Genomic DNA, 57671 nt, shown 5'->3' with positions numbered 1-57671 from the left:
CCGCCGCCCGCCATGCCCTGCATCGCATCCTGCACGGCCAGGACGACCGGCTGGCCGTGGTGATCGGCCCCTGCTCCATCCACGATCCGGAGGCGGCCATGGACTATGCGGGCCGGCTGCTGAAGCAGCGGCAGCGGTTCGGGGGCGAGCTGGAAATCCTGATGCGCGTCTATTTCGAGAAGCCCCGGACCACGGTCGGGTGGAAGGGCTTGATCAACGACCCCTATCTGGACGGGACCTTCGCGATCAACGAGGGCCTGCGGCTGGCGCGCGGCCTGCTGCTGGACATCAACGACATGGGGCTGCCGGCGGCGGTGGAGTTCCTGGACGTGATCACCCCCCAGTACCTGGCCGACCTGGTGGGCTGGGGGGCGATCGGGGCGCGGACCACCGAGAGCCAGGTGCACCGTGAGATGGCGTCGGGCCTGTCCTGCCCCGTGGGGTTCAAGAACGGCACCGGCGGCGACGTGAAGATCGCCGTCGACGCCTGCAAGGCCGCCAGCGCGCCGCACCATTTCCTGGCGGTGAGCAAGGACGGCCGCTCGTCCATCGCCGCCACCACCGGCAATGAGGACTGCCACGTGGTGCTGCGGGGCGGGACGGCCACCAACTATGACGCCGCCAGCGTGGCGGCGGCCGCCGCGGTGATCGAGACATCGGGTCTGCGCCCCTCGATCATGATCGACGCCAGCCACGCCAATTCGTCGAAGGACCCCGCCAACCAGCCCCGCGTGATGGACGACGTGGCCCGGCAACTTGCGGGGGGCGAACGCCGCATCGTGGGCGTGATGGTGGAAAGCCACATCGAGGCCGGCCGCCAGGACCTCGTGGCGGGACAGCCCCTGGTCTACGGCCAGAGCATCACCGACGGCTGCATCGACTGGGAAACCTCGGTGGCAGTGCTGGAACGGCTGGCCGAGGGGGTCCGGGCGCGGCGGCGGGTGACGGCGGCGGCGGTGAAGGAAGGGGCGATGGCGTGAGGGACGACATCCGTGGCGCTGTGAGCGCTTTGCCCGTGCAGGTCGATCTGGGCGGTCAGGAGGGCCCCGCGCCGCGGAGCCCTCCATCGGCCGTCAGAGTCGCAGCAGGAAGCTCACCATCACCTGGTGGGCCGAGTAGTTCTGGGTGCGCCACAGATAGTCGTAGCCCGCCCCGACCGACCAGGCGCCGAGGCTCCTGTAGGTGAAGCCCGTCCCGACATTGAAGGTGTCGCGGTCGGCCTTCAGGCCGGTGACGGTGAAGGCCGGGCCGCCGCTTTGGAAGGCCGAGGTGTTGCTCATCATCTCTTCGCTCAGCGAGTGCAGCCACTTGCCGTGGAACTCGGGGCGGAACAGCCCAGACCCCGACAGCGGAATGTCGCGCGAAATCTTCGCCCCCAGGCCGCTCTGCAGGAAGTCGTACTGCTGGGCGTCCACCTTCAGATTGAGCGCGGGGTCGCCGGTCTCGGTATAGGCGTCGGTCCGCAGGTCGGTGTACTGCAGCGTCGCGTAGGGGGTGATCACCGTCTGACCGTCGCCGAGGCGGAAGTGATAGCCCGTCGTGGCGAAGGCGGTGAACTGGGAGCCGCTGTAGTCGGCGACCGCCGTGCTGTCGACGCCGGTGAAGGCCACGTGGCGGAAGCCCGAATAGTCATCGACGCCGTAGGCGATGGAGCCGTTGAGGAACCAGGGACCCGGGGCGTAACCGACATAGGCCGTCGCCTGATAGGAACTGATGTCCCCATGGCTGCGGGGCGGATTGACGCCGGAGGCGCCGTTGTTGCCGTCGATGGTCGACAGCGAGTAGCGCAGGCCGAGGCCGGCGCGCGCGTTGTCGCCGATCGGCGCGTCGTAGGCGACCATGGCGCCGGCGATGCGGGACTCGTTGCCCTCGTAGCCGGCGACGTCGCCCTGGCGGCCGGAGCTGAACGGCGAGCGTTCGTATCCGAACCCGGTCATCCACAGGTGCGGGCGACGGTCGTCATCGACCTGACAGGCCGAGGCGTCGGCGGCGCGGCGGGCCTGCCGGTCGCGCATCTGGCTGTCCTGGCTGCAGGACTGCTGGCCTTCCATGTGAGAGGCCCACAGGTCCTGGAACCGCTGGGTGGCGCGGAACGCCACCTGGGGCGAGGCCAGGTTGGCGGTGCCGGGACCGAGCTGGGCCAGGGCTGCGGCGATGGCCGGGGCGCTGGGCAGCAGAGTGATGGCCGTCAGGATCCCCACATTGGTGGGGGTCACCGGCAGGGCGTCGATCACCGGGGCGATGACGATGGGCAGCACCGGACTGACCGCCGGAGGGACGGGAACCCCGGGAACCACCGGCACGCCCGGAACAACCGGCGGCGTCACCACCGGGGTCACCACATCCACCAGCGGGATCTGGGTGGTGGTGATCCGCACCAGGCCCGCCGTGGTGGGCGCCGCCGAGAAGGCGTAGCGCAGGGTGTTGCTGGTGGCGGTCACCGTGCTGCCGGTGGTGCCGCTGGTGGCGTCGACGATGTTGAAGCTCGTGCCGTTGGCGATCGGGCCGGTGACGGTGACTAGCACCTTCAGGCCGTCGCCGATGGTGGCCGCGCCGACCGGCACGATCTTGCCGTAGAGCGAGGGGCTGAAGATGGTGGTGTTGATCGTGCCCGCCACCGGAATGGCGAAGGCGCCCGCCACGTTCAGGGTGTTGGTGTCGAGGCTATAGGTCCCGGCCTTCACCTGCCCGGTGATCAGGGCGTTGCCGCCGGAAACCCGGACCAGCTTCAGACCGCTGGCCGCGCCCACCGCGCCGTCGAAGATGCTGCCGTTGTTGAGGGTCAAGGCGCCGGTGTTGGCCCCGGCGGTGTTGGTGAGGGCCGCCTTGACGGTTTGACCCGAGCCGACGTTCAGGAAGCCGTCCCCGGCGAAGTCCAGGGTCGAGCCGGTGTTGCTGGTGAAGCCGCGGTTGAAGTTGACCGTGCCGCTGCCCGTCACGGTGAAGGTGGTGGCGTAGACCGGACCGTTGAAGGTGACGGTGTTGCCGTTGGCCCCGGCGGCGATGTTGAGGAAGGTGGTTCCGGTGGAGCCGACGAAGCCGGTCACGGTGGAGTTGTTGTTAAAGCGGATATTGGCCGTGTTGGCCGCCGAACTGGTGATCGCGCCGCCGGCGTCGTTGCCGGTGTTGATGTCCTGGGCGCCGACGGTCAGGGTTCCAGGTCCCTGGGTGTCGACCCCGCTGGCGACGCCCACGGGGCTCACCACGCCCGGCAGCACCACCACCTCGCGTGCGACGGCCATTGTGGACAGAGCCGCGAGCGCGAGGCTCAGCGGCGGGATCAGGAACATATGTTTCATGGCGGCCCCCTCCAGGGTCCGTAGGCAGTCTTCGGTGAGGTCTTGCCGCTGGGTCGCGCGGGCTGCCTGAAACGCACCGCCGGTGCCTCGCCGCGCTCAAAAAGCGCAATCGTGGCCGCTATCAAGCGCTCCGCGTTCGAACCGGTTCCCAGGGTCACCGCTTAATGTTCAAGCGTGCCCGCCAGATGCTCCCCTTCTGGAGGACCTGTCACCGAAGGTGGCTGAGGGGGTGAACACAGCGCCGGGGTCTGCGACCTCATCCTGGCGCACTGCGGCGGCGAGACCCCCTCACCCTACCCTCTCCCCCAGGGGGGCGAGGGGCGATCACCCCGAGAGTCTGAAGCTATTGCCTCCTCTCCCCCAATGCGGGGGAGAGGGTAGGGTGAGGGGGCCGTCGGATCGCACATTATCTGGAACAAAAATAGAACATATGCGATCATCCCGTCCCAATTCAGCAGGGGGGCCGATGAGCCGCGACGCGCCAACCGACCGGGCCCGAGAACTCCGCGCAGCTCAGACCCGCGCCGAGGCAAAACTCTGGCAATCCCTGCGCAACCGCCGCCTCAGCGGCTGGAAGTGGCGCCGCCAGTATCCGGTCGGCCGCTACATCACCGACTTCTGCTGCCTGGACGCGGCCCTGATCGTCGAGCTCGACGGCGGCCAGCATTCCGAAGCCGTGGTCTATGACGACCGCCGCACAGCTTACCTCGAAAGCCAGGGCTTCCGCGTCATCCGCTTCTGGAACCACGAAATCTACGAACACAGCGCCGAGGTCTGCGACGTCATCCTGGCACACTGCAGCGGAGAGACCCCCTCACCCTACCCTCTCCCCCAGGGGGGCGAGGGGCGATCACCCCGAGAGTCTGAAGCTATCCCCTCCTCTCCCCCCAATGCGGGGGAGAGGGTAGGGTGAGGGGGCCGTCGGATCGCTAAGCCTAGGCGAGCTTCCCGTCCGCCGCGCTCACCGCCGCCGCGCCATCGGCCTTGAACCCCTGGGCGTTCAACGCCTCGCACAGCGCCGTCAGGCATAGCCGCACGTGCCACGCGGTCGACGAGGCGCCCATCAGTCCGATGCGCCAGATCTTGCCCTTCAGGGGGCCGAGGCCGGCGCCGAGTTCCAGGTCCCACTTGGCCAGGACGTAGGCGCGCACGGCGGCCTCATCGACGCCCTCGGGGACGAGCACGGCGTTGAGCTGCGGCAGGCGGTGGGCCGGCTCCACCAGGAACTTCAGGCCCGCGGCCTCGATCCCGGCGGCCAGGGCCTCGTGGGACCGGGCGTGGCGCACGAGGACGGCCTGCTGGCCTTCCTCGAACAGGGCCACCAGGCTCTCATGCAGGCCATACAGCGCATTGATCGGCGCCGTGTGGTGATAGGTCCGGCCGCCCTCGCCGCCCCAGTAGGCCATCAGCAGGTTGAAATCCAAAAGCCAGTTGCGGACCTTGGTGGTCCGGCCGCTGATCGCCGTCTGGGCGCGCGGCGACAGGCAGATCGGCGATAGGCCGGGGGGCGCCGAGAGGCACTTCTGAGTGCCGGAATAGATCACGTCGGCGTCCCAGGCGCCGGCGTCCACCGTGATGCCGCCCAGCGAGGTGACGCAGTCCACCACCGACAGGGCGCCGTATTTGCGGGCGAGCGCGCAGAGGGCCGCGGCGTCGCTCTTGGCGCCGGTGGAGGTCTCGGCGTGGACGAAGGCCAGCACCTTCACCGGCCCACCGGCCAGGGCGGCCTCGACCTTGGCGGGATCGACGGGTTGGCCCCATTCGAACTCGACCTTGATCACCTCGGCGCCGGCCCGGTCGGCCATGTCGGCCATGCGGCCGCCGAAGGCGCCGTTGATGGCGATCACCGCCCGGTCGCCCGGCTCCAGCAGGTTCATGATGGCCGCTTCCATCCCCGCCGTCCCCGGCGCCGGCAGCGGCACGCAGGCATAGCCGTCGGCATTGAACAGCCGCGAGAGGCCGGCCTTGATCTCTTCCATGAGGTCCTGGAAGGCCGGATCCAGGTGGCCGATGGTGGGACGCGCGAGGGCGGCCAGCACGCGGGGGCTGACGTCGGAGGGGCCAGGCCCCATCAGGATACGGCGCGGCGGCTGGAAGCTCTGCATGAGGTGTTCCCGAACAAGATGGCGCGGGACGATTAGGCCGCGAGCGCCTCTTGCGCAACGTCAGCGCAGGATCCGCGCCTCGATCTTGCCGCGCAGACCCGAGTCCACCTCCAGCACCTCCTCCAGATAGCGGTCGATGCCGCCGTGGCTTTCGGAGATCGCCGCCAGGCCGTGGTCGAGATAGTCGGTGTCCACGCTGACCGCCTGCCGCAGGCCGGCGTCGTCCACATGTCGGCCGGTCAGGTCAAGGATATAGCCCCGCAGGAAATCCATCCGCGCCGACATCCGGTCTTCGTTGTTGGTCAGCAGGTAGTCGGCCAGGGTGTCGTCGCGATGCACGCCGGCGATGTGGTGGGTGAGCGCGCAGATCAGGCCGGTGCGGTCCTTTCCCGCCGCGCAGTGCACCACCAGGGCGCCGTCGGTCTCGCCGAGCGCCCGGAAGTAGCGGCGGAACAGGTCCACGTGGCGCGGCTGATGCGGCGCCTCGCGGTAGAAGCCCATGCTGTCGGCCCGGAACCAGTCGGCGTCGATGCGCTCGGCCGCGGCGAGTCCCTCGACCCAGTCGGTCTCCACGCCCTCGATGTCGTTCTCGATCACCTGGCCGGCAAAGCCCGGCCAGCGGCGCGAGGGCTCGCGGTCGCGCTCGCGGCGGCGGCGCAGGTCGACGATGGTGGTGATCCCCAAGTCGCGCATCTTGGCGAGGTCGGCCTCGGTGGCCTGGCCGTGGTTGGCCGAGCGATAGACCACGCCGGCTTTCATGCCGCGCCCGCAGGCGGTGTCGTAGCCGCCGAGGTCGCGGAAGTTCTCGATGCCGTCAAAGGCGATGTGCCGGGTCATGGGGATCGTCTAGCGCCGCAACCCCGGGGAAGGCAATCTTGACCGGCCCCGATCAATCCACATCGGGAGGAATGGCCTCCGGATCCAACCCCATCGCCCTCACCCGCGCCTCCCAGCGCTCGGTCGCGGTGTCGTAATAGTCGAAGATGCAGGGGTAGCAGCCGCGCCGGCAGCACTCCATCGGGTCAGGCCTCTTGGGCCGTTTCGGAACAGGGGGTTCGTCGGTCATCGTTGGTCGAACATCGGCACGTGTTGGTGAAATGGCGGGCCGGACGTCCTTACCAGACAAGGCCTCGCGGCCCACCGCCGATGAACCCGTTTTCCGCCCTCCGCGGCCACCACCCTATTCAGCGGAACGGCGGCTCGTCGAAGCTCCGCAGCTTGCGGGAGTGGAGCCGCGCGCCCTCCTTGCGCAGCAGCGCCATCGTCGCGATGCCGATCTGCAGGTGCTGGCCGATGGCCCGCTCATAGAAGGCGTTGGCCTGGCCGGGCAGCTTGATCTCCCCGTGCAGCGGCTTGTCGGAGACGCACAGCAGGGTCCCGTAGGGCACCCGGAACCGGTAGCCCTGGGCCGCGATGGTGGCGCTCTCCATGTCGATGGCCACGGCGCGGGACTGGTTGAACCGCAGGGCGCTGACCGAGTAGCGGAGCTCCCAGTTGCGGTCGTCGGTGGTGACCACGGTGCCGGTCCGCAGCCGCTTCTTCAGCACCTCGCCGGTCTCTCCGGTGACCTGCTCGGCGGCCTTGCCGAGCGCCACCTGGACCTCGGCGATGGGGGGGATCGGGATGGCCGGCGGCAGGACGTCGTCCAGCACGTGGTCGTCGCGCAGATAGGCGTGGGCGAGCACATAGTCGCCGATGGTCTGGCTGCCGCGCAGGCCGCCGCAGTGGCCGATCATCAGCCAGGCCTGGGGCCGCAGCACCGCCAGGTGGTCGGTGATGGTCTTGGCGTTGGAGGGCCCGACCCCGATGTTGACCAGCGTGATCCCCGCCCGCCCTTCAGCCATCAGGTGATAGGCCGGCATCTGGTGGCGGCGCCAGGAGCCGTCGGCGATCTGCTGCTCGGGGTTCTCAGAGTCGGCGGTCACCATCACCCGGCCTGAGGCCGAGAGCTGGGTGAAGGGGCTGCCCGGGACCTTCAGCTGCTCACAGCCCCAGCGGACGAACTCGTCGACATAGCGGTGGTAGTTGGTGAACAGGATGTACTGCTGCACGTGCTCGGCCGGCGCGCCCGTATAGTGGGTCAGGCGGGCGAGCGAGAAGTCTGTCCGCAGGCCGTCGAACAGGGCCAGAGGCCGCGCCTCCTCCAGGGCCGGGCTCCAGAACCCGTCGGCGATCTCGTCGCCGATCTGGGAGAGCTCGGTGGTGGGGAAGTGGCGGGCGATGTCGGCCGAGCCGATATCGGCCATGGCGATGTCCACGGCGCCGTCCAGCACATAGGGGAAGGGCATCTCCTGGGTGGAGCGGCCCACGCTGATCTCCACCTCGAAGTCGGCCAGCAGCAGGCTGATCTGTTCGATCAGGTAGTCGCGAAACAGGTCGGGGCGGGTGACGGTCACCGCATACTTGCCGGGCGCCGAGAGCCTCGCATAGGCGCGGCTCAGCCTGGGGAAGCTCTGGCCCGGCGGCCAGGTCAGGCGCAGCTCGGGATAGACGAAGGCGCCCCGGGCGCGGACCTTGGGGTCGGGCGGCGGCCCGCCGGCCAGGAAGATCTTCAGGGCGTCGCGCAGGGCGTCGACGGTCTTCTGGTATTCGGCGTTCAGCCGTTCGACGATCTCGGCCGCCTGCGTCTCGTGGTTCATGGCGCACTTTAGCGCAGGCGCGCCAAGGTTTCGAGACGGCGTGAGCAGCGGGATGGACGCAAGGCTCCATCCCGGCGACAAAGGCCAGCTAAGGGTCTTACCTAGGGGTCGCCATGAATCGCCTGTTCACCGCCTTCATCGTTGGCGCGATGGTTCTGGGGATCGCCGTCGGCTGGGGCGTGAACCAGTACGCCGACGCCGATCAGGCCAAGGCGGTGGCCGACAACCTCTCCATCATCACCGACGTCTTCCTGCGGCTGATCAAGATGATCATCGCCCCCCTGGTGTTCGCCACCCTGGTGGCCGGCATCGCCCACATGGAGGACGCCGCCACCATCGGCCGGGTCGGCGTCAAGGCCCTGGGCTGGTTCATCACCGCCTCGATCGTCTCGCTGACCATCGGCCTGATCATGTCCCACCTGCTGCATCCGGGATCGGGCCTGGCCCTGCCCAACCCGGATCTGGCGGCGGGGGCGACGGTGGACATGTCGAAGTTCACCCTGAAGGAATTCATCACCCACGTGGTGCCCAAGTCGATCGTCGAGGCCATGGCCAACAACGAGATCCTGCAGATCGTGATCTTCTCGGTCTTCGTGGGCACCGCGGTGGCCTCCATCGACGACCGGGCCCCGGCGGTCCTGGCCCTGGTGGAGCAGATCGCCGCCATCATGCTAAAGGTCACCGGCTACGTCATGAAGACCGCGCCGCTGGCCATCTTCGCGGCCCTGGCCGCCACCATCGCGGTGCAGGGCCTGGATATCCTGGCCACCTACGCCAAGTTCGTGCTGGGCTTCTACGCCTCGCTGGGCATCCTCTGGGGACTGCTGATCGGGGTGCTGGTCCTGATCGTCGGGGCCCGCGGCCTGAAGCTGGTGGGCGCGATCCGCCAGCCGGCCCTGCTGGCCTTCTCCACCGCCTCCTCGGAAGCCGCCTATCCGCGCACCCTGGAGGAGCTCCAGAAGTGGGGCGTGTCGCGCAAGGTGGCGAGCTTCGTCCTGCCGCTCGGCTACTCCTTCAACCTGGACGGCTCGATGATGTACTGCACCTTCGCGGTGCTGTTCATCGCCCAGGCCTATGGCATCGACCTGACCATCGGCCAGCAGATCACCATGCTGGCCCTGCTGATGGTGACCTCCAAGGGTATGGCCGGGGTGCCGCGGGCCTCGCTGGTGGTGATCGCCGCGACGCTCTCCTACTTCAAGCTGCCGGAGGCGGGGCTGATCTTGATCCTGGCCGTCGACCACCTGCTGGACATGGGCCGCTCAGCCACCAACGTGGTGGGCAACTCCGTCGCCGCCGCCGTGGTCGCCAAGTGGGAGGGCCAGATCGAAGTCCCCGAGCCGGAGCCCAAGGTGGCCTAGCCGACGTTAACGGTCGATTCCGGCCTTCTGAGTCAAAACTCGCCCTGGGGATGAAGCCCCGGGGGCGGACCATGGCGAGCGAAGGCTCGACAGACGAGATCGAGCAGGAACGCCGCGCGCGCCGCGAGGCCCAGGCCCTGCTCGAATCGCGGACCGCCGAACTCGCTCAGGCCGGCGAGGATTTCGCGCAGATGACCACCGCGCTTGGCGTGCGGGTCGCCGAGCTGGAGGCCGAGCGGTCGCTCACCCTGCACCTGGCGCGGACCGACGCCCTGACCGGCCTGCTCAATCGCGGGGCTTTCACCTCGGCCCTGATCGAGCGGCTGGAGGACGCCCACGAAAGCGGTGACCACATCGCCCTGTTCGTCATCGACCTGGACCGCTTCAAGCATCTCAACGACACGCTCGGCCATCATGCCGGCGACCTGCTGCTCAACGAGATCGGCACGCGGCTGCGGACCCAGGCCCAGGCCGGCGATCTGGTGGCCCGGCTTGGCGGCGACGAATTCGCCCTGATCAGCGCCCATCCCGACGTCGCCAGGCGCGCCGAGCAGATCACCACGGCGCTCGCCCAACCCTACTGGATCTATGGCCGCACCGTGGCCCCCGGCGCCTCGATCGGCGTGGCGGTGTTCCCCGATGACGCTGTCGACGCCACCGACCTGCAGCGCTTCGCCGACATGGCCCTCTATCGCGCCAAGGCCGGCGGCGGTCGCCGCGCCTCGGTCTTCGACAGCGACCTGCGCGAGGCCAGCGACCGGCGCAACAGCCTGGAGACCGACCTGCGCCGCGCCATTCCCGGCGGTGAGATCGTCCCCTGGTATCAGCCGGTGGTGAACGCCCAGGACAGCCGCATTGTCGGCGTCGAGGTGCTGTCGCGCTGGAACCACCCGGAACAGGGCCTGCTGCTGCCCGGGACCTTCGTACCGCTCGCCGAAGAGGTGGGCCTGATCGGACAGATGGACGCCGCGGTGTTCGCCGCCGCCTGCCAGCGCGCCGCGCCCTGGGTGGCCGAGGGGCTGATCGACACCATCTCCTTCAATGTCTCGCCGCGCGAGCTGCTGGACCCGTCCTTTTCCCGCAACCTGATCCGCAGGTTGCGGGAGACCGACCTGCCGGCCAGGGCGCTCACCGTCGAGATCACCGAGACCTTCCTGGTGGACGACCTGGACCTGGCGCGCCGCCACATCGAGCGGCTGGCCGCCTGTGGGATCCGGGTGGCCCTGGACGACTTCGGCACCGGCTATTCCAACCTGCGCGCCCTGATGCAGCTGCCGATCCACACGGTGAAGCTGGACCAGTCGCTGATCGGCGACGTGGGCCGCGAGCCCCGGGTCTCCAAGCTGGTGCGCGCCATGCTGCAGGCCGCCACCTCGCTGGATATCCGCATCGTCGCCGAGGGGGTGGAGGACGAGGCCCAGGCCCTGTTCCTGCGCGCCGCCGGCTGCGACCGCCTGCAGGGCTTCCTGTTCGCCCGGCCCATGCCCGCCGAGGCGGTGGAGCTGCGCCTGCGCGAGAGCGCCGCCGCGTCGGGCCCCCTAGCCCCGGCGGTCACCCCGATCCGGCTGCGCAAGGCGGTCTAGCCCCTGGCCGCCCGCCCACGGCGTCCCCATATCCCGTCGGACCACAACGGCCCCAAGGGACCCATGCGCAACCACCTTCGAACCTTCATGCTGCTGGCGGCGATGACCGCCCTCTTCGTCGGCGCCGGCTATCTGATCGGCGGGCCCGGCGGCATGGCTATCGCCCTGCTGCTGGCCGTAGCCATGAACGCCGTCAGCTACTGGAACGCCGACAAGATCGTGCTGCGGATGTACGGCGCCCATGAGGTGGACGAGACCCACCCCGACCGGCTGATCGCGAACTTCGCCGCCGACGTTCATGCGCTTGCCGACGGCGCGGACATGCCGCGCCCCAAGGTCTATCTGATCGATTCCGACCAGCCGAACGCCTTCGCCACCGGACGCGACCCTGAACACGCCGCCGTGGCGGCCAATCTCGGCTTGCTGCGGATGCTGGACCGCCGCGAGATCCGCGGGGTCATGGCCCACGAGCTGGCCCATGTGCGCAACCGCGACACCCTGACCATGACCGTCACGGCGACCATCGCCGGGGCGATCTCGGCGCTCGCCAACTTCGCCTTCTTCTTCCAGGGCAATGACCGCGATCGGCCCGGCGGCATTCTCGGCGTGATCGCCATCGCCATCCTGGCGCCCATCGCCGCGGCCCTGGTGCAGATGGCCATCAGCCGCCACCGCGAATACGGCGCCGACGCCGGCGGGGCGGAGATCAGCGGCGATCCCGAGGCGCTCGCCTCAGCCCTGCAGAAGATCGACGCCTATGCCCGGGGCGGCATGGTCAACCATCAGGCCGAGCGCAATCCCGCCACCAGCCACATGTTCATCATCAACCCGCTGTCGGGCGAAGGCGCGGACAACCTGTTCTCCACCCACCCGGCGACCCAGAACCGGGTGGCCGAACTGATGAAGCTGGCGGGCCGCTCGCCCACCGTCACCGGGGCCCCACGCCGCTCGGGCACGGCCGTGCCGGTGAGCCCGGCGCAACGGGGTCCCTGGAGCAGTTAGTACAAATCCGCTCAGCCCGGCGGGGACTAGCCCTTCACCTCGGTGATCGGGCGGTCATGGCCGTCCACCAGTTCCTCGTGCCACTTGCCGTCCGAGGTCTCGAAGGAGATGGCCGCGTCGGTCCCGGGGACCTTCTGCTCGCGGGCGACGCGAATGGCGGCGGCGCGGGCGGCGTCGTGGCTGGGGAAGGTCTCCGAATAGACGCCGTCAGACCGATAGGCCCAGCCGCCGTCATGTTCGACGATCTCATAGACTACCTTGCTCATGACGCGCTCCGCTTGTTTTGATGTCGCCACCTGAACGGCCAGAGCGGCAAGGTCGATCCATGGGAGCGCAAGCGCAAGCGATGGCTGACGAAACCCACGATCCGCAGACCCTCGCCTTTTACGACCGGGACGCGGTGGCCTATGCCGGGCGGCGGCTCCCCGAGATCTCCCCGCGGCTCACCGCCTTCCTGGCCGCCCTGCCGGCCGGCGCCCACATTCTCGACCTCGGTTGCGGTGGTGGGCAGGACAGCCAGGTGATGCTGGCCCAGGGGTTCGAGGTGACGCCCATCGATGGGTCCGCCGGCCTGGCGCGGATCGCCAGCGACAGGCTCGGGCGGCCGGTCCGGGTCCAGCTGTTCGAGGATCTGGAGGACGAGGCGGTGTTCGACGGCATCTGGGCGAACGCCTCCCTGCTGCACGTCCCGACGGTGGGCCTGCCGCGGGCGCTCTCCCGCGTGCGCCGCGCCCTGAAGCCCGGCGGCCTCTTCCATGCGACCTACAAGGCCGGCGACGGGGGCGGCCGCGATTCGCTCGGGCGCTATTTCAACTTCCCGTCGGAGGCGGAGCTGAGGACCGCCTACGACGAGGCGGGCCCCTGGGCGGGCCTGGAAATACTCCAAGGCCCCGGCCACAGCTACGAGCAGGAAGAGCGGACCTGGCTTCAGGTCACGGTGGTCAGGCCCGCCTGAGCCCTATTCGGCCGGGACGTTCTCGCCGCGGCGGGCCAGGCTGCGGTCGAACTCCGCCCAGACCCCGGCGTCGCCGTGCCATTGTCCCTTGGTGGCGGCCTTGGAATATTCGGTGGAGCGGGCCTCGAAGAAGTTGGCGTGCTCGACCCCCGACAGCATCGACTGCAGCCAGGGCAGCGGGTTTTCCTTCACGCCGCCGAACACCTCCGGCAGGTGCAGCTGGCGCAGGCGCCAGTCGGCGATGAAGCGGATATAGGCCTTGATGTCTTCCGGCGTCATGCCCTGGACCTCGCCGGCGCTGAAGGCCAGGTCGATGAACTTGTCCTCCAGGCCCACCACCGTCTTGCAGCAATCGATGATGTCGTCGGCCACGCTCTTGGTGACCACGCCGGTCTCGGCGTTGAAGGCGTGGTAGAGCTTGATGATGCCCTCGCAGTGCAGGCTCTCGTCGCGCACCGACCAGGAGACGATCTGGCCCATGCCCTTCATCTTGTTGTGGCGCGGGAAGTTCATCAGCATGGCGAAGCTGGCGAACAGCTGCAGGCCCTCGGTGAAGCCGCCGAACATGGCCAGCGTCCGGGCGATGTCGGCGTTGGTGTCGACGCCGAACTTCTGCATGTAGTCGTGCTTGTCGCGCATCTCCTGGTAATCCAGGAAGGCGGTGAACTCACTGTCGGGCATGCCGATGGTTTCGAGCAGCAGGGCATAGGCCGCGATGTGGATCGTCTCCATGTTGGAGAAGGCCGACATCATCATCTTCACTTCGGTCGGTTTGAAGACGCGGGCGTAGCGCTCCATGTAGTTGTCGTTCACCTCGACGTCCGACTGGGTGAAGAAGCGGAAGATCTGGGTGAGCAGGTTGCGCTCGCGGTCGTTGAGCTTGGTCGCCCAGTCCTTGCAGTCCTCGCCGAGCGGAACTTCCTCGGGCATCCAGTGGACCTGCTGCTGCTTCTTCCAGAACTCATAGGCCCACGGATAGCGGAAGGGCTTGTAGGCGTAGGAGGGGGTGAGCAGGCCCGGCAGAGCAATTTTAGAGGCGGTCACAGGCGGACTTTCCAGCAGGACGGATTCGACGGACGGGACGTTGTTGGGGGTAACTTTAGCCATCGATCCACGACAACATCTAGCGGCGAGTTAACGCAGGCGCCCAAGATGTTGTGAATTGCATGGGGATAGACCGTGGCGAACGGCCCCGCCGCAAGCGGTTCTGCGAGGGGGCGCCGAAGACGGGGGACAAGGTGCGTCGAGTGGACATCAATCCTGGCTGTGCGCCCTGTGGAATGCGTGCATGGGTTCCCACGACGCTGGGACGGACAAAGCCTAGTTCGGCTTAGTGCCGGGGTTTGATGGACAGCGAGAAGGCGACCATCGAGTCGTCCTTGGTGTCCTGGCCCCAGACCATGTGCTGGCCCTTCACCTCGCGGTGGATGTAGCCGAAGGAGGTCTGCATGGCCCCCTTGCGCCAGCCGACGCCGAGCTGGGCGTCGCCGATGAGGGCGCTGGAGGGGTCGGTGGACCAGCCCGCGCCGTTCCAGTCGCCGTTGTTGCGCTGCATGTTGAGGCCCACCGCGCGACCGCTGGCCGCGGCGAACAGATACCAGCGGCCCTCATTGCCGAAGGCCGCCCCATCGCGGACGCCCATGGCGCCCAGGCGGGATTTCAGGCCGTCCGAGGCCTTCTGGCCCAGGGTGAGCATGGCGCCGGCCTCGGCCGAGCCGCCGGTGCTGGACATTCCCAACCCGGCGTGGGGCGAGAGCGAGACGTCGTAGCGGGCGGTGGCGAAGCTGACCGCGTCGGGCCAGTCGCGGGTGACGGCGATCTCATAGGCCTGGTTCTGGAATTCCGCGCGGTCGACATTGATCGGCAGGCCGCCCGGCGTGCGCAGGGTTCCCCCCACCGATAACCGCAGCGAATCGACCGCCACGCCGTTGTCGCCAAGGGTGATCTTGCTGTTGTTCCAGGCCACCGGTCCGGCGGCCGTATAGGTCTCGCGGTCCAGCAGGTTGGCGATGGGGTCGTCGACGTCGCCGCGCGGCGCATAGGCCTTGGGATCGAAGGCCGCGTTCATCAGTTGCGCGGCGCCGGAATCCAGGGTGAGAGACGTCGTCTGCGCGAAGGCGCTCGTCGCGCACATCCCGCCGCAAATCCCGAAGACGGTGGCCAGCCCAGCCATCGACCTCATAAGGCCTACTCCCCTTGCCGCGTCGACAAGCGAACGGCCTGGCGACATCCTTCCACGCCTGGAGAAGGACGCAACGGGAAATTCGGTTCCCGTGCTTAACCGCCACACCCCAGCTGGTTGAATTATTCCCTGCAAGATCAGCGCCTAGGCTTGATGGACACGGTGACCGCAACCATCGAGTCGTCGCGGTGGTCCCACCCCATCAGGGTGTTGGCCGCCTTCACCTTGCGCCGCATCCAGGCCAGGGACGCCTGGACAGACCCCTTGCGCCAGCCAACTCCGGCCTGGATATCGTTGATCAGGGCGCTGGAGGCGTCTGTTGAAAGGCCACGATTGGTCCAGTCTCCGTTGGTGCGCTGGAGGTTCAGGCCGACGGCGCGGCCGCTGGCGGCGGCGAACAGGTACCAGCGGCCCTGGTCGCCGAATCGCGCCCCGTCGCTGACCCCCAGATTGCTGGCCCAGCCCTGCGCCTTCTTGCGCAGGCGGACCATGGCGCCGGCCTCGGCCTCGCCCCCGGCGTTGGAGATGCCGACCCCGGCGTGGGGGGTGACGTCCAGGTCAAACTGGCCGGCGTCCACGGCCAGGAGGTTCGGCCAGCCGCGGGTGTAGCTGACCTCATAGGCGGCGTTGTCCACGGCCGCGGTCTGCCCCGGCCGAGGCGGCAGGGCGCCGGGCGTGCGGGCGATCTGGCCCACGGACACCCGCAGGGCATCGATCGCCCCCTGGGCCGGCCGCGCGAACGCCACCTCGCTGACCTTCCAGCGGGCGACGCCCTGGCCGGGCACATAGGTCTCGCCGGCGAGCGCATTGGTGCGATCCAGCGGCGTGCCGGTATAGGCCGGCTGGCGGAAGGCGGGTTCGAGGCCCGCCTGGACCGTCGGCCGGTCCACGGTGGCGAGCGCCGGGGCCGGCGCGCTGAAATCGGCGGCGACGGCGTCGGTCTTGGCGAAGACGGCGGTCCTCAGGTCCTGCCAGCTCTCCTGGAAGACCTGATCGCCCGGAGACGTTTCGACCTTCGGCGCGGGGAAGACGGCGGCGCCGAGCGCGGCGGTGGTCGCCGCACACCCGATCGCCACGGCCGTCACGCTCAAGAACCGCATACCCACCCCAGGCGCCGCGCCGTCAATTCATTAACGATAACGCAGTGAGCCGAGTTTGACGCCAGGGTTCTACTGGCAGGCGAGGCACTCATCGTAGTCTGTCTTTTCGACGGGCCCCATATCGACCATGACCAGCCCCTCGCCACCGGCGTGGGCGGCGCGCTGAACCGACTTGGAACGCATGTAGTAGAGCGACTTGCAGCCGCGTTCCCAGGCCTGCCAGTGCAGCATGTGCAGGTCCCACTTATCCACGTCGCCAGCCAGGAAGATGTTCACCGACTGCGACTGGCAGATATCCGGCGTGCGGTCGGCGGCCAGTTCCACCACCCAGCGCTGGTCCAGCTCGAAGGCGGTCTTGTAGACGTCCTTGTCGTCGGCCGAGAGGCAGTCCAGGTGCTGGACCGAGCCCTCGTTCTCCAGGATCGAGTCCCAGATGGCCGCGGTGTTCTGGCCCTTTTCCTCGAGCAGACGCTCCAGGTAGGGGTTCTTCACCGCGAACGAGCCCGACAGGGTCTTGTGGGTGTAGATATTGGCCGGGATCGGCTCGATGCCGGCGCTGGTGCCGCCGCAGATGATCGAGATCGAGGCCGTGGGCGCGATGGCCAGCTTGTGGCTGAAGCGCTCCATGACGCCCATGTCGGCGGCGTCCGGGCACGGGCCGCGCTCGGCGGCGAGCGTGCGGGAGGCGGCGTCGCACTGGCGGCGCAGGTGCTTGAAAAGACGCATGTTCCAGGATTTGGCCAGCGCGCTTTCGAAGGGCACGTTTTGGGCCTGGAGCAGGGTGTGGAAGCCCATGAGGCCGAGACCCACCGAACGCTCGCGGGTGGCGGCGTAGACGGCGTTCTTCATCTCCGGCGGGGCGCGGTTGATGAAGTCCTGCAGCACGTTGTCGAGGAAGCGCATGACGTCCTCGATGAAGGTCGGGTGGTCACGCCATTCCAGGAACTTCTCGGCGTTGACCGAGGAGAGGCAGCAGACCGCCGTGCGGTCATTGCCCAGGTGATCGACGCCGGTGTGCAGCATGATCTCCGAGCACAGGTTCGACTGGCGGACCTTCAGGCCCAGGTCGCGCTGATGCTGCGGCATGGAGCGGTTCACGGTGTCGGAGAAGATCAAGTAGGGCTCGCCGGTCTGCAGGCGGATCTCCAGGATCTTCTGCCAAAGGCTGCGCGCGTCGACTTCTTTGACCACCTCGCCGGTCTTGGGCGAGCGTAGGCCGAACATCTCGCCGTCGCGCACGCATTCCATGAAGGCGTCGCTGATGGAGATGCCGTGGTGCAGGTTCAGGGACTTGCGGTTGAAGTCGCCCGAAGGCTTCCGGATTTCCAGGAACTCCTCGATCTCCGGGTGGTGGATGTCCAGGTACACCGCCGCCGAGCCGCGGCGCAGGGAGCCCTGGCTGATGGCCAGGGTGAGCGAGTCCATCACGCGGATGAAGGGGATGATGCCGCTGGTCTGGCCCGCGCCCTTCACCTTCTCGCCGATGGAACGGACGCCGCCCCAGTAGGTGCCGATGCCGCCGCCGTTGGAGGCGAGCGCCACATTCTCGTTCCAGACGCTCTGGATGCCGTCCAGCGAATCACCGACCGCGTTCAGGAAGCAGGAGATCGGCAGGCCGCGATCGGCGCCGCCATTGGAGAGCACCGGGGTCGAGGGCATGAACCAGAGGTTCGAGATATAGTCATAGACCCGCTGGGCGTGGTCGGCGTCGTCGGCATAGGCCGTGGCGACGCGGGCGAACATGTCCTGGTAGCTCTCGCCCTGCAGCAGGTAGCGGTCTTCAAGGGTGGTCTTGCCGAAGTCGGTCAGCAGGGCGTCCCGCGACCGGTCCACCTCCACCTTGCGGACCAGCTGCAGCTGCGGTCGATCGGCCCGTTCCGGGGCCGCCGCGCTGGCTTCCGAGACCGTCCGCAATACCGCTTCGCTGCTGCTCATGTTCCAAAATCCATAACTATCAGGCGCTTCGGTCTTAGAACCGCCCCAACACGGCAAGCCCTACATCTAGTGGTCGCCTGCCCCAAGACACGCAGCATATGGGGGCTGATGCTAATGACTCGTCAACGGGGGGAATGGACGCGTCCCCAGGCTTTTTCGTTAACGAGGTCTTAACGTGGCTTGCTGGGTCCTGATCAGCAAGGCTTTCCGGAGCCGTGGGTAGGGTGGGCTCACGACAGTGTGACAAATGATCCCGCCTGCCGCGCGAGCAGTTTCTCCTTGCACCCAAACAGCCCTCGACCTATCCCCACGCCGTCACTGGGGAGTAGCCGCCTGCGGTTCCAGCAGGGGACGCGTCAACAGACTTGCGACGGGTTTTCCCACCCCGAGCATGGCGCGTCCGGCGATTGAGCTTGGCGAGACCTTTGGCTTTCGTGTGCCGTCCTTTTGCGGGGTCGGCGGCGCGGAAAGCCATTGGTTGTGCCCGACCCCGCCCCGGACGCCTATCCCATGGAAGCCTTCCTCGTTTCGACCGGCCTCGTGGCCATCGCCGAAATCGGCGACAAGACTCAGCTGCTGGCCATTCTGCTGGCCGCGCGGTTCCGCAAGCCCCTCCCCATCCTGCTGGGGATCTTCGTGGCCACCATCGCCAACCACGCCCTGGCCGCCAGCATCGGCTCGGTGGCCGGATCCTTCTTCGACGGTCCGTGGATGAAGTGGGTCCTAGGCCTGGCCTTCATCGCCTTCGCCGGATGGGCGCTGATTCCCGACACCTTCGAGGACAAGGACGCCCCGCGGGAGCGGGCCGGCGCCTCGATCTTCTGGACCACCGTGGTGGCCTTCTTCTTCGTGGAGATGGGCGACAAGACCCAGGTGGCCACCGTGGCCCTGGGGGCGCGGTTCCATGAGGTGGCCATCGTGGCCGCGGGCACCACCTTCGGGATGATGCTGGCCAATACGCCGGCGGTGTTCCTGGGCGACGTGGCGGCCACCAAGCTGCCGCTGAAGGCCATCCGCATCGCCGCGGCGGCCTCCTTCGCCGCCATCGGCCTGTGGATCCTGATCTGGGGCTAACTCCGGACCAGAGGCCAGAACAGGGCGATCAGCGGCGTCCCCACCACCAGCACCAGCAGAGTCAACGGCGCCCCCAGCCGAGGATAGTCGCTGAACCTGTAGCCGCCCGGACCCATCACCAGGGTGTTGCACTGGTGGCCGATGGGGGTGAGGAAGTCGCAGGCCGCGCCGACCGCGACCGCCATCAGGAAGGGGTCGGGGTTTAGCCCCAGCTTCAGGGCCAGGGCCGCCCCCACCGGGGCCACGATCAGCACGGTGGCGGCGTTGTTCAGGAACGGCGTGGCGGCCATGGCCACCGCCATGATGGCGGCCAGGGCCAGCAGGGGCGCCTGACCCTGGAAGACCGCCGAGAGCCAGCCGCCGATCAGGTCGGCGCCGCCCGTGGTCTGAATGGCCTCCGACACCGGGATCAGGGCGGCGATCAGCACCAGGACCGGGCCGTCGAGGGCGGCATAGGCCTCGCGCATGCGGATCGAGCCGATGGCGATCATCACCACGGCGGCCCCGAAGAAGGCGATGGCTACCGGGACCACCTGGAACGCCACCAGCACCATGGCCGCGGCCAGGATGATCGCCGGGGCGAGCGCATGTCGGATGCCCCCCAGCCGCACCTCCCGCTCCGCCAGCGGCAGCAGACCCAGCGCCTTCAGCGCGCCCGGCAGGCTGCGCTCGCCGCCCTGAAGGACGATCACGTCCCCGGCCCGCAGACGCACTCGGTTGAGGTGCTGGTTCAGGCGGAAGCCTGAGCGGCTGACCGCCAGCAGGTTCACGCCGTGCTGGCCGTGCAGATCCGAGCGCAGGGCGGTCTCGCCGATCAGCCCCGATTCGGCGCCCACCACGGCCTCCACCACCCGCACCTCCTCGGTCGGCGCCTCCATGGAAAGCGGCTTGTCGGCGCGGGTGAGCCGCAGCTTGGCCCGGGTGATCAGGTCGTCCAGGCCGTGGGGCTCGCCCTCCAGCAGCAGGGTGTCGCCGGGCAGAATCCTGGTGTTGGGGTGGGGCTGGGCCTTGCGCCTGCCGTCCCGCAGCAGGGCCATGACCCGCACCTCGTCGTGGGCCATGTGGTGGAAGTCGGCGACGCGGTTCTTCTCATACGCCCAGTCATCGGGGACCTGGACCTCGGTGAAATAGGCGTTGGCCGCCAAGGCGGCATCGATGTTGGCCGCCGGCGTGCGGCCCTTGGGCAGCATGCGGTAGGCGAAGGACAGGAACAGCACCCCCAGCGCCGCCAGCCCCAGGCCGACGGGCGCGTAGTCGTACATGCCGAAGGGCTTGCCCAGGATCTCCTCGCGGACCTGGGAGACGATGATGTTGGGCGCCGTCCCCACCAGGGTCACGAGGCCCCCCAGCAGGGCGCCGAAGGACATGGGCATCAGCAGGCGGCCAGGCGAGGTCCCGGTGCGCCGCGCCACCTGCAGGGCGACGGGCATCATGATGGCCAGGGCGCCGACGTTCTTGGTGGCGGTCGACAGCAGGGTGACGGCGGCGGTGAGCACCGGGACCTGACTGCGCTCGGTCTTCAGATGCGGCAGCAGAGGCCGCAGCAGGGCCTCGATGATCCCGGACCTGGCGAAGGCCGCGCTTACCACCAGCGCGCTGGCGATGATCACGGTGATGTCGTTGGAGAAGCCGTCAAAGGCGTTCTTGGCGGGCACCACCCCCAGCAGCACGCCGGCCAGCAGCGAGACCAGGGCGATCAGGTCATAGCGGAACCGGCCCCAGACGAACGCCCCGATGGTCACGGCGATCAGCCCGAAGGCCAGGGCCTGTTGATGCGTCATCCCGTTCCCCCAGCCCTCAGGCTCGGGCGGGAAACGCGCGTCAGGGGTTGAGGTTCAGCAGCGCCGGGTCACCGCCCTGGGCGGCGATATTGACGCTGACCGCCCGCTCCACCGCATAGCGCAGCAGGGCGTTGGGGCCGCCGGCCTTGGGCCCGGTCCCCGACAGCCCCTCGCCGCCGAAGGGCTGGACGCCCACCACGGCGCCGATCATCGAACGGTTCACATAGGTGTTGCCGGCCGGAACGGCGGCGCGGACCTGGTCGGCGAAGCCCTCGATACGGCTGTGGATTCCGAGGGTCAGGCCGTAGCCGGCGGCGGCCAGGGGACCGGCGGCCTCGTCCAGCCTGGCGGCGTCGTAGCGGACGACGTGCAGGACCGGCCCGAACACCTCCTTCTGCAGGAAGGCCGAGGACGGGATCTCCGCCAGGGTTGGGGCGAAGAACACACCGGTGTCGGGCGCCGTCATCCGGCGCAACACCTTGGCCTCGGTGGTCAAGCGCGCCAGGTGCGCCTCCAGCACGGCCCGCGCGTCCTCATCGATCACCGGGCCGATGTCCGTATGCGGATCGGCGGGGTCCCCCAGCACCAGAGCGTCCATGGCCCCGGCCAGGCCCTCGATCAGCTGGTCGGCGGTTTCGCGCGGGGCGAACAGGATGCGCAGGGCCGAGCAGCGCTGGCCGGCCGATCCGAAGGCGGAGTTGATGACGTCGTCGATCACCTGCTCACGCAGGGCGGTGGTGTCGACGAACATGGCGTTCAGCCCGCCGGTCTCGGCGATGAAGGGCACGATGGGGCCGGGCCGGGCCGCCAGCGTCCGGTTGATCGCCCAGGCGGTGTCGGTGCCACCGGTGAAGGCCACGCCCGCGCAGGCGGCGTGCGCCACGATGGCCGCCCCCACCACCGCGCCGTCGCCGGGCAGCAGATGGAGCACATCGGCGGGCAGGCCAGCCTGATGGAAAAGCCGGACGGCCTCGGCGGCGATCAGCGGGGTCTGCTCGGCGGGCTTGGCCACCACCGCATTGCCGGCGGCGAGCGCCGCGGCGATCTGGCCGGTGAAAATAGCCAACGGGAAGTTCCACGGACTGATGCAGGCGAAGACCCCCCTTCCGTGCAGGGAAAGCTGATTCACCTCCCCGACGGGACCTTTGAGGGTTTCCGGCCCCGAAAACTGGCGCTCGGCCAGGTGGGCGTAGTAGCGGCAGAAGTCGGCGGCCTCGCGCACCTCGGCGGCGCCGTCGGCATAGGTCTTGCCGGCCTCCACCGTGCAGATGGCGATCATCCGGTCGCGGTGGGCCTCAAGGGCATCGGCCATGGCGCGCAGGATCAGGGCGCGGCCGTGACCGCCCCGGGCGTCCCAGGCGGGTTGCGCCGCCTTGCCCGCGGCGAAGGCCTGGCCGATGTCCCACGCGCTCGCGTCCCAGGCCTGGCCGATGGTCTGCTTGCGGGCGCCCGGCGAAAGGCGCGGCGTGCTGGCGCCGGTCCCGGTCTCCTTGGCCGCCACGATCGGGCGGCTGGTGAGGAAATCGAGGTCGGCGACAGCGGCGGTCAGGCGCTCGCGATCGGCGGCGATGGAGAGATCCACCCCGGTCGAGTTCTTGCGCGCCGAGCCGTAGAGGTCGACAGGCAGCGGAATGCGCGGGTGGGGCGCGCCGCCGGCGGCCTCCACGGCGGCGATGGGATCGCCGACGACCAGGGCCACCGGGGTCTTCTCGTCCAGCAGGGCGTGGACGAAGGAGGTGTTGGCGCCGTTCTCCAGCAGGCGGCGGACCAGATAGGGCAGCAGGTCTTCGTGCCCGCCCACAGGCGCGTAGACCCGCAGCTTCATGGGACCGTAGCGGTCCACGGCCCCGGCATAGAGGGCTTCGCCCATGCCGTGCAGGCGCTGGAACTCCGGCTCGACATTGGCTTGCCGGGCCATCTGGCGCACGGCGGCCAGGGTATGGGCGTTGTGCGTGGCGAACTGGGGATAGAGGGCCGGGGCGGCGGCCAGCAGCACGCGGGCGCAGGCGAGGTACGAAAGGTCGGTGGCGGCCTTGGTGGTGTAGACGGGGTAGCCCGGCAGACCGCCCACCTGGGCGCGCTTGATCTCTGAATCCCAATAGGCGCCCTTCACCAGCCGCACCATCAGCCGGCGGCCCGTCGCGCGCGCGATGTCGGCCACGGCGGCGACAGTCTGGGGCGCTCGCTTCTGATAGGCCTGAACCGCCAGACCCAGCCCTTTCCACGTTCCCAGCTCCGGTTCGCCGGCCAGGCGCTCCAGCAGCTTCAGGGAGAGGACCAGGCGGTCGGCCTCCTCAGCGTCCAGGGTCAGGTTGATATTGGCGTCGGCGGCGATCTTGGCCAGGCGCAGGATGCGCGGATAGAGGTCGGCCCAGACGCGGTCTTCCTGGCGCGCCTCATAGCGCGGCGACAGGGCCGAGAGCTTCACCGAGACGCCGTGACCGGCCTCAGGCCCCTCGCCCTTGGCGCGTTTGCCCACCACGGTGAGCGCGTCGGCATAGGCTCTCTCGTACTTGTCGGCGTCGGCGGCGGTGCGGGCCCCCTCCCCCAGCATGTCGAAGGAGCAGACAAAGCCGTCGGCGCCCGCCCGCTTGATGGCCTGGTCGATGGTCCGCCCCAGGACGAACTGTTCCCCCATGATCTTGACCGCCGCGCCCACGGCCCGGCGGATCACCGGTTCGCCCAGGCGACCGGCCAGCCGGCGGATGAAGCCCGGCAGGTCAGCGCGGGCCTCCTCGTCGGGATCGATCAGCTTGCCGGTGAGCATCAGGCTCCAGGTCGAGGCGTTGACCAGCAGGCTGTCGGATTGGCCGAGATGACTGGCCCAATCGGCCGAGGCGATCTTTTCGGCGATGAGCCGGTCGCGAGTTGCCTCATCGGGGGTGCGCAGCAGGGCCTCGGCCAGGCACATCAGGGCCAGCCCCTCGCGGGTCGACAGCGAGAACTCCTGCAGGAAGCTTTCCACGACCCCCTGCTTGGCCGCACCCTTGCGGGCGAAGGCGACCAGGGCCTCGGCCTCCTGGCGGACCTCCTCGCGATCTTCGGGACCTAGGGGGCGGCTGGCGAGCAGGGCGGCCACTGCCGTACGCTCATCAACAAATTTATCCCGATCGAGATCATCGAAAGACATGTCCGGCCCTCAAGCAGGGGTCGAAAATGCGAAATCGTTGCGGGGAATACAAGGTCGGCGCGGAAAATTGACCGCAGCCAGGTCCGCGCCCGCAATCCCCATAGCAAAAGGGCCCGGTCTTGCGACCGGGCCCCTCGCTTAGTTCGGCGAACTGCCGAGATCGAGATCTTAGAAGTTGATGTCGATCGTCGAACGGCGGTTCAGAGGTTCCTTCACGCCGTCGCCGGTGGGAACGGCGAGCATGGTTTCGCCCTTCCAATCGACTTGCAGCGAGCCGGCGCCGACGCCTTGACCGACGAGCGCGTCAGCCACGGCCTTAGCCCGACGTTCCGACAGGCGGACGTTGTAGGCCGGCGAACCGGAGGAGTCGGTGTGACCGACGACAACCACTTGGGTCGCGTGGCCGGCATTGGCGTAGTTCGCGGCTTCCGAAACCACCGTCTGGGCTTCCGGGGTCAGGACGTACTGATCGAACGGGAAGTAGACGATGAATTGCTTGGCTTCATACGCCGGCGGGGGCGGAGGAGGCGGGGGCGGGGGAGGCGGCGGGGGCGGCGGGGGCGGGGGGGGCGGCGGGGGCGGCGGCGGCGAAGCGAAGGAGTAACGCAGGCCGAGGGTCACCGACTGGTCGCGGTATTCGCCGGAGAAGACGCCGGGTTGCAGAGCGTTCGAACCGGTCGACGCGAAGTCGAGGTCCGCACCACCGAGCCAACGATAGGTCAGGTCGACGTTCAGCTTGTCGGTCGCCTGCCAGGCCAGACCGGCGATCAGCTGATACGCGAGCGACGTATCGTTGTCATCGATGGTCAGGTTCTGGATGGCGGGGTTCGCGGCGGAGATCGTACCGGTCACCGTGGAGAATTGGCCAACCGTGTCGAGCTTGACGTGGTTGATACCAACGCCGGCCCCGATGAAGGGGTTCAGCATCGCGCCAGGAGCGAAGTCATAGAGCACGTTGCCCATGACGGTCCAAGATTCGATCGAGCCGCTCGGAGCGCCGCAGTTCGGGGCCGCGACCGAGCGCAGAACGCCGGGGGTGCAGAGGCCGAGGATCGAATTGCCGGCGCCGCCGCGGACCGACTTGATGTCGCCGGGACGGTAGCCGCCTTCGAGTTCAACACGCCAATTGTCGTTCAGCTGATAGCCGAGACGCGCAAAACCAGCCCAATCCTTTTCCTGGTCGAACGTCCAGGAGTAGGGCTTGCCGTTGGCGGCGTTATTCGACGAGGTGGCCTCGATGCCTTCGGGCCAGTGGTAGCCAAGATCGATGGCGCCGTACCAGCCTTCTTGCGCGGAAGCACCGGACGCGGCGAACACCGCAGCCAGGGCGGCTCCCGCCAGGAGTTTGAATTTCATATCAGAGCCCTCTCATTGCCCTCTGCTGCGGCCTTATGACCCAGCACCTTTATAACAAGGCCGAAGCGCGGCGAAAGTGTCGCCGAAGCCACACCAACCGCCAATCTGCTACGACCCGCGAACTAGACACCAGGACGCTACACTAAACGCCTAAGCGATCAACTTAGACGCGGAGGACAAAGCCCTCCATCGAACCACTTTCGACACGCCTGGCGCACGTCGAAGTGTCGAATCTTGACATTGAACCTGGCCTCGACGCATCGACCGGTCGCCATCGGCGCCCGTCGGCGTCGGCCGAGTTCCAGACTGTTCTTGTAAAGCCGTTGAGACGTCGCAGGCAGGCTGAGACTGTGAAACAGCGTTTGTTTCGACAATCGACAACCCCCGAGAAGACATCCTTTGCCCCTATTCCACTGGCGCGCCCCTGTCGCACCGACCCCCTGAACGTCGGCCCCTATGATTGGTTCCCGACAATTTTCACAAGGCTTTCAGACGGTGAAGATGGGGCGTCTGTGTCTCTTTCAAGTCATACTGTGGCGCATATCATACTGATTGAAAAACAGGTTCGCCCAGCCGTGGAATATGACGGCGCCCAGGGCCGCCAACTCCTGACCCCATCAGACTTCGATGTTACGACGGTATCGGCGCACACGCCCGCCGAGGGCCTCGGGTCGATTGAGGGATTTTCGGAATTCATCCCGGCGCTCGTGGATCGAGGCGATGATCAGGCCCATGGGAACGCCGATCTCAACGAGCACGGCCTCGGAGAGCTGTAGCGAGGCCTCCACGGTTTCGGGCACCGCGTCGGTGGCGCCCAGTTCGTAGAGCCTCTGGGCGTGCCGGGCGTCGCGGGCGCGGGCCACGATGGTCAGGTCAGGCCGCATCTGGCGGGCGGTGGCGACGATCACCTCCACCCCCTCGGGCGCGTCCATGGTGACCACCAGGGAGGCCGCGGTCCCCAGGCCGCAGCGCCTGAGGAACTCCGGCCGTGACGCGTCGCCGTAGAAGATGGATTCACCGGCCCGGCGCGCGGCCTCCACCAGGCGCGGGTCGCGCTCTGCGGCGACCCAGGGGATGTCGTGCCGGCTGAGCATCTCGCCCACCAGCCGGCCGACCCGGCCATAACCCACCACCAGGACGCGGGCCGTCCCGCCGTCCGCCACGGGGGCCGGCTCCGGCGAGAGGCCTTCGCCCGACACCTTCCGGCCTCCGAGCTTGAGGCCGAGCGCCGCCAGCAGGGGGATGCACATCATCGAGAGGGTGGAGGCCACCAGCACCGTCTGGCCGATGGCCCGGTCGACGATCCCGTCCCCCATGGCGGCCGACAGGATGACGAAGGCGAACTCCCCGCCCCCGGCCAGCAACAGCCCGGCTTCAATGGCCGGCGGCGAGCGCAGGCCAAACAGCCGTGCCAGGCCGAAGACCACCGAGGCGTTGAGCACGATCATGCCCACCGCCATGCCCAGCACCAGCAGCGGCTGGGCGGCGAGAATGGAGAGGTCGAGGCCGATTCCCACCGACAGGAAGAATAGGCCGAGCAGCAGGCCCTTGAACGGCTCGATGGTGACCTCGACCTCGTGGCGGTACTCGGTCTCGGCCAGCAGCAGCCCCGCGATGAAGGCGCCCAGCGCCATGGAGAGGCCGGTGAGCGCGCTGACCAGCCCCGCCCCGATCACCACCAGCAGGCACGCGGCCATGAACAGCTCTTCGCTCTTGGCCCGGGCCACCGACTTGAGCATCGGGCGCAGCAGCAGGCGCCCGAACACCACCAGGCCGACGATGCCCAGCACCGCCGGCGCGAAGGCCAGGAAGATCTTGGGCGAGAAGGCCTGGTCGCCGCCGCTCCGGCCGAGGATCGTCAGGGTGATCAGGATCGGCGCCACCGCCAGGTCCTGGAACAGCAGGACGGAGAAGGTGGCGCGGCCGGCGGTGGAGTGCTGACGCTTCTGCTCGGTGAGGATCGGCATGACCACGGCGGTGGACGACAGGGCCAGGGCCGCGCCGATGGCGACCGCGGCCACCGGGTCGACCCCGAAGGTGATGGCGACGCCGGCGATGGCGGCGATGCAGAGCCCCACCTGCAGGGCGCCCATGCCGAACACATAGCGGCGCATCAGCCGCAGGCGCTCCCACGAGAGCTCCAGCCCGATCATGAACAGCAGGAAGACCACCCCGAACTCGGCGAGCTGGCCCACCTCCTGCGGATTGTCGATGGTGAAATAGCCCACCCAGGGAAAGGTGTCGCTCAGCGCGCCCAGGCCGAACGGGCCCAGGACCACGCCCGCGCCGAGGAAACCGAGGATGGGGCTGATCCGCCAGCGGCGGAACAGGGGCACGATCACGCCGGCGGTGGCGAGAAAGAGAATGACGTCTTTATACTCGCCGGGCGAAACGTGGCCTTCCATACGCTCTCCTTGTTGATGGCGGCACTATGCCCGCTGGACGGGGGCTTGCGGAACCCGCGTTCACGGCCTTATGACCGCCGCCATGGAAATCGGGGCGCATCGAGGCAGGTCGCGGGCGCGTACGCCGCTGGCCGTCCTGTTCGCCGTCGCCGCCCTGCTGATCCAGGCCCTGCTGCCGGCCGCTTCCCTGGCGGCGGAGTCCGTCGGCGCCGTCCGCATCGAGCTCTGCACCCCGCAAGGCGCCACGACCGTGGTCCTCGACCACAATGGTCAGGCGCAGAAGGGCTTCGCCGGCCTCCCCTGCCACGACTGCCTGGGCGCGACCCTGGCGATGACCACGACGCCGGAGCTCTCCGTCGTTCCGATCGCCTACGCCGACGAGCGTATCGTCCAGACGCCGACCGTCGAGGTCGTCCTGCGCGGCGCGCGCGCACCGCCGCGCCCCTTCGGCCAAGGACCACCCGCCCACAACCTCTGACCGATCGCCGCGCGCCGGACCCGTCCGTGCGCGCCCTGACGTCTTTGAGTCTGGATTTTTTTCACATGCCCATGTTTTCACGCGTCTCGCTTCGCGTCCTGCTGTTCGCCGCCGGCGCCCTGGCCACGCCGGCCTTCGCCGACGAGGCCCAGCGGACGCAGATTCCCGATCCCGGCGAGACCGGCCTCAGCCATCCCGCCCCGGCGTTCAGAATCCTCCCGGCCGGCCCCGCCTCCGAAACCCATCAGCATTGATATAGAGTGGACCCCATGCGCACCCTGATCCTCGGCCTCACCGCCACCGCCCTCATCGCCACCGCCGCCCAGGCCGCCACCTACCGCCTCGGCGGGCTGGAGGTCGCCCAGCCCTGGAGCCGGCCCGCCGCCGCCGGCGTCAACGGCGCGGGCTATATGACCGTGACCAACCGGGGCGCGGTCCCCGACACCCTGACCGCCATCGAGAGCCCCGCCGCCAAGAAGGTGGAGATGCACCGCTCCTCGATGTCGGGCGGCCTGATGACGATGCAGCAGGTCGACAGCGTGCTGCTGCCGCCCGGCAAGGCCATCACCTTCGCGCCCGCCGGCTACCACGTCATGCTGATCGGCCTGGCCAAGGCCCAGAAGACCGGCGATGTCGTCCCCGCCACCCTGGTGTTCAAGAGCGGGGCGCGGCTGAAGATCGAGTTCAGCGTGGGCATGGGTCCGGCGGGCGGCGCCGCACCGATGGGCGCCATGTCGATGGACCACAAGAACCATTAAAACGACCGTTCGGTCGGCGTTGACACGGACGCCGACCGACCGTTTATGCGCTCCATATTTTAAGTATGGAGGATTGCCCGTGGAGGTTTGGAATTACGCCAACCTGTGGGAGTCGGTGGCTGCGGCCATCCCCGAACGCCCTGCGCTTATTCATGGTGAGCGCGTCGTCAAATGGCGCGACTTCGACCGTCGCGCCAACGCGCTGGCCCAGCACTTCCTAGATGCGGGCCTGACCCAGCAGTCGAAGGTGGCGGCCTATCTCTTTAACGCGCCGGAATACATCGAGACCTATTTCGCGGCCTTCAAGGGAGGCCTCGCCCCCTTCAACACCAACTACCGCTACGGCGGCGACGAGCTGACCTACCTGTTCGACAACGCCGACGCCGAGGCCGTGGTCTTCCACGCCGCCTTCGCCGAGATGGCCGACAAGGTGCGGGCCAACCTGCCCAAGGTGAAGACCTGGGTCGCCGTGGCCGAGCCCGGCCATCCGGTCCCGGCCTGGGCCGCCGACTACGACGCCATCGTGGCCAAGGGCGCCGACCGGGTCGAAGGGCCCTGGGGCCGTTCGACCGACGACCTGCTGCTGATGTACACCGGCGGCACCACCGGCATGCCCAAGGGGGTGATGTGGCGCCAGGAGGACCTGTTCAAGGGCCTGGGCGGCGGCGCCAACCTGCTGCTGGGCCTGCCGCCCCTGGAGCGCGTCGCCGAGGCCGGCGAGCGCGCCAAGGCGGTGGAAGCCTCCGGCGAGCAGCCGATCACCATCCCGGTCGCGCCCTTGATGCACGCCACCGGCCAGTTCATCGGCTTTGGCCAGCTGGTCTCCGGCGGCGCCATCGCCACCCTGCCCTCACGCAAGTTCAGCCCCGTCGAACTGTTCGACGAGGTTGAGCGCCTCGCGGTCTCGGGCCTGATCATTGTGGGCCCGGCCTTCGCCGCCCCGATGCTGGAGACCCTGGACGCCAATCCCGGCCGCTGGACGATGCCCAGCCTCAAGCGGATCATTTCCTCCGGCGCCATGTGGGGGGCGGAGAACAAGCAGGGCCTGCTGAAGCACCTGCCCAACATCATGCTTATGGACAGCCTGGGCTCGTCGGAGGCGCTCGGTCTCGCCTCGTCGGTCTCCGGCGGTGGCGCGGCGGCCGGCACCGCCAAGTTCACCACCGGCCCCAATGCGGCGGTCTTCACCGAGGAGGGCGAGCGCGTCCTGCCAGGTTCCGGCGTGCGCGGCCTGGTGGCGGTCGGCGGCTTCACGCCGAGCGGCTACTACAAGGACCCCGAAAAGTCGGCCAAGACCTTCCGCACCTTCGAGGGCAAACGCTGGAGCGTGCCCGGCGATTGGGCGACCATCGAGGAAGACGGCTCCATCACCCTGCTGGGCCGCGGCTCCCAGGTGATCAATACCGGCGGCGAGAAGGTCTTCCCCGAAGAAGTGGAAGAGGCCCTGAAGCGCTTCCCCGGTGTCCGCGACGCCGCGGTGCTTGGTGTGCCCGATCCGCGCTTCGGCGAGCGCATCTGCGCCATCGTCGAGACCGTCGGTGACACCAAGCCGTCGCTGACCGAACTGGCCGCCCACGTGAAAGGGCTGCTGGCCGACTACAAGGCGCCGCGTGAACTTGTCCTAGCTCCGGTCAACCGCGCTCCGAATGGCAAGCTGGACTACAAGACCCTGAAAGCCCTGGCCGTTGATCGGCTGGGCGCGACAGCCTGAAGTGGCCACCGGTTCAGGCGCCCGTCGCGCCCTCAACAGGAAACGAACCGCCTTCGGCGGTTCGAGCGCCAAGGTTTGAACGTAACTAAAATGTAACGAGCCACAGAGGGCGCGGCCGAGTCATGGTCGCGCCCAAATCCCTATCCGAGGCTTTGAACACCCGATGAAGACCTTCTGGCTCGCCGCCTGCGCGGCGTCCGCCCTGGCGCTCGGCGCCGTCCCCGCCCTCGCCGCCGATGACATGGCCAAGGCGCCCCGCATGGGGCCCTGGGGCTTCGACGCCGCCGGCCAGGACCTGACCGTCAGCCCCCGCGACGACCTCTATCAGTACGCCAACGGGACCTACCTCAAAAACCTGGAGATCCCCGCCGACCGCTCGCGCTACGGGTCCTTCGACAAGCTGAATGAGCTGTCCGTCAACCGGATGCGCGCGGTGCTGGAAAAGGCCGCCGCCGACAAGGCCGCCACGGGCGACCAGGCCCGCATCGGCGTGATGTACCGCAGCTTCATGGACGAGGCCGCCGTCAACGCCCTGGGCGCCAAGCCGATGGCCGGCGACCTGGCCCAGATCAAGGCGTCGAAGACCCTCAGCGACGTCGCCAAGGTGATGGGCGAAAGCCAGAAGAAGTTCGGCGGTTCGGTGTTCGGCGCCTATCCGGGCGACGACGCCAAGGACCCCGACCACTATGTCATCACCCTGATCCAGGGGGGGCTGGGCCTGCCCGACCGCGACTACTATCTTGACGACAAGTTCGCGGCTCAGAAGACCGCCTATGAGGCCTATGTCGCCAAGCTGCTGACCCTGTCGGGCTGGGCCGATCCGGCCGCAAACGCCAAGGCCATCGTCGCCCTGGAGACCGAGATCGCCAAGGTCTCCTGGACCCGGGCCGAGCGCCGCGACGATGACAAGACCTACAATCCCTTCGCCGTGAAGGACCTGGCGGCCTATGCGCCGGGCTTCGACTGGAAGGCCTTCATGGCCGGCGCGGGCCTCGGCAAGGTGGCCAAGGTGGTGGTGGCCGAAAACACCGCCTTCCCCAAGATCGCCGCCCTCTACGCTAAGACCCCCATCGACACCCTGAAGGCCTGGCAGGCCTTCCACCTGGCCGACCAGGCCGCGCCCTATCTCTCCAAGGACTTCGACCAGGCCCAGTACGAATTCCGCAGCAAGACCCTGTCGGGTCAGCCGGTTCAGGCCGAACGCTGGAAGCGCGGCGTGACCCTGGTGGACAGCCAGGTCGGCGAGGCGCTGGGCAAGCTCTATGTCGACGCCTACTTCCCGGCCGACAGCAAGGCCAAGATGGACGCCCTGGTGGCCGACATCAAAGGCGCCATGAAGGGCCGCATCGAGAAGCTGACCTGGATGAGCCCGCCCACCAAGGCCAAGGCCCTCGAGAAGCTGTCGAAGTTCAGTGTGATGATCGCCTATCCCGAAACCTGGCGGGACTATTCGGCCCTGACCCTGAAGGACGGTGACCTCTACGGCAATGTGGCCCGGGCCACCGCCTTCGAGTGGAACCGCCAGGTCGACCGCCTGGACCAGAAGGTGGACAAGAAGGAGTGGGGCATGACGCCGCCAACCATCAACGCCTACTATTCCCCCACCAAGAACGGCATCGTCTTCCCAGCCGCCATTCTGCAGCCGCCGTTCTTCGATCCGGACGGCGACGCGGCGGTCAACTATGGCGGCATCGGCGGGGTGATCGGCCACGAGATCACCCACGGCTTCGACGACCAGGGCCGCAAGTCCGACGGCGACGGCCGGCTGACCGACTGGTGGACGGCGGAGGACGCCGCCAAGTTCGACGCCCAGGCCAAGATCTACGGTGCGCAGTATGCCGCGGTGGAGGTCCTGCCGGGGTCCCACATCAATCCCGACCTGACCATGGGCGAGAACATCGCCGACCTGGGCGGGGTGCTGCTGGCGTTGGACGCCTACCATGCCTCCCTGAAGGGCAAGCCCGCCCCGGTGATCGACGGCCTGACCGGCGACCAGCGGGTCTTCCTCGGCTGGGCCCAGGTCTGGCGGTCGAAGTCCCGCGAAGATCGCACGCGCCAGCGGCTGGTCTCCGACCCCCACTCGCCCGAGCAGTACCGCGCCGATATCCCGGTGCGGAACATCGACGCCTTCTACGAGGCGTTCGGCGTCAAGGCCGGCGACAAGATGTATGTCGCCCCGGACAAGCGCGCCCGCATCTGGTGATTGAGGAGAGGTGGGGCCGGGGAAATCCGGCTCCATTATTTTGACTCTTGCGTCAAAAATAGTGTCGGGCAAAAATTTGGCCCGTTGCGGGGGATAATCGCAACGGGCCTTATTTTGAGCCGGAGCTCTTATTAAGCGGGCGTTTCCTCCCCGAAACGCCGGAGACTGTCGAACTAATGTCGCCATGTCTCTCGCAGGACTGAGAAAACGGCAATTTCTCGCCCGAGTCAATGCGCCCAAACCCGCCTCATGGCGGAATTCTGATCAGATTTTCGCGACCAGGTGGATTCAACCACAGCGTGGCGTTGTTTTTGACTCAAACGTCAATTATTGACGCGTTTTGCGAGTGCTTCGTACGGTCCACAACTGTTCTCAAACACGAAATCGGGCCGCGACGCGGTGACAGGCCCACGGCCTTTCGCGGTGAGCAGCAGGGAGATCGCCGCGATGCGACTCACCGGCGTCAGCACGCCGTGGGGACGTCGGACCGCACCGGCGGTCACCAGCTCCTCCGTCAGGGCGTCGTCATCCCCGCCCCCGGGATAGACCAGAGTCGCGCTCTCATGCGCCAGGGCGCGGGCCTCGATCACCCGCAGCAGGTGTTCGGCCACCGCCAGTTGGCTGTCGGACCAGGTCGCCCGAAGGGAGGCGGTGAGCTGGGCCTGGCTCTTCAGGATCACCCCGTCGCCGAGGATCTTCAGGCCGTTGGCTGTCAGGGTCGCCCCGGTCGTCGTGATGTCGACGATCAGTTCGGCGGCGCCCGCCGCCGGAGCCCCCTCGGTGGCGCCGCTGGACTCGGTGATCCGGTAGTCGGCCACCCCGTGGCGGGCGAAGAAAGCCCGGGTCTGGACCAGGTACTTGGTGGCCACCCGCATGCGCCGGCCGGTGCGGGCCAGCACGTCGTGCGCCACCTCCTCCAGGTCGGCCATCGAGTCGACGTCGAGCCAGCTCTTGGGCACAGCCACCACCAGGTCGGCGCGGCCAAAGCCAAGCGCCCGCAGCAGCAGGGCGCGGCTGTCGAGATCGCCGCCACGTTCCCGCAGCAGGTCCTCTCCGGTGACGCCCAGGTGCACCTCGCCGCTATCGAGCGCCTCGGCGATGTCGCCGGCCGAGAGCAGGCGCACCTGGGCGCCGGCCAGGCCCTTGATCTCGGCCATGTAGCCGCGCGCGCCGCCGCTGACCGAGAGCCTCAGCCCGCAGTCGGCCAGCCATTCCTCGACCTGTTCCTTCAAGCGGCCCTTGGAGGGGACCGCGATGATCAGGGGCCCGCTCATGCCTCACCTCCCTTGAAGGCTCGCCAGGGCCGGACCATGCAACCCACGGCGCGGCCGTGGGCCGGACTCTCCAGGCGGGCCGGCAGGCCGTCATAGCGTCCGCCAACCGCCACTGGACGATCCGCCCCCAGCGCGGTGGAGCGGACCTCGAAGGTCAGGCCGTCATAATATTCGAAGGCGTGGCCGAGCGTGGTGGCCATCAGCATGGCCCCCTCAGGCACCCCGGCCTTGGTGATCAGCACCAGGCGCTGCTCCCAATCGGCCAGGGCGGCGGTGAGCGCCTTGCCCCTGGCGCCCGGAATGGCCCGGATGGCGGCCAGCGCCTTGGCCGGCGTATCGGAGATGCCGAGGAAGCGGCCCAGGCTCTGGGCCTGCTCGACGCTCAGGGCCGGCGCGCGGGCGGCCTGGGCGCGGCGGATCAGGCGCTGGGCGATCTCGGCGGGACCCCGGCCGCCGACGGGTTCGATCCCGGCGAGCGCCCAGACCTCCTCCAGCAGGACGGCGGCCTCGTCGGAGGAGCGCTCGGCCAGCAGGTCGGCGAGACCGCCGCTCTCCACGGGCTTGGCTTGCGCGCCAGCACGGGCCAGCTCGGCCTGCAGCAGGCGGGGCCGCGAGGCGGCGCGCTTCAGACGGGCGGCGAGGGACGGCGCCAGGTCCAGGCCGTCCACGAAGGCGGCGAACAGGCCGATGTCGCCAAGCCACAGCAGCAGGTCGTCCCGGCCCCCGGCCACAGCGGACGTCCAGGCGAGCGCAGCGATCTCGGCGTCGGCCTCCAGGGCGTCGGTCGCCGCAGCGTCGAACCGCTCGACACCGATCTGCACGAATTCCTCGGCCCGGTCGGCGTGGTCGGGAGAGGCGCGGAAGGCCTTGCCCTCGTAGTAGTAACGGCCGGAGGCGGCGCCGCTCTCCAGGTGCAGGCGGGTGACCGGCACGGTGAAGTCGGGGCGCAGGCAGGCCTCTTCCCCGCCCTCGGCCTGGACCACGAACAGCCGCGCGCGCATCGCCTCACCGGCCAGTTCCAGCAGCAGGCCCAGCGGCTGCAGGATCGGCGCGTCGACACTCGAAGCGCCGGCGCTCAGCGGCGCGCGGATGGCGGAGAGCGCCTCGTTGGGAACCCGGGGTTCAGCCCTCATTTGCTGGCGTCCAGGATACGGCGCAGGGCCGGGATCAGCTCAGCGCGCGGGATGGTCTGTTGGCCCGGCCGCTGTTCGCGCCACGCGGCGTTTTCGGTGACCCCCGCCGAGAGTTCGCGCCCGAGGTCCAGGTCCTTGATGGTCACCGTGCCGGCGGCGATCTCGTCCCCGCCCAGCATGATGGCGGCCGGCGACATCCGGCGGTCGGCATACTTCATCTGCGGCCGCATGCCGGAACTGCCCAGATAGACTTCCGCCGCGATGCCGGCGGCGCGCAGTTCGCCCACCACACCATAATAGGCGGCCATGTCGTCGGGGCTGAAGGCGATGACCACCACGGGTCCCCGCGCCTGCCCGCCCAGGTCCCGGCCCGCCGCGCGCAGGGCCGAGGCCAGGCGCGAGACCCCGAAGGAGAAGCCGGTGGCGGGCGTGCGCTCGCCGGTGAAGCGGGCCACCAGGTCGTCATAGCGGCCCCCGCCGCCCACCGAGCCGAACCGCACCGGGGCGCCGTTCTCGTCATTGGTGGCCAGCAGCAGTTCGGCCTCGAAGACCGGGCCGGTATAGTATTCCAGGCCGCGCACGATGGACGGGTCGAACATCGCCCGGTCCTGGGCGACCCCCATGCCGATCAGCGCCTTGTCGATCCGCGACAGCTCCTCCAGCCCCTCGCCGCCCTCCGGCGAGCCGCCGATGACGTTGGCGATGCGGTCGAGAGTCTCCGAACGCCCCTCGGCGCCGGCGGCGGTGAAGGCCAGCACGGCCTCGGCGGCCGCGGTCCCCAGCCCTGCCCCCTTGGTGAAGGCGCCGCTCTCGTCCTTGCGGCCTTCCCCCAGCAGCAGGCGCACGCCGTCGGGACCCAGGCGGTCCAGCTTGTCGACGGCGCGCAGCACCGCCAGCTTCTGGCCCTCGGTCGTGACCCCCGCCGTGGCCAGCAGGCCGTTCAGGAGCTTGCGGTTGTTGATCTTGATGACATAGGCGCCGGCCGGCAGGCCCGCCGCGGTCAGGCCGTCGGCGGCCATGGCGATGATCTCGGCGTCGGCCTCGGGGCGGGACGAGCCCACCGTGTCGGCGTCGCACTGGGTGAATTCGCGGAAGCGGCCCGGGCCGGGCTTCTCATTGCGCCAGACCGTGCCGAAGGCGTAGCGGCGGAACGGCTTGGGCAGGGTCTCCCAGTTCTGGGCCACGAACCGGGCCAGCGGCGCGGTCAGGTCGTAGCGCAGGGCCATCCACTGCTCATCGTCGTCCTGCAGGGCGAAGACGCCTTCGTTGGGACGGTCGGCGTCGGGCAGGAACTTGCCGAGCGCATCGGCATATTCCAGCGCGCCCGTGTCGAAGGCCTCGAAGCCGTAGCGTTCATAGACCTCCGAGACCTTGGCCAGGATCTGACGTTCGGCGGTGAGATCGCGCGCGCGGCGGTCGTTGAAGCCGCGCGGCGCGCGGGCTTCCGGACGTGTCGGGTCATTCGTCATGGCGCGCGCTTAAGCGATGGCGGCGCGCGCGGCAAGGCGCGGGCGCAGGCGTTGCGGGTTGGAGGCGGAGAATTCCATCGTCTGTATCCCTGAAAGCGTGGGGTCGACGGATGGAGCTGGCGATCTTCGCGTGAGCCCCATCCGCATCTGCGGGGGGCTCGAAGCCGGGGTTTAGGCCAAACGCCCCCGGCCGAGCCCGCCGTGGCGGGTCGAATGGTGGTGGCCGTGATGGTGCGCCGAGCTCGTCATGCGAGCGGGCCTATAGCGCGGCGCTCGATGGATGGCGAGTCCCCTCACGCGGTGATGATCTGGAGGTCGGCTCCCCCAGCCCTTTGGGCCAAAAGATCGGCCCGGCGGAGAACGTGATCTAGCCGATGACGCCTGTCCCGCCGGTGGCGGCGATCACCTGGCCCTGGATGAACTCCGCCTCGGGGCCCAGCAGGAACTCCACCAGGGCGGCGTAGTCGGAGTCCCGGCTCTCACGGCCGGAAGGATTGGTGCGGGCGGCGCGGTCGACGGCGGCCTGGGCGGCGTCCTCGCTGCCCAGCATGGCGGCCACCGAGGTGGTGTGCACCAGACCCGGCGCCACCCCGTTGATCCTGATCCCACGTGGCGCGAGCTCGGCCACCAGATAGCGGACAATAGCCTCCGCGAGAGCCTTGCCGACCCCCAGCGCGCCGTAGTTGGGGCTGGGGATGCGCGATCCCATGCTGGTGATGAACACCACGCTGGAGCCTCGCCCCAACAGCGCCTGGGCGGCGTGGACCAGGTAGAGCAGGGATAGGCCGTTGGTCTCCACCGCCTGGCGGAACTTCACCAGGTCCGCCCCCAGCAGGGTGGTGGGATAGATCATCGCCGCCGAGTGGACGATGTGGCTCAAGCCGTGGCCGTGCCGCTCGATCTCCGCCATCAGGGCGGCGGCCCCCTCCGGCGTGCCGACCTCGCACCGCACGGTCTCGACGGCCGCCCCCAGCGCCAGGATCTCGGCGCGTGCGACGTCCGCCGCCGCCTCGTCGCTGTGATAGGCCAGCACCACCCGGCCATGGACCGGGGCCAGCCGCCGGGCGATGGCCAGGCCGATGCCCTTGGTCCCGCCGGTGATGAGGACGGTCACGAGGGCGTCGCCATCCCCGAGAGGTCGGGGGTCTTGTAGTCCATCCCCGCCAGGGCCGGGCTGGCGGCCGCCGCGTCGAAGGCGCTCATCAGGCCGGCGAACCGGGCCTCGACGAAGGGCCGCATGTCGGGATGGGTGAAGATGTAGCGCTCGCCGGCCTGGATCGCCTCCAGCACCCGGCGGCCGACCCGCTGGGGATCGATACCGTTTTCCACCATGGAGTCGGCGACCACGGGGCTGTCCACCGGCCCACCGAACTGCGCCTGGCGGGTGCGGCCCGACTGGTTGATCTTGGTCTTCACGAAGCCGGGGCACAGCACCGAGACATTGATGCCCTCGGGCGCCAGCTGACCCGCCCAGCCCTCGGACATGGCCACCACCGCGAACTTGGTGGCGCTGTAGGGCTCCATGCCCGGCGGCGAGATCATGCCGGCCATGGAGGCGGTGTTGACGAAGGTCCCGCCCTCGCCGTGCGATCGGATCAGCGGCAGGAAGGTCTCCATGCCGTAGACCACCCCCATCAGGTTCACCGCCAGGATCCAGTCCCAGTCGGCGTGGCGCACCTGATCGATGGGCCCACCGGCGCCGACGCCGGCGTTGTTGCAGACCACGTGCACCTTGCCGAAGGTCTCGATGGTCTTGGCCGCGGCGGCCTCCACCGCGTTGCGGACAGCCACATCGCAGAGCACGCCGCTGGCGCGGATCTGACGCTCCTCGAGCTCCTTCACGGCGGCGAGCAGCGGCGCCTCCTCGATATCGGCCAGCATCACGTTCATGCCGGCCTCACCAAAGGCATGGGCCATGGCGAGGCCAAGGCCGCTGGCCCCGCCGGTGATGAAGGCGGTCTTGCCGGTCAGGTCGCGCATCGGGTTTCCTTAGCTACTTGAGCCGCGCCACGAGGGCGGCGGTGGACGGGTCGTGGACGCCAGAGGCGCCGCCTTGCAGTTCGGCGAGGATCCTGGTGGCCAGGCTCTTGCCCAGCTCCACTCCCCACTGGTCGAAACTATTGATGCCCCAGAGCACGCCTTCCACGAAGACCTTGTGCTCATGCAGGACGATCAGGGCGCCCAGAGCCTCCGGCGTCAGGGCGTCCATCAGGATGAAACTCGAGGGTCGGTCGCCAGGGAAGGTGCGCTGGGGGGCCAAGATGTCGATCTCGGCGGGCGTAAGACCCTTGGCTGTCAGTTCCTCGCGCACGTCGGCCTCGCTGCGGCCCGTCATCAGGGCCTGGGCCTGGGCGATGACATTGGCCAGCAGGATGGTGTGGTTGACGGGCTCGCCCTCGCCGGCCTTGGCGACCGCCACGAAGTCCACCGGGATCACGTCGGTCCCCTGGTGCAGCATCTGGAAGAAGGCGTGCTGGCCGTTGGTGCCGGCGTCGCCGAACACCGAAGCCGCCGTGGCATGGGCGACGGGCCGGCCCTGCTGGTCCACCCGCTTGCCGTTGGACTCCATCTCCAGCTGCTGCAGGAAGCTGGGGAACAGCCGCAGCCGCGCCGCATAAGGGATCACCGCCCGCAGGGGGCGGTCCAGGCCGTCACGGTTGAAGATGTGGGCCAGGGCCAGCAGCACCGGGGCGTTCAACAGCAGGGGCGTGTGGCGGAAGTGGTGGTCCATCTCCGCGCCACCGTCGAGCAGGCGCTGGAAGACGTCGTAGCCGAGGCCGATGGCGCAGGAGAGGCCCACCGCCGACCAGATGGAATAGCGGCCGCCCACCCAGTCCCAGAAGCCGAACACCTGGTCGGCCGGAACCCCGAAGGCCTGGGCCACGGCCGGCGCGGCGGACACCGCCACCAGGTGTGAGTCGGACGCCGGACCCAGCGCCGCGCGCAGCCAGGCGCGGACCACCTCGGCGTTGGCCAGGGTCTCCTGGGTGGTGAAGGTCTTGGAGACGACGACCACCAGAGTCTCAGCCGGATCGAGACCCGCGAGCGCCAGCGCCGTCTCCGATGGATCCACATTGGCGGCGAAGCGCAGCTCGATCTCGGGGTTCAGGGGCCGCAGGGCCTCCCAGATCAGCCGGGGCCCGAGGTCGGACCCGCCGATGCCGATGTGGACGATGGCCTTGAAGGGCTTGCCGGTCGCGCCGGCCTTGGCGCCCGAGCGCACCGCCTCGGCGAAGGCGCGCATGGCGTTTCGCGTAGCTTCCACCTCGCGGGAGACCAGAACCCCGTCGGCCTTGAAGTCGGCCCCGTCCGGCGCGCGCAGAGCCATATGCAGGGCCGCGCGGTTCTCCGAGATATTGACCGGCTCCCCGGCCCACAGGCGATTGCGCGCGCCCTCCACGTCGCAGACCTTGGCGAGCGTCAGGGCGGTGTCGAAGTCTCCCAGCGACCAGGGCTGCTTGGAAAGGTCGATCCGTAGGCCGGCAGCCTCCACCACCAGCTTCTCCAGGCGATCCGTCTCGATGGCGAACAGGCCCGCGATCGGATCACGGGCGGCGACGGCGGCCTTTTTCAGGTTGGTCCAGGCGGAGTCTGGCGTGGTCATCAAGGCTTACCTTCGGGCGCGCGGTAGGATCGCGTTTACCATGTTCGGGCTATCTGAAGCCCCTTCGCGTCTGTCTTAGTTCGCGCAACGAGGATCGTCATGTCCTGCGACGCCGCCGCCTCTCTCGCCATCCTCTGGCTCGCCGCCACCGGTCCGATCACCCCCGGACCGGGGATGAGCACGCCCCCCTCGGCGGTGGCCCAGGAGCCGCTGTTCCTCGACATCGTCAAACGGGCGGGCGCTCTGAAGGCGGAGGTCGATGGCGCCCGCGCCGGCAAGACCCTGGCCGCCGACTTCAAGACCCAGATCGGTGAATTGGCGGCGCTGGACATGCAGGGCCACGTCCTGCTGGCCAAGCGGGGCACCGATGGCGACCTGAAGTGCATCCTGCGCGGCATCTCCCAGGACCTGCCGCTGAAGCTCGAGGCGGTGACCGCGGCCCCCACCCCGAAGGACCGCGACCTGGCCCTGCGCGACATGGCCTATCTGCTGAACGATAATGTCGAGGTGATCACCACCCCGGCGACGGTCACGTCTCAGGTCCCGACCTAGCTGGACTTGGCCTTGTCCAGGGCCTTGGACACCAGGGCCGGCGTCAGGAACTGGGGCAGGATGACGGGATCGGGGTTCTTCACCCCATAGACCAGATAGAGCGGCACGCCGGCCCGGCCATGCCTGGCCAGCTCGGCGGCGATCACCGCGTCCTTCCGCGTCCAGTCGGCCTTCAGATAGACCGCGCCCGTGCGGGTGAAGGCGTCAGCCGCTTCCGCCGTCGCGAAGGCCACCTTCTCATTCACCTGGCAGGTGACGCACCAGGCGGCGGTGAAGTTCACGAACACCGGCTTGCCTTGCGCGCGGGCCTCGGCGACGGCCTCGGGACTGTAGACCGCCTCGGGAATCGAGCCCGCCGCGACCTCGGTTGAAGCCGCCGCGGGCGTCCCATAGGCCGGGACCAGCACCAGGACGAAGGCGCCGACGGCCAGGACCGCGCCGATGGCCGCCAGGGTCAGGGGCTTGCCGCCGGAGGCCTGCCGCTTCTGGGCCAGGCCAAGCACCCAGGCAGCCAGAGCCAGGACCACGGCGGCGGCCAGAACCCGCGCCAGGCCCATCTCGCCGGCCTGCACCGTCAGCACCCAGACCAGCCAGGCCGCGGCCCCGTACATCGGGAAGGCCATCAGCTTCTTAAAGGTCTCCATCCAGGGACCTGGCTTGGGCAGACGGGCGAGCAGGCCCGGGGCGAACGCCGCCAGGGTGAACGGGGCGGCGAAACCGAGGCCAAGACCCAGGAAGACCGCCAAGGCGACCGGCGCGCTTTGGGTCAGGGCCCAGCCCAGGGCCGGCCCCATGAAGGGCGCGGTGCAGGGGGCGGCCACCACGACGGCCAGGGCCCCGGTGAAGAAGGCCCCGGCCAGGCCCTGCTTGGACGCCAGGCCCGTGCCCACGCCCTGGAGCGAGGTCCCGACTTCGAACAGGCCCGAGAGGTTCAGCGCCACGGCCAGCATCAGCAGGGCCAGGCCGGCGACGACCACCGGCGACTGCAACTGGAAGCCCCAGCCCACGGCTGAGCCTCCGGCGCGGATGGCGATCAGGGCGCCGGCCAGGGCCAGGAAGGTGGCCAGCACACCGGCCAGGAAGGCCAGGCCTTGGGCGCGGGCGGCGCCCTGCTCATGGGCGTGACCGGCCAGGGAGGTGGCCTTCATGGCCAGGATCGGGAAGACGCAGGGCATCAGGTTCAGCACCAGCCCGCCCAGCAGGGCGTAGACGAAGGCCAGGGCGAGGCCGAGGCTGGCGCCGGCGACCGGAGCCACAGCCTTGGCGGGCGGGGCGCCGAGGCCGGACGTTCCGGCGGGCGGCGGGCCTTCGGCGGCGGTGAGCTCATAGGCCTTTCCGCCCACGCTCAAGACCCCGTCCAGGGCGGCGGGCGCCGTGCCCTTGGTGAAGTCGTAGCCGGGGGTCAGGGTCAGGGTCAGGCCTTCAGGACCGCGATCGAGGGTTTGGGGTTTGGCGTGGTCGATGACCGTCGCCTTGAAGGGATAGAAATAGGCCTCGTCGGCGCCCTTCAGCGGCGACCCGGCGATAGCCAGTTTCAAAACCCCGTCAATATTGCTGAACGCAGCCGTCAGGCCGGCGGGCTTGGGCGCCGCCTCCAGGGCCTTGGTGACAGCCGCGCCCCATTTGGCGTCGGGCTGCGGGGCGGCGGCCACCACGGGCAGGTCCAGGGTGAGGACGGCGTCTTCCGGAACGCAGATGTCCTCGCAGACCAGGAAGGCGGCGGCGGCCTTCAGCGTGATGGTGTCGCCGGGCTTGGCGGATTTCGGCGCGGTGATGGCGACAGGCAGCAGCACCTCGCCCTGGTAGCCGTAGTTCATCAGCGGGCCGGTGGGCTGGCGGGTCGGCGGCGCCCAGACGATCTCGCCGGCGCTCCAGCCGACCGGCAGGGTCCAACTGATCTGGGTCGCCTCACCGGAGTCGCCGGAGTTGCGCCAGTAGGTATGCCAGCCCTTTTGGATCTTCTGGCGCAGGGCGACGTAGACCGTTCCACCGGGCGCGACGCCGGCGTCCTGGGCCACCAGCTCGGCCTCGATATGGCCGGTCTGGACCGGCGCGGCGGCGGCCGGGAGGGCGAAGGCGGTCGCCAGGGTCAGGGCCGCGAGAACGCCCGCAATGAAACGCGTCATACCGTTATCCCAATCCCCACACTCAGGCCGCTATATGGGCCGCCAACGCCCATCCGCAAAGCGCTCGACTTGTCATGGGCGCGCGCCATCATCGACTAATCAGTTCGGTTCGAACCCCAGGAGAGTTACGTGCCCGCCCCCTTCGACGAGATCGAGATCGGTCAGGTGGTCTATCTCGGCGAGGTCCGTGTCGACGCCAACGCCCTGGAAGCCTTCATCGCCGCCTTCGCCCCCGGCTGGCCGGCTGAGCGCGGCGCGCCCGACGCCATGGTCTTCGCCATCTGGACCCGGCTGGATTCGGCCGCGGTGGTCAACTGGCCCCAGACCAAGCGCCTCGGCGTCGACGCCCTGCGCTGGGCCCGCAACCCGCCGGCCGGCGAGAACCTGCGTGGCCGCATGACAGTGATGGGCAAGGATCCGGTCGGCGAGGGCAAGGGCATCGTCATCGCCCAGCACGACCTGTTGGACGAGGCCGGACGGCTGGTCTTTTCCTGCCTGACCCGCAGCGTCTTCGCCCGCTAGCTCCAATGAAAACGGCGGGCCTTTCGACCCGCCGTCTCCGAACTCTGACCTGACCCCTTGGATCAGGCGTTGGCGGCCTGCGGCAGCTGCGAGGCGCGGAACATCGCCAGCGCGATGAGGCGGTCCCATCCCACCAGGGAGACCAGGTGGGCATAGATCTGGCCCAGCGCGCCGTTGTCGCGCAGTTCGGCCAGCTTTTCCGGCGACAGCTTGGCCAGCTTCTCTTCCGAGATGCCGAAATACTCGGCGATCTTCTGCGGCTCGGCGGCCGTGCCGTCCTCGTTGACCGGCGTGTGGAGGGCGGTCTTCAGCTCGAACAGGTCGTTGTCTTTCAGGATCTGAATGAAGCCCTGCGTCCGCTGCCGCTCGACCTCGTAGTCGTTGCAGAAGGTGATGCAGTTCTGGGTGTATTCGGTGGGCTCGCCCTTCTCGTCGAAGAAGGCCATCTCGCCGCCCTCGACGATGAACTCGGCGGCCCGGTCGATGCAGAGCACCATCTGCTGGGCCTTGTCGTCATTGGCGAAGACGAAGGGATAGCGGCGGATATAGGCCGGGACGTAGACGCCAGGCTCGAAGATGCCGTTGTCCTGGACGAACATGTTGTCCCCGGCGTTCAGGCCCATGACGGCCAGCGGCATCTTGTCGTCGCCGACGAAGATGATCGGGCCAGACACGGCGGCCAGGGGGAATTCGGTGACGGTAAGCGGCACCGCGTGGCCGGCCTTGGCGAAGCCGAAGGGCCCGTCCATGCGCTTGACGCCGAGGGTCTTATGTTGGTCGGAGGTCAGAGGTTCCGGCTTGGAATAGAAGAGAACGTTGCCGGTGATCTGGCCGCCCGTGCCGGGCTGAATGTCGGTCGCCATGAAATGCCTTCGATGAACCTGGGCGCGAAAGAAAGGTGCGAGCGGGGGTTTTCGAAATCCCGTCTTCGCAGGGTCCGCGCTTCTACCCGATCAGACGGGGGGCGGCAAATGCGCTCGCTCGCTGCTTGCCTAGGCCAGGCTGAACCGCTTCAATCTGCCGATACGAAACGGACCGCATAGCGGAGGAAGTATTTTCAATGGCGATCTTTTATCCCGACATTCTTGAACAGAAGACGGCGGCGCGCGAATTCACCTATCGCGACAAGGACGTGATGCTCTACGCCCTGGGCGTCGGCATGGGGCAGGACCCCATGAACGAGGACGAGCTGGCCTACGTCTATGAGAAGAACCTGAAGGTCATCCCGACGGCCGCCACGGTGCTGGCCTCGAACATGCGCTCGGCCGGTGCGCCCGCGCCGGTGATGCCCGAGGGCCACCGCCAGAGCCAGATCAATTTCCTGATGGTGGTTCACGGCGAGCAGAAGGTCGAGCTGCACAAGCCCCTGCCCACCACCGGAACCTTCACCGCCGAGGGCCGCACCGTCGGCGCCTACGACAAGGGTGAAGGCAAGGGCGCGGTGATCATCAACGAGACCATCTGGCGCGACGCCGCAGGCGAAAAGGTCGCCACCCTGACCGGCTCCACCTTCGCCCGCGGCGACGGCGGCTTCGGCGGCCCGTCGGAAGGCGCGCCGGAACCCCACGTGGTCCCGACCCGCAAGGCCGATCTCTCGGTGGACTTCACCACCCGTGAGGACCAGGCCCTGCTGTACCGCCTGAACGGCGACCGCAACCCGCTGCACTCCGATCCTGAGTCGGCCCGCCGCTCAGGCTTCCCGCGGCCGATCCTGCACGGGCTGGCCACTTACGGCATCACCTGCCGCGCCGTGCTGCAGGCCATCACCGGCTTCGATCCCGACCAGATCCTCAGCCACCAGGCCCGGTTCTCCGCGCCGGTGATCCCGGGCGACACCATCACGGTGGACCTCTGGAAGGACGGCAAGAACATCTCCTTCGAGGCCCGCGTCAAGGAACGCGGCGCGACGGTGATCAAGAACGGCCTGACCGTCCTGCGCGCCTAAAACCCTTCTGCGGAGCGGTTCCCGAAGCCCGGGAACCGCTCTAAAGAGGGCTCATGAACCTTCGACCTCTCCTGGGCGTCGTCGCCGCCCTGTCGCTGGCCGCCTGCGCCATGCTTCCCCAGTTGCGCACCGCTCCTGCGGACGCCTCGCTGGCCACCAATCCCCTCCCCACCAGGCTGACCGGCTACCTGAAGGTCGGCGACATCGACGGCGCGGCCCTGCTGGGTCCGCCGCCGGCGGAGGCCAGCCTGCGCGGCCAAGCCGACCGAGAGCTCTACAACGAGACCCGGGCCCTGGCCGGCACGCCGCGCTGGACCCAGGCCATCAAGGACAACGACATCTGGGGCGGCACGGCGCTGAAGAGCTTCGCCTGCGCGGCGGGCAAGGACGTGGGCGCAAAGGCGACGCCCAACCTCTACCGCCTGCTGGAGCGGGTGGAGCTGGACGTGCGCACGGTGGGCAAGCCCGCCAAGGACCACTACGGCCGCCTGCGTCCCTTGATCGGCAACGACCAGCCGATCTGCATCCCCCGCGAGGACTGGATGAAGACCAACGCCTCCTACCCTTCCGGCCACGCCATGGTGGGCTGGTCCTGGGGGCTGATCCTGGCTGAGCTGGAACCGGCCAAGACCGACGGGCTGATGGCGGCGGGCAAGCAGGTGGGCGATAGCCGGGTGATCTGCGGGGTCCACTTCCAGAGCGACATCGAGGCCGGCCGGACCCTGGCTTCGGCCATGGTCGCCCGGCTGCACGGGGACCCGGACTTCCAGCGGGATCTGGCCGCGGCGCGCCAGGAACTGGCCAGGGCGCCGGCGATGACCTGCCCCGCCTGACAACATGTTGGTGGTCGCGGATAGAGGAAAAGGCCTTGTCACCGCCTAGGCCGCCAAACGCCGCCCCATAAGGGTTTGCGGGCCCGTAGGCCAACCAACATGTGCCAACATGTGGCCGTCAGACAGGCCGCGGCGTGACCAGCCCGCCGTAGAGATCGGTGCGGCGGTCGCGGAAGAAGCCCCAGGCGGCGCGGTGCGTGGCGAGGAAATCCAGGTCGAAGCTGGCCGCCACGATCCCCTCCTGGTCGCCGAGCGCCGAGATCAGGTCGCCGCGATGGTCGGCGATGAAGGACGACCCGTAGAAGGCCTGTCCGCCACCCGGATAGTTCTCCCAGGGCTCGAAGCCGATGCGGTTGGCGCCCACCACCGGGATGACATTGGAGACCGCGTGGCCCTGCATGGCGCGCCGCCAGGGGGCGGCGGTGTCCAGGGTGGGGTCGTGGGGCTCGCTGCCGATGGCGGTGGGATAGAGCAGGATCTCGGCCCCCATCAGGGTCATGGCCCGCGCGGCCTCCGGATACCACTGGTCCCAGCAGATGCCGACGCCGACCCGGCCGAACTTCGTGTCCCAGACCTTGAAGCCGGTGTCGCCGGGCCGGAAGTAGTACTTCTCCTGATAGCCCGGGCCGTCGGGGATGTGGCTCTTGCGATAGACGCCCATCAGCGACCCGTCGGCGTCGACCATCACCAGGCTGTTGAAATAGTGCGGCCCTTCGCGCTCGAAGATCGAGATCGGCAGCACGACGCCGAGTTCGGCGGCGAGCGGCGCGAGCGCGGTGACGCAGGGGTGCTCCCGCCACGGATGGGCCTGCGCGAACCAGCGCTCTTCCTGCGTGACGCAGAAGTAGGGCCCCTGGAACAGCTCCGACGGCAGGATCACCTGGGCGCCCTGCGCGGCGGCCTGGCGGATCAGGCCCTCGGTCTTCTTGATATTGGCGGCCAGGTCCATCCCGTAGGACGTCTGCAGGGCGGCGACGCTGATCGTGCGGGCCATCAGGCGGGCTCCTGCTGGGTGATGCAGTGGAAGGATCCGCCGCCTGTGAGAATGGCGTCGGAGGGCAGGCCGATGATCTCGCGGCCGGGGAAGACGCTGGCGAGCGCCTCCATGGCCAACTCGGCGGCGCGCGGGTCGCCGTCATAGGTGGGCATGATCACCGCGCCGTTGGCGATGATGAAGTTCATGTGGCTGGCCGGGGCGGCGCCGCCCTCGTGGCTCTCGATCCAGCCCGGCGAGGGGACGCGCACCACCTTCAGCGGACGGTCGTCGGCGTCGGTCATGGCGGCGAGGTCGCGGGCGCAGGCGTTGTAGGGGTCGGCGTTGACATCGCCCCGGCCCCAGGCGACCGGGCAGACCACGACGCCCGGCGCCACGAAGCGGGCCAGGTTGTCGACATGGCCGTCGGTATGGTCGTTGCGCAGGCCCTCGCCCAGCCACAGCACCTTGCGGGCGCCCAGCGCGCTGGCCAGCTCGGACGCCGCGATCTCCCGCGTCCAACCGGGATTGCGGTTGGGGTTGAGCAGGCACTCCTGGGTGGTGAGGATCGTGCCGGCCCCGTCGTGGTCGAGGGAGCCGCCCTCCAGGATGGGGGTGTTCCGCACCAGTGGCGCGCGCGAGGCGGTGGCGATCTGGGCCGCCACGGTGTCGTCGCCCGCCATCTCGTACTTGCCGCCCCAGCCGTTGAAGCGGAAGCCGCGCGCCTCGTCGCCATCGGGCCCCTTGGCGAAGATCGGGCCGGTGTCGCGCAGCCAGATGTCGCCGAACAGGCCGGGGAAAATCTCGACGCCGGGGACGTCGCCCAGCAGGCGCCGGGCCGCGGCCTCACCCTCCGGCGATCCGGTCATCAGGCGCACGCGTTCCTGGCCGGGACCGGCCAGCGCGCGGGCCAGGGCCGCCACCTGGGCTTGGGCCAGGGCCAGGTCCTCGGCCCAGAGCTCTTCATGGCTGGGAAAGCCCAGCCACATGGCCTTGTGGGGCGCCCATTCGGCGGGAACGAGAACGGTCATTGGCGGGCCTTGAAAGTGGCGCGTGACGGTCGCCAAAACCGGTATCCACTTTTGGCTGTCACGCGCTGTGTTGGCTGCGCGAAATGGGCGGTGGGGGGCGGTTCGTCAAGCGGGGCTGAAGGAGAGGGACCACGAACCACACGAACGTCACGAACGGTGAGGCGGCCCACCCCCTCTCCCACTTGTGGGAGAGGGTAGGGTGAGGGTTCTTTCTGAAGCCCCGTTGTAGCTGACAGGCCGAGACGCGCAGCCTTGCTGCGCGCCCCCTCACCCTACCCTCTCCCCCTGAAGGGGGCGAGGAGGTGGGGTTGCTAGACCTTCGCTCAACTGGACAACGAAAAAGGGCGGCCCGGGAGGGCCGCCCTTTCCGTAAGCGAGGTCGCCTGAGAGGACTAGAACTCGTAGCGGAGACCGACCTGGATGGCCCAGAGCGACTTCTTGATGTCCTGGGGCAGGTTGCGCTGCGTGCCCGTCGTCTGGAAGCTGGAGTAGCGGTAGCGGTTGCAGGCGAAGGGGTTGGGCGAGGTCGCCGTGACGGCGGCGCCGGTCGCGTCGGCGCAGGCGACGCTGATCAGGCGGTCGGTGTCGGTGTACTCGTCGAACACGCCCCACTTGTTGTTGATCAGGTTGAGCAGGTTCTGGACATCAAAGGTCAGGCGGAACTTGTGGCCGGCGATCGGCGAGGGGATTTCCTGCGAGAGCTGCAGGTCCACCTGATTGATGTCGTGGTTGGTATAGGAGCCCTTTTCCTGCACCGCGTTCTCGGTGAGACCGAACTTGTTCACCGCCGCGATGAAGGAGTCGCGGGTGGCGGCGGTGTCGAAGGTGACCAGGCCAACGTCGAGGTCGGTAGGGCCCGACACTTCACCGGTGATCTGCGGGACGTAGAGCAGGAAGTTGCCGCGGTTGACGCCGAACACCGGGCCGCGGCCAGAGGTGGCGTCCGACATCACGAAGGACGTCGGGCGGCCCGAGCGGCGCTCGCCGAACAGGGTCACGCGGGTCTCGTTGTCGCCGAAGAACTTGTGGGCGTAGGAGACGTCCAGCTTGTACGCGTGATCGATGGAGTCGAAGGACGTGCCGTAGGCGGCGCCGTTCGGGTCATCGCCGGAGATGCCGCCGTAGAGCGAGTTCTGGGTCGAGGAGAAGCGCAGCGAGGACGCCCGGTCCTTGATGTCGGAGTGGGTGTAGCTGGCGCGGACGTCCAGGCCGAAGTCGAAGGTCTTCGACGCCGAGACCGCAACGGTGAAGCCGCGGCCGGCGCTGTCGTTGAACACCACCAGATCGCGCGTGGAACCTCCGGGGTTTTGCGAGGTGACGTTGAAGGTCGTCCGGGCCGCAGCCGTCGCCGCCGTGGTGGCGCCGATGGCGTCGTAGCGGATGCGGCCGTCCGGGGTGCGGGCGATGGCGCCGTTGACGATCAGCGGCTGGGCGCGGGTGTCCTTGATCAGGATGCCGTCGCGGGTCTTGGAACCCACCAGGTCGAGACCCAGGCGGACGCCGTACCACGGGGTGTCCCAGTTGGCCGAGAGGAAGGCCTTCCAGTCCGAGGGCAGCTGGTAGTTGGGCGAGAGGGCCGAGACTTCGGCGAGCGGCGAAGCGACGCTGCCCCCCTGGAAGGCCAGGACGGGGGCCGGGATGTCATAGCCGAAGCGAGGATCAGCGCGGTTGATGTTCAGAGCCGAGGCGCCGATGGCCGGGGTGAAGCCCGGGGTGCCCGAGAGGTCCTGGAAGCCGGTGGCGGTGCGCTGGATCTGGATACCGGACGTCTGGATACCGTTGCCATTGCCGAAGGAGTTGGCGATCAGCACGTCCGGGACGCCGCCCGAGAACAGGCCGGCGCCGCCGTTGATCTTGACGCTTTCGATGGGTTTCCAGTCGAAGGATACGCGCGGCATCATGATACCGCGGCCGTCATAGGTGGCCTGATTGCTGAAGTTGTTCCGGGCCACGAAGTTGGGGTTGAGGATCGGCACGGAGTCGCTGACAAACCAATCGTAGCGGAAGCCGGCGGTGATGTTCAGGTCCGGGGTGACCGCCAGAGCGTCCTGCAGATACAGGCTGTGGACCATGTATTCGAGGATCGCGGCGGAGGATTCCACCGTCTTGCCGCCGACCGAGTTGGCGTAGCGCAGCTGGCCCGCGGTGCCGTTCTGGAAGTCGTTGATGGAGTCGAAGTAGTAGACCCCGTCACTGGTGGGCACGAACAGGTTGTTGATGTTCTGCTTCTTCAGCTGGTAGCCGAACTTGATCAGATTATCGCCCAGCGAATATTCGCCCTTGGCCTGAACCTGGAAGGTTTCGGTGGCGAGCTGGTTGGCCTGACGGAATTCGTCCGGGCCGAAGCGGACCACCGAGGTGGCGCCGCAGGAGGTGAGGTTGTCGCCGCCGGAATTGATGCTGGTGGGGGCGGTGCAGACGCTGATGTCGGCGAATTCCTGCCCCGAGGGCGGCAGCTGACGGCGCTCATAGTCGCGATAGGTCAGGCGGATCTGCGTATGGAAGTTGTCGGTCCAGTCGGAGTTCAGTTCGCCGACATAGGAATAGTCTTCCTCACCGGTCAGATACCAGTGGGAGTCCAGGCCCGCCGAGGTGCGGGACAGGTCGGTGCGGCTGTAGAGTTCTGACAGGGCGTAGCGGGCGGTCAGGCTGAGGCGCTGACGGTCGGTGATGTTCCAGTCCAGCTTCGCGGAGTACTTCTCGTCCACGACCGGCTTGGTGCGGGCGAGCGTGCCGACGTCGAACTTGGACGCATACTGGGTGTTGAAGATGTTGGTGACGGTGTCGATGGTCGCCTGGGAGACGCCGTTGACGTCGTTGCCGAAGCCGCCGCCGACCGGGCCGGTGGAGGTGAGGTCGAGGGACTCGTAGCGCTCATAGGAGAGCGCGAAGAACAGCTTGTCCTTGAGGATGGGCCCCGACAGGAAGCCGCCGTAGTTGCTCTGGCTGATGATGGTGCGGACGGGGGCGTTGCGGATCGCGTCGCCGACCATGCCGTCGTTGAGGTAGTTGCTGAACAGCGAGCCGTGGAAGTCGTTGCCGCCGGCCTTGAGCACCACGTCGAGGGCGCCGCCCTGGAAGTCGCCGTTCTCCACGTCGGTGGGGACCGCGTCGATGGTGAACTGCTGGACGGCGTCCAGCACGACCGGGCCGCGGATGGTCGGGGTGCCGCCGGTGTTGAGGCCGTAGTTGTCGACCGCGGTGGCGCCGTCGATGGTGATGCGGTTCTGGCGCGGGTTGGAGCCGCCGATGGAAATGCCGCCGTCGCCGCGGGTGTTCTGGCTGACCAGGGCGCTACGGCGCGCCAGGTCTCGGACGTCGCGATTGACCGAAACGACGCTTTCGACCGCGGTTTCGTCCAGCACGGTCTTGCGGCCGGTGTTGTTGGCGGTGACGTCGCGCGAGGCGGTGACGACGAATTCGTCGACAAGGTCCTGGGCGTTCATGTTGACGTCGAGGCGCTGGTTGGCGCCGACCACCAGGTTCACGCCGGTGAGGCTCTTGGCGTCGTAGCCAGGGGCCGTGAAGGTCAGGGTGTAGGGGCCGCCGGGGCGCAGGCCGCGGGCGGAGAAGCTGCCGTCGGTGGCGGTGGCGGTCTGCGACCGGGTGCCCGACGGGGTGTGGACGATGGCGACACTGGCGCCGCGCACCGGGGCGCCGCTCTGGTCGACGATCGAGCCGCCCACGGCCGACGTGGTTTCCTGCGCATAGACCGCGCTGGACATCGCGCAAACGAGTACGCTCAGGGCCGCGCCACCGGCGAGGCGTTTCATCGAAGTCATCTGGAATCCCCTATCCATCGTCATCGAGGGTCACCAAGCCCAGGGCCCCCGGCGTTGCGAGTCCCTATAGCGCCAAAAATGTGGCTTTGGGTGACGGATTTGTTACGACATCGCGTCCCCGGCGGAGTGCTGCTTTAAAGACACGCATTCGCTTTACAGGGCGCCTGCCCCGCGCCACCGTCCGCCGCCAAAGACAGGGATGAAACGCTTGGCTGATAACGCTTTGTCCGCCCCCGGAGCAGATGCCCACTGGAGAGGCGCCCTGCTGCTGGCCTTTGGACTGACCGCGGTGCGGCTGGTGGCGCTTTTTGTCACGCCCCTGGAGCTCTACCCCGACGAGGCTCAATACTGGCTGTGGTCGCGCACCCTGGACTGGGGGTATTTCTCCAAGCCGCCGATGATCGCCTGGACCATCTGGACCACCACCCACATCGGCGGGAACGGCGAGGCCTGGGTGCGGTTGGCCGCGCCGCTGTTCCATCTGGGGGCCACTCTGGCGGTGTTCGGGATCGGGCGGCGGCTGTATGGGGGCGCCGTCGGGTTCGCCGCCTGCGCGCTCTATGCTCTCATGCCCGGGGTGCAGATCTCGGCCCTGGCCATCGCCACCGACGCCATCCTGCTGTTCTTCCTGTCGCTGGCCTTGCTGGCCTATGTGGAGCTGCCGTTCGCGGAGGGTCGGCGGCGGTTGCTGACGGCGGCCGGGTTCGGGGCCGCGGTGGGGCTGGCCTTCCTGAGCAAGTACGCGGCGGTCTACGCGATCATTGGTCTGGCCCTGCATCTGGTGATCAGCAGAGACGCGCGGCGGGTCTGGGACTGGAGGACGGCGGGGGTGGCGCTCGCCGCCTTCCTGCTGATCCTGTCGCCCAACCTCGCCTGGAACGCCGCCCACGGATTTTCCACGGTGCAGCACACGGCGGCCAATGCGGCCTGGGGCGGGCGCAAGCTGTTCAACGTGGCCGAGCTCGGCGAATTCACTGTCTCGCAGTTTGGGGTGTTCGGACCGATCCCCTTCGCGGTGCTGATCGGGGGCCTGGCGCTGCTGGCGGTGCGCAGGCGGCTGACGGACGCCGACCTCACCCTGCTGTGCTTCTCCATCCCGCCGCTGCTGATCGTCACCCTGCAGGCCTTCATCAGCCGCGCCAACGCCAACTGGTCGGGGGCCGGCTACGTGGCCGGCTCGATCCTGGTGGCCGCCTGGCTGATGCGCTGGCGGGCCAGGGGATGGCTGATCGGGGCGGTGGCCAGCCAGGCCCTGATCGCGGCGCTGTTCCTGGCCTGCGTCATCAGCCCGGCCTTCACCGAGACGATCGGGGCCTCCAACGCCTTCAAGCGCGCCAAGGGCTGGGAGCAGACGGTGCGGGCGATCACCGAGCGGGCCGCCGCCGAGCCGGCCCTAACCGCCGTGGTGGTGGACGACCGGTTCCTGTTCAACGCCAGCGCCTATTACGGCCGCGAGTTCTTTGGGGCGGTGAATTCGCCGCCGTTGAAGATGTGGGTGCGCGAGGCCCATCCGCAGAACCAGGCCGAGACCACCGATCCGCTCACCGTGGCCACCGGCGCCCGGGTGCTGGCCGCCAGCCTGGACCTGGTCTACCGCGACGAGGTGGCCCAGGACTTCAAGAGCGTGTCGGGCCGCGAGATCCACAGCGTGATGCTGGACAGGAAGCACCGGCGGCGGACGGAGCTGTTCATCGGCGAGGGCTTCGCGCCCCTGCCCCGCGACCCGGTGACCGGGCAGCCGCCGGCGCCGAAGGTGGTGCGGGCGGAGTAGGCCCACCCCCTCTCCCACTTGTGGGAGAGGGTAGGGTGAGGGTTCTTTCTGAACTTCCGTTATTGCCCCACCTCAGAGACGCGCAGCCTTGCTGCGCGCCCCCTCACCCTACCCTCTCCCCCTGAACGGGGAGAGGAGAAGACTTACCCGTGGCCCCAGACCGCCTTCAGCGCGGCGTCGCGGCCGCAGCCGGTGCGGTAGGCGTTGTAGGCCATGGGGTTCTTCTTCGCGTAGTCCTGGTGGTAGCCCTCGCCCATATAGAAGGGGCCGGCGGGCAGGATCCTGGTCGCCACCGGCTGGCCCAGTTCCCTGGCCACCTGGGCCTTCACAGCCTCGGCGGCCGCCCGCTCGGCCGGGTCGGCCACGAACACCGCGGTGCGATAGGACGGGCCCTGGTCGCAGATCTGGCCGTTGGGATCGGTGGGATCGATGTGGTGGAAGAAGCTGGCCACCAGCAGGGAGTAGCTGGTCTGCGCCGGGTCATAGGTGACCTTGATCGCCTCCAGGTGCCCCTCGTGGTTGTTGTAGCTGGGGGTGGTGGAGGTTCCGCCGGCATAGCCCACCACGACGGACTTCACCCCCTTGGCGTGCTCGATGTCATGCTCGGCCGACCAGAAGCAGCCGCCGGCGAAGATGGCGGTCTTGAGCGCGCCGGCGGCGGGCGCGGCGTTGGCCAGCAGCAGGGCCACGGCGGCCGTGGCGGCGAAGAGGGGCTTGTTCATGGGTCTACCTTGGTTGTCCTGATGAGACATACGCAAGGCGGGGGGCGGAAGTTTCAACCACCTCCAAACCCGCTCATCCCGGCGAAGGCCGGGACCCAGGTCGTAGGTCACAGCTGGCGCCAAGAAGCCTGAAGACGGCGGATGTATCTGGGTCCCGGCCTTCGCCGGGATGAGCGGATCTGGGTCCCGGCCTTGACGGCTTCGCGCCGCCCTTCGGGTCGCCGGGATGAGCGGAATTAAAGGGCTACCTGGAACGCGGCCTGTGTCTTGGCCTTGATCTCGTCGAGGGTGACGCCGTCGGCGAGCGCCGTCAGGGTCAGGGGGGACTTGCCGCGGCTGACGTCGAAGACGCCGAGGTCGGTGATCAGGTGGTCCACCACCTTCGCGCCGGTGAGCGGCAGGGTGCAGGCGGTCAGCAGCTTGGGCGCGCCGGACTTCTCGACGTGGTCCATGACCACGACCACGCGCTTGACGCCGGCCACCAGGTCCATGGCCCCACCCATGCCCTTCACCACCTTGCCCGGAACCATCCAGTTGGCCAGGTCGCCGTCCTGCGAGACCTGCATGCCGCCCAGGATCGACAGCGCGATATGGCCGCCGCGGATCATGGCGAAGCTGTCGGCGCTGGAGAAATAGGAGCTCTCCGGCAGCTCGGTGATGGTCTGCTTGCCGGCGTTGATCAGGTCGGCGTCCTCCTCCCCCTCATAGGGGAAGGGGCCCATGCCCAGCATGCCGTTCTCGCTCTGCAGGGTGACGTGCATGCCGGCCGGGATGTAATTGGCCACCAAGGTCGGGATGCCGATGCCGAGGTTCACATAGAAGCCGTCACGCAGCTCCATGGCGGCGCGGGCGGCCATCTGTTCGCGGGTCCAGGCCATCAGGCGCTCGCCTTTTCTTCGCGGGGCCGCGTGGTGACGCGCTCGATCCGCTTTTCGAATTTGGCGCCGGCGACGATGGCGTCGACATAGATGCCCGGCGTGTGGATGTTGTCCTTGTCGAGGCTGCCGACGGCCACCAGCTGCTCGACCTCGACGACGGTCACCCGGCCGGCCGTGGCCATCATCGGATTGAAGTTCCGCGCGGTCTTCCGGTAGACGAGGTTGCCCGCCGCGTCGCCCTTCCAGGCCTTGACGATGGAGAGATCGGCGGTGAGGCCGCGCTCCATGACGTACATCTCGCCGTCGAACTCGCGGACCTCCTTGCCGTCGGCCACCAGGGTGCCGACGCCGGTCTTGGTGAAGAAGGCCGGGATCCCGGCGCCGCCGGCGCGGATGCGTTCGGCCAGGGTGCCCTGCGGGTTGAACTCCAGCTCCAGGTCGCCCGACAGGTAGAGCTGCTCGAAGAGTTTGTTCTCGCCCACATAGGAGGAGATCATCTTCCTGATCTGGCCGCTCTCCAGCAGGACGCCCAGGCCAAAGCCGTCGATCCCGCAGTTGTTGGAGACCACGGTGAGGTCGCGGGTCCCCGCCTCGCGGATCGCCGCGATCAGGTTTTCCGGGATGCCGCAGAGGCCGAAACCTCCGGCCATGATGGTCATGCCATCGAACAGCCGCCCCGCCAGGGCGTCGACGGCGGATTTCTGTGTCTTGTCAGCCATGAACGCCCATTACGCCGCACTGCAACATTTGGAAACCGCGCAATCGGATTTCGCGTGCACAAAACCGGGAACGCCGGTTCATAATCGCGGCATGTCGAACCTAAGACGCAAGGCCGCCCGATGAACGGCCACGGACTGCTGATCCAGGCCCTGGTCTATCTGACCGCGGGCGTCGTCTCCGTGCCGATCGCCAAGCGGATCGGACTGGGCTCGGTGCTGGGCTACCTGATCGCCGGCGTCATCGTCGGGCCCTTCCTGCTGAACCTGGTGGGCGAGGCGGCCGACGTCATGAAGTTCGCCGAGTTCGGCGTGGTGATCCTGCTGTTCCTGATCGGGCTGGAGGTGCGCCCGGCGCTGCTGTGGAAGATGCGGACGGCGATCTTCGGCCTGGGCGGCGGACAGCTGGCGCTGACCACCGGGGTCATCGCGCTGGCGGGTCTGGCCTTGGGCCTCGACTGGCGCACGGCGGTGGCGGCCGGCGTGGTGCTGGCCCTGTCCTCGACGGCCATCGTGCTGGCCAATCTTGAGGAAAAGGGCCTGCGCCAGGGAACAGTCGGCGAGGCGGTGTTCGGGGTGCTGCTGTTCCAGGACCTGGCGGTGATCCCGCTGTTCGCCCTGCTGCCCCTGCTGGCCATGGGGGCGCCGGTCGCCGGCGCCGCGGAGGCGGCCGCTCATGGCGCGAGCCTGCTGGACACCCTGGGCCTGCCGGGCTGGGCCAAGGCGCTCGCCATCCTGGGCGCGGTCGCCGTGGTGATCGGCGGCGGGCGTTACCTGGTGCGGCCGGTGTTCCGCTTCATCGCCCAGGCCCGCCTGCGGGAGATCTTCACCGCCTCGGCCCTGCTGCTGGTGGTGGCGGTGGCCGCCCTGATGCAGACCGTGGGCCTGTCGCCGGCGCTCGGCGCCTTCCTGGCCGGGGTGGTGCTGGCCGAGAGCGAGTTCCGGCGCGAGCTGGAGACCGACATCGAGCCGTTCCGCGGCCTGCTGCTGGGCCTGTTCTTCATCACCGTGGGGGCGGGTCTCGACTTCTCGGTGATCGCCCGCCAGCCCGTAGCGCTGATCGGCCTGGTGCTAGGGATGATGATCCTCAAGGCGCTGGCCATGTTCGGGGTCGGCCGGGTGTTCCGCATGAACCACCGCGAGGCGGCCACCACGGCGGTGTCCCTGGCCCAGGGCGGGGAGTTCGCCTTCGTGCTGCTGGGTTTCACCGTGGCGGCCGGCGTCATCGATCCGGAGCTTTCCAAGCTGCTGTCAGCGGTGGTGGCCCTGTCGATGGCCTTCAC

At 68.5% G+C, this 57671-nt stretch carries 46 protein-coding genes and 1 riboswitch (2 of these 47 only partly in view); of the genes, 18 read left to right on the top strand and 28 right to left on the bottom strand.

From position 1 onward, the window contains the following. On the top strand, nt 1-980 hold the 3' portion of the coding sequence (locus JKL49_RS02970; protein WP_215338224.1) for a 3-deoxy-7-phosphoheptulonate synthase. The gene continues 106 nt to the left of window position 1, outside the view; only the last 980 of its 1086 coding nucleotides appear in the window; its start codon lies off the left edge, out of view; the stop codon is at nt 978-980. 93 nt (nt 981-1073) lie between these two features. Here the strand turns inward: JKL49_RS02970 and JKL49_RS02965 are convergent, their stop codons facing one another. Continuing rightward, complete coding sequence (locus JKL49_RS02965) at nt 1074-3299, bottom strand: autotransporter family protein (protein WP_215338223.1); 2226 nt, start codon at nt 3297-3299, stop codon at nt 1074-1076. A gap of 466 nt (nt 3300-3765) precedes the next feature. Here JKL49_RS02965 and JKL49_RS02960 point away from each other — a divergent pair, with 466 nt between their 5' ends. Further along, on the top strand, nt 3766-4212 hold the full coding sequence (locus tag JKL49_RS02960; protein ID WP_215338222.1) for an endonuclease domain-containing protein: 447 nt from the start codon (nt 3766-3768) through the stop codon (nt 4210-4212). A gap of 22 nt (nt 4213-4234) precedes the next feature. Here the strand turns inward: JKL49_RS02960 and JKL49_RS02955 are convergent, their stop codons facing one another. The 4 genes from JKL49_RS02955 to JKL49_RS02940 all read right to left on the bottom strand — a co-directional run bounded on the left by JKL49_RS02955 (nt 4235) and on the right by JKL49_RS02940 (nt 8043). After that, nucleotides 4235-5404, bottom strand: coding sequence for a pyridoxal-phosphate-dependent aminotransferase family protein (locus tag JKL49_RS02955; protein WP_215338221.1), 1170 nt, complete (start codon nt 5402-5404; stop codon nt 4235-4237). 60 nt (nt 5405-5464) lie between these two features. Further along, nucleotides 5465-6241: a tyrosine-protein phosphatase gene (locus tag JKL49_RS02950; protein ID WP_215338220.1), complete on the bottom strand. Its 777-nt coding sequence runs from the start codon at nt 6239-6241 to the stop codon at nt 5465-5467. A gap of 52 nt (nt 6242-6293) precedes the next feature. Further along, complete coding sequence (locus JKL49_RS21360) at nt 6294-6470, bottom strand: oxidoreductase-like domain-containing protein (protein WP_215338219.1); 177 nt, start codon at nt 6468-6470, stop codon at nt 6294-6296. Nucleotides 6471-6588: 118 nt separating this feature from the next. Beyond that, nucleotides 6589-8043 (bottom strand): AMP nucleosidase, encoded by a 1455-nt coding sequence (locus JKL49_RS02940; protein ID WP_215338218.1) that lies wholly within the window; start codon nt 8041-8043, stop codon nt 6589-6591. A gap of 113 nt (nt 8044-8156) precedes the next feature. Here JKL49_RS02940 and JKL49_RS02935 point away from each other — a divergent pair, with 113 nt between their 5' ends. From JKL49_RS02935 to htpX, 3 genes are all read left to right on the top strand, one after another. Then, nucleotides 8157-9404 (top strand): dicarboxylate/amino acid:cation symporter, encoded by a 1248-nt coding sequence (locus tag JKL49_RS02935; protein ID WP_215338217.1) that lies wholly within the window; start codon nt 8157-8159, stop codon nt 9402-9404. Nucleotides 9405-9475: 71 nt separating this feature from the next. Continuing rightward, nucleotides 9476-10987, top strand: a complete 1512-nt coding sequence (locus JKL49_RS02930; RefSeq protein ID WP_215338216.1) for a putative bifunctional diguanylate cyclase/phosphodiesterase — start codon at nt 9476-9478, stop codon at nt 10985-10987. A gap of 63 nt (nt 10988-11050) precedes the next feature. Then, the gene (gene htpX, locus JKL49_RS02925) at nt 11051-11989 is read left to right on the top strand and encodes a zinc metalloprotease HtpX (RefSeq protein WP_215338215.1); all 939 of its coding nucleotides are present in this window, start codon (nt 11051-11053) and stop codon (nt 11987-11989) included. Between the two features lie 26 nt (nt 11990-12015). On the opposite strand, the gene JKL49_RS02920 is transcribed toward htpX, so the two are convergent. Beyond that, nucleotides 12016-12255 (bottom strand): DUF2188 domain-containing protein, encoded by a 240-nt coding sequence (locus JKL49_RS02920; RefSeq protein WP_215338214.1) that lies wholly within the window; start codon nt 12253-12255, stop codon nt 12016-12018. A gap of 80 nt (nt 12256-12335) precedes the next feature. Between JKL49_RS02920 and JKL49_RS02915 the strand changes: the two genes are divergently transcribed. Further along, nucleotides 12336-12944 (top strand): class I SAM-dependent methyltransferase, encoded by a 609-nt coding sequence (locus JKL49_RS02915; RefSeq protein WP_215338213.1) that lies wholly within the window; start codon nt 12336-12338, stop codon nt 12942-12944. Between the two features lie 3 nt (nt 12945-12947). On the opposite strand, the gene JKL49_RS02910 is transcribed toward JKL49_RS02915, so the two are convergent. The 4 genes from JKL49_RS02910 to JKL49_RS02895 form a co-directional block, all read right to left on the bottom strand. Then, the gene (locus JKL49_RS02910; protein WP_347340347.1) at nt 12948-13988 is read right to left on the bottom strand and encodes a ribonucleotide-diphosphate reductase subunit beta; all 1041 of its coding nucleotides are present in this window, start codon (nt 13986-13988) and stop codon (nt 12948-12950) included. A gap of 286 nt (nt 13989-14274) precedes the next feature. After that, the gene (locus JKL49_RS02905) at nt 14275-15126 is read right to left on the bottom strand and encodes a lipid A-modifier LpxR family protein (protein WP_215338211.1); all 852 of its coding nucleotides are present in this window, start codon (nt 15124-15126) and stop codon (nt 14275-14277) included. A 137-nt stretch (nt 15127-15263) separates the two neighbouring features. Next, entirely contained in the window at nt 15264-16211 is a 948-nt protein-coding gene (locus JKL49_RS02900; RefSeq protein ID WP_347340412.1) for a lipid A-modifier LpxR family protein, read from the bottom strand. 84 nt (nt 16212-16295) lie between these two features. After that, a complete protein-coding gene (locus JKL49_RS02895; protein WP_215338209.1) occupies nt 16296-18161 on the bottom strand; it encodes a ribonucleoside-diphosphate reductase subunit alpha in 1866 nt (621 codons plus the stop codon). A gap of 308 nt (nt 18162-18469) precedes the next feature. After that, nucleotides 18470-18655: riboswitch (yybP-ykoY riboswitch) on the top strand. Nucleotides 18656-18671: 16 nt separating this feature from the next. On the opposite strand from JKL49_RS02895, the gene JKL49_RS02890 reads away from it, so the two are divergent. Further along, the gene (locus tag JKL49_RS02890; RefSeq protein WP_215342658.1) at nt 18672-19235 is read left to right on the top strand and encodes a TMEM165/GDT1 family protein; all 564 of its coding nucleotides are present in this window, start codon (nt 18672-18674) and stop codon (nt 19233-19235) included. Here the strand turns inward: JKL49_RS02890 and JKL49_RS02885 are convergent. The 4 genes from JKL49_RS02885 to JKL49_RS02870 form a co-directional block, all read right to left on the bottom strand. Next, the gene (locus JKL49_RS02885; protein WP_215338208.1) at nt 19232-21016 is read right to left on the bottom strand and encodes an SLC13 family permease; all 1785 of its coding nucleotides are present in this window, start codon (nt 21014-21016) and stop codon (nt 19232-19234) included. The genes JKL49_RS02890 and JKL49_RS02885 overlap by 4 nt on opposite strands. A 40-nt stretch (nt 21017-21056) precedes the next feature. Then, nucleotides 21057-24146: a bifunctional proline dehydrogenase/L-glutamate gamma-semialdehyde dehydrogenase PutA gene (gene putA, locus JKL49_RS02880; protein ID WP_215338207.1), complete on the bottom strand. Its 3090-nt coding sequence runs from the start codon at nt 24144-24146 to the stop codon at nt 21057-21059. 168 nt (nt 24147-24314) lie between these two features. Further along, nucleotides 24315-25502, bottom strand: coding sequence for an OmpA family protein (locus JKL49_RS02875; protein ID WP_215338206.1), 1188 nt, complete (start codon nt 25500-25502; stop codon nt 24315-24317). A 617-nt stretch (nt 25503-26119) separates the two neighbouring features. Then, the gene (locus JKL49_RS02870; RefSeq protein ID WP_215338205.1) at nt 26120-27907 is read right to left on the bottom strand and encodes a cation:proton antiporter domain-containing protein; all 1788 of its coding nucleotides are present in this window, start codon (nt 27905-27907) and stop codon (nt 26120-26122) included. Nucleotides 27908-27989: 82 nt separating this feature from the next. Here JKL49_RS02870 and JKL49_RS02865 point away from each other — a divergent pair, with 82 nt between their 5' ends. The 5 genes from JKL49_RS02865 (at nt 27990) to JKL49_RS02845 (ending at nt 33057) form a co-directional block, all read left to right on the top strand. Then, nucleotides 27990-28385 (top strand): DUF2946 domain-containing protein, encoded by a 396-nt coding sequence (locus tag JKL49_RS02865; protein WP_215338204.1) that lies wholly within the window; start codon nt 27990-27992, stop codon nt 28383-28385. Nucleotides 28386-28450: 65 nt separating this feature from the next. Continuing rightward, nucleotides 28451-28639, top strand: a complete 189-nt coding sequence (locus tag JKL49_RS02860) for a hypothetical protein (protein ID WP_215338203.1) — start codon at nt 28451-28453, stop codon at nt 28637-28639. A gap of 15 nt (nt 28640-28654) precedes the next feature. Further along, complete coding sequence (locus JKL49_RS02855) at nt 28655-29143, top strand: copper chaperone PCu(A)C (protein WP_215338202.1); 489 nt, start codon at nt 28655-28657, stop codon at nt 29141-29143. A 79-nt stretch (nt 29144-29222) separates the two neighbouring features. Beyond that, complete coding sequence (locus tag JKL49_RS02850; RefSeq protein WP_215338201.1) at nt 29223-30854, top strand: AMP-binding protein; 1632 nt, start codon at nt 29223-29225, stop codon at nt 30852-30854. Between the two features lie 163 nt (nt 30855-31017). Next, nucleotides 31018-33057, top strand: coding sequence for a M13 family metallopeptidase (locus JKL49_RS02845; RefSeq protein ID WP_215338200.1), 2040 nt, complete (start codon nt 31018-31020; stop codon nt 33055-33057). A 323-nt stretch (nt 33058-33380) separates the two neighbouring features. Here JKL49_RS02845 and hisG read toward each other — a convergent pair whose 3' ends face one another. The 6 genes from hisG to pgi all read right to left on the bottom strand — a co-directional run bounded on the left by hisG (nt 33381) and on the right by pgi (nt 40537). Next, nucleotides 33381-34331, bottom strand: a complete 951-nt coding sequence (gene hisG / locus JKL49_RS02840; protein WP_215338199.1) for an ATP phosphoribosyltransferase — start codon at nt 34329-34331, stop codon at nt 33381-33383. Continuing rightward, complete coding sequence (locus JKL49_RS02835; RefSeq protein WP_215338198.1) at nt 34328-35464, bottom strand: ATP phosphoribosyltransferase regulatory subunit; 1137 nt, start codon at nt 35462-35464, stop codon at nt 34328-34330. Before JKL49_RS02835 ends, hisG begins: the two co-directional genes overlap by 4 nt. Beyond that, the gene (gene hisS, locus JKL49_RS02830) at nt 35461-36933 is read right to left on the bottom strand and encodes a histidine--tRNA ligase (protein WP_215338197.1); all 1473 of its coding nucleotides are present in this window, start codon (nt 36931-36933) and stop codon (nt 35461-35463) included. Before hisS ends, JKL49_RS02835 begins: the two co-directional genes overlap by 4 nt. 367 nt (nt 36934-37300) lie before the next feature. Beyond that, a complete protein-coding gene (locus JKL49_RS02825; protein WP_215338196.1) occupies nt 37301-38047 on the bottom strand; it encodes an SDR family oxidoreductase in 747 nt (248 codons plus the stop codon). Further along, on the bottom strand, nt 38044-38913 hold the full coding sequence (locus JKL49_RS02820; RefSeq protein ID WP_215338195.1) for an SDR family NAD(P)-dependent oxidoreductase: 870 nt from the start codon (nt 38911-38913) through the stop codon (nt 38044-38046). Before JKL49_RS02820 ends, JKL49_RS02825 begins: the two co-directional genes overlap by 4 nt. 13 nt (nt 38914-38926) lie before the next feature. After that, nucleotides 38927-40537 (bottom strand): glucose-6-phosphate isomerase, encoded by a 1611-nt coding sequence (gene pgi, locus JKL49_RS02815; RefSeq protein WP_215338194.1) that lies wholly within the window; start codon nt 40535-40537, stop codon nt 38927-38929. A gap of 99 nt (nt 40538-40636) precedes the next feature. On the opposite strand from pgi, the gene JKL49_RS02810 reads away from it, so the two are divergent. Further along, nucleotides 40637-41089 (top strand): hypothetical protein, encoded by a 453-nt coding sequence (locus JKL49_RS02810; RefSeq protein WP_215338193.1) that lies wholly within the window; start codon nt 40637-40639, stop codon nt 41087-41089. Here the strand turns inward: JKL49_RS02810 and JKL49_RS02805 are convergent. Beyond that, the gene (locus JKL49_RS02805; protein WP_215338192.1) at nt 41086-43215 is read right to left on the bottom strand and encodes a protein-disulfide reductase DsbD family protein; all 2130 of its coding nucleotides are present in this window, start codon (nt 43213-43215) and stop codon (nt 41086-41088) included. The genes JKL49_RS02810 and JKL49_RS02805 overlap by 4 nt on opposite strands. A gap of 129 nt (nt 43216-43344) precedes the next feature. On the opposite strand from JKL49_RS02805, the gene JKL49_RS02800 reads away from it, so the two are divergent. Further along, nucleotides 43345-43737 carry a hotdog family protein gene (locus tag JKL49_RS02800; RefSeq protein ID WP_215338191.1) on the top strand — a complete coding sequence of 131 codons (393 nt, stop codon included), beginning with the start codon at nt 43345-43347 and terminating at the stop codon, nt 43735-43737. Nucleotides 43738-43799: 62 nt separating this feature from the next. Here the strand turns inward: JKL49_RS02800 and JKL49_RS02795 are convergent, their stop codons facing one another. Next, a complete protein-coding gene (locus tag JKL49_RS02795) occupies nt 43800-44600 on the bottom strand; it encodes a SapC family protein (protein ID WP_215338190.1) in 801 nt (266 codons plus the stop codon). A gap of 197 nt (nt 44601-44797) precedes the next feature. Between JKL49_RS02795 and JKL49_RS02790 the strand changes: the two genes are divergently transcribed. Then, complete coding sequence (locus JKL49_RS02790) at nt 44798-45682, top strand: MaoC/PaaZ C-terminal domain-containing protein (RefSeq protein ID WP_215338189.1); 885 nt, start codon at nt 44798-44800, stop codon at nt 45680-45682. A gap of 53 nt (nt 45683-45735) precedes the next feature. Continuing rightward, on the top strand, nt 45736-46515 hold the full coding sequence (locus tag JKL49_RS02785) for an acid phosphatase (RefSeq protein ID WP_215338188.1): 780 nt from the start codon (nt 45736-45738) through the stop codon (nt 46513-46515). 118 nt (nt 46516-46633) lie between these two features. Here the strand turns inward: JKL49_RS02785 and aguB are convergent, their stop codons facing one another. The 3 genes from aguB to JKL49_RS02770 form a co-directional block, all read right to left on the bottom strand. After that, nucleotides 46634-47509, bottom strand: coding sequence for an N-carbamoylputrescine amidase (gene aguB / locus JKL49_RS02780; protein WP_215338187.1), 876 nt, complete (start codon nt 47507-47509; stop codon nt 46634-46636). Continuing rightward, complete coding sequence (locus tag JKL49_RS02775) at nt 47509-48519, bottom strand: agmatine deiminase family protein (RefSeq protein ID WP_215338186.1); 1011 nt, start codon at nt 48517-48519, stop codon at nt 47509-47511. Before JKL49_RS02775 ends, aguB begins: the two co-directional genes overlap by 1 nt. Before the next feature lie 392 nt (nt 48520-48911). After that, the gene (locus tag JKL49_RS02770) at nt 48912-52292 is read right to left on the bottom strand and encodes a TonB-dependent receptor (RefSeq protein ID WP_215338185.1); all 3381 of its coding nucleotides are present in this window, start codon (nt 52290-52292) and stop codon (nt 48912-48914) included. 217 nt (nt 52293-52509) lie between these two features. Between JKL49_RS02770 and JKL49_RS02765 the strand changes: the two genes are divergently transcribed. Beyond that, nucleotides 52510-54072: an ArnT family glycosyltransferase gene (locus JKL49_RS02765; RefSeq protein WP_249778012.1), complete on the top strand. Its 1563-nt coding sequence runs from the start codon at nt 52510-52512 to the stop codon at nt 54070-54072. Nucleotides 54073-54215: 143 nt separating this feature from the next. Here JKL49_RS02765 and msrA read toward each other — a convergent pair whose 3' ends face one another. The 3 genes from msrA to JKL49_RS02750 form a co-directional block, all read right to left on the bottom strand. Continuing rightward, complete coding sequence (gene msrA / locus JKL49_RS02760; protein WP_215338183.1) at nt 54216-54794, bottom strand: peptide-methionine (S)-S-oxide reductase MsrA; 579 nt, start codon at nt 54792-54794, stop codon at nt 54216-54218. Nucleotides 54795-55030: 236 nt separating this feature from the next. Next, a complete protein-coding gene (locus JKL49_RS02755; RefSeq protein WP_215338182.1) occupies nt 55031-55672 on the bottom strand; it encodes a 3-oxoacid CoA-transferase subunit B in 642 nt (213 codons plus the stop codon). Then, the gene (locus tag JKL49_RS02750; RefSeq protein WP_215338181.1) at nt 55672-56391 is read right to left on the bottom strand and encodes a CoA transferase subunit A; all 720 of its coding nucleotides are present in this window, start codon (nt 56389-56391) and stop codon (nt 55672-55674) included. The genes JKL49_RS02755 and JKL49_RS02750 overlap by 1 nt, the downstream gene beginning before the upstream one ends. 120 nt (nt 56392-56511) lie before the next feature. Between JKL49_RS02750 and JKL49_RS02745 the strand changes: the two genes are divergently transcribed. After that, nucleotides 56512-57671 carry the 5' portion of a monovalent cation:proton antiporter-2 (CPA2) family protein gene (locus JKL49_RS02745; protein ID WP_215338180.1) on the top strand. Its footprint extends 742 nt past the window's final position, so the window shows 1160 of its 1902 coding nt (coding positions 1-1160); it begins with the start codon at nt 56512-56514; its stop codon lies beyond the right edge, outside the window.

This window comes from Phenylobacterium glaciei (genome assembly GCF_016772415.1).
GTDB lineage: Bacteria > Pseudomonadota > Alphaproteobacteria > Caulobacterales > Caulobacteraceae > Phenylobacterium > Phenylobacterium glaciei.
The sequence above is the reverse complement of the archived record's forward strand: the minus strand, read 5'-3'. Positions and strand labels throughout refer to the sequence as shown.

Bases quoted from the DNA above. Each gene is read 5' to 3' on its own strand.
- JKL49_RS02865 (WP_215338204.1), top strand. From the start codon at position 27,990: ATGGAAATCGGGGCGCATCGAGGCAGGTCGCGGGCGCGTACGCCGCTG.
- msrA (WP_215338183.1), bottom strand. From the start codon at position 54,794: ATGAACAAGCCCCTCTTCGCCGCCACGGCCGCCGTGGCCCTGCTGCTG.
- JKL49_RS02955 (WP_215338221.1), bottom strand. From the start codon at position 5,404: ATGCAGAGCTTCCAGCCGCCGCGCCGTATCCTGATGGGGCCTGGCCCC.
- JKL49_RS02905 (WP_215338211.1), bottom strand. From the start codon at position 15,126: ATGAGGTCGATGGCTGGGCTGGCCACCGTCTTCGGGATTTGCGGCGGG.
- JKL49_RS02935 (WP_215338217.1), top strand. From the start codon at position 8,157: ATGAATCGCCTGTTCACCGCCTTCATCGTTGGCGCGATGGTTCTGGGG.
- JKL49_RS02845 (WP_215338200.1), top strand. From the start codon at position 31,018: ATGAAGACCTTCTGGCTCGCCGCCTGCGCGGCGTCCGCCCTGGCGCTC.
- JKL49_RS02790 (WP_215338189.1), top strand. From the start codon at position 44,798: ATGGCGATCTTTTATCCCGACATTCTTGAACAGAAGACGGCGGCGCGC.
- JKL49_RS02940 (WP_215338218.1), bottom strand. From the start codon at position 8,043: ATGAACCACGAGACGCAGGCGGCCGAGATCGTCGAACGGCTGAACGCC.
- pgi (WP_215338194.1), bottom strand. From the start codon at position 40,537: ATGACCACGCCAGACTCCGCCTGGACCAACCTGAAAAAGGCCGCCGTC.
- JKL49_RS02750 (WP_215338181.1), bottom strand. From the start codon at position 56,391: ATGGCTGACAAGACACAGAAATCCGCCGTCGACGCCCTGGCGGGGCGG.
- JKL49_RS02855 (WP_215338202.1), top strand. From the start codon at position 28,655: ATGCGCACCCTGATCCTCGGCCTCACCGCCACCGCCCTCATCGCCACC.
- JKL49_RS02885 (WP_215338208.1), bottom strand. From the start codon at position 21,016: ATGACGCATCAACAGGCCCTGGCCTTCGGGCTGATCGCCGTGACCATC.
- hisS (WP_215338197.1), bottom strand. From the start codon at position 36,933: ATGACGAATGACCCGACACGTCCGGAAGCCCGCGCGCCGCGCGGCTTC.
- hisG (WP_215338199.1), bottom strand. From the start codon at position 34,331: ATGAGCGGGCCCCTGATCATCGCGGTCCCCTCCAAGGGCCGCTTGAAG.
- JKL49_RS02820 (WP_215338195.1), bottom strand. From the start codon at position 38,913: ATGCGCGACCTGACCGGCAAGACCGCCTTCATCACCGGCGGGGCCAGC.
- JKL49_RS21360 (WP_215338219.1), bottom strand. From the start codon at position 6,470: ATGACCGACGAACCCCCTGTTCCGAAACGGCCCAAGAGGCCTGACCCG.
- JKL49_RS02950 (WP_215338220.1), bottom strand. From the start codon at position 6,241: ATGACCCGGCACATCGCCTTTGACGGCATCGAGAACTTCCGCGACCTC.
- JKL49_RS02810 (WP_215338193.1), top strand. From the start codon at position 40,637: ATGTCCTGCGACGCCGCCGCCTCTCTCGCCATCCTCTGGCTCGCCGCC.
- JKL49_RS02875 (WP_215338206.1), bottom strand. From the start codon at position 25,502: ATGAAATTCAAACTCCTGGCGGGAGCCGCCCTGGCTGCGGTGTTCGCC.
- aguB (WP_215338187.1), bottom strand. From the start codon at position 47,509: ATGGCCCGCACGATCAGCGTCGCCGCCCTGCAGACGTCCTACGGGATG.
- putA (WP_215338207.1), bottom strand. From the start codon at position 24,146: ATGTCTTTCGATGATCTCGATCGGGATAAATTTGTTGATGAGCGTACG.
- htpX (WP_215338215.1), top strand. From the start codon at position 11,051: ATGCGCAACCACCTTCGAACCTTCATGCTGCTGGCGGCGATGACCGCC.
- JKL49_RS02965 (WP_215338223.1), bottom strand. From the start codon at position 3,299: ATGAAACATATGTTCCTGATCCCGCCGCTGAGCCTCGCGCTCGCGGCT.
- JKL49_RS02920 (WP_215338214.1), bottom strand. From the start codon at position 12,255: ATGAGCAAGGTAGTCTATGAGATCGTCGAACATGACGGCGGCTGGGCC.
- JKL49_RS02915 (WP_215338213.1), top strand. From the start codon at position 12,336: ATGGCTGACGAAACCCACGATCCGCAGACCCTCGCCTTTTACGACCGG.
- JKL49_RS02930 (WP_215338216.1), top strand. From the start codon at position 9,476: ATGGCGAGCGAAGGCTCGACAGACGAGATCGAGCAGGAACGCCGCGCG.
- JKL49_RS02775 (WP_215338186.1), bottom strand. From the start codon at position 48,519: ATGACCGTTCTCGTTCCCGCCGAATGGGCGCCCCACAAGGCCATGTGG.
- JKL49_RS02895 (WP_215338209.1), bottom strand. From the start codon at position 18,161: ATGAGCAGCAGCGAAGCGGTATTGCGGACGGTCTCGGAAGCCAGCGCG.
- JKL49_RS02835 (WP_215338198.1), bottom strand. From the start codon at position 35,464: ATGAGGGCTGAACCCCGGGTTCCCAACGAGGCGCTCTCCGCCATCCGC.
- JKL49_RS02755 (WP_215338182.1), bottom strand. From the start codon at position 55,672: ATGGCCTGGACCCGCGAACAGATGGCCGCCCGCGCCGCCATGGAGCTG.
- JKL49_RS02890 (WP_215342658.1), top strand. From the start codon at position 18,672: ATGGAAGCCTTCCTCGTTTCGACCGGCCTCGTGGCCATCGCCGAAATC.
- JKL49_RS02770 (WP_215338185.1), bottom strand. From the start codon at position 52,292: ATGAAACGCCTCGCCGGTGGCGCGGCCCTGAGCGTACTCGTTTGCGCG.
- JKL49_RS02870 (WP_215338205.1), bottom strand. From the start codon at position 27,907: ATGGAAGGCCACGTTTCGCCCGGCGAGTATAAAGACGTCATTCTCTTT.
- JKL49_RS02960 (WP_215338222.1), top strand. From the start codon at position 3,766: ATGAGCCGCGACGCGCCAACCGACCGGGCCCGAGAACTCCGCGCAGCT.
- JKL49_RS02795 (WP_215338190.1), bottom strand. From the start codon at position 44,600: ATGGCGACCGACATTCAGCCCGGCACGGGCGGCCAGATCACCGGCAAC.
- JKL49_RS02860 (WP_215338203.1), top strand. From the start codon at position 28,451: ATGCCCATGTTTTCACGCGTCTCGCTTCGCGTCCTGCTGTTCGCCGCC.
- JKL49_RS02805 (WP_215338192.1), bottom strand. From the start codon at position 43,215: ATGACGCGTTTCATTGCGGGCGTTCTCGCGGCCCTGACCCTGGCGACC.
- JKL49_RS02785 (WP_215338188.1), top strand. From the start codon at position 45,736: ATGAACCTTCGACCTCTCCTGGGCGTCGTCGCCGCCCTGTCGCTGGCC.